Genomic DNA, 55,545 nt, shown 5'->3' with positions numbered 1-55,545 from the left:
ACCGCAACCGACCGCTCCTGCAGACGGAGGATCCGAAGGGCCGCCTCGAGGCACTCTATGCCGAGCGCGATCCGCTCTATCGCGAGGTGGCGGACTTCATTATCGAAACCGGCAAGCCGACCGTGGCGCAGCTTGCTAATATGGTTCTTATGCAACTTGAAATGGCCGGTTTTGTGTTTCCGCCCGCGGAAATCGTGCCCGAATCCGCCGAGGATGACGGGCCGCCGGCGCAGGACACCCACTCATGATCACGCTTGAAGTCGATCTCGGGACGCGTAGTTACCCGATCCACATTGGCAGCGGCCTGCTGGACCGCGCCGACCTGCTGGCCCCGCATGTGCGCGGCCAGCATGCCGTCATTGTCACCAACGAGACCGTGGGCCCGCTGTACGCGGCGCGCGTCGAAGCCGTGCTTGCCGGCCTTGGCAAGACCGTGCGCACCGTGGTGCTGCCGGACGGCGAGCGCTTCAAGCACTGGGAAACGCTGAACCTGATTTTCGATGCGCTGCTCCAGGCAGGGGCCGACCGCAAGACCACGCTGATCGCGCTGGGCGGCGGGGTGGTGGGAGACATGACCGGGTTTGCCGCCGCCTGCCACATGCGCGGCGTGCCGTTCGTGCAGATGCCGACCACGCTGCTGGCGCAAGTCGACTCGTCGGTGGGCGGCAAGACCGGCATCAATCATCCGCTCGGCAAGAACATGATCGGCGCGTTCCACCAGCCCAACGCGGTGATCGCCGACATCGACACGCTGCGCACGTTGCCCCCGCGCGAACTGGCGGCAGGCATGGCCGAGGTCATCAAGCATGGGGCAATCGCCGACGCCGACTACTTCGCCTGGATCGAGGACCATATCGCCGGGCTGAACGCCTGCGACACCGGCCTGATGACCGAAGCGGTGCGCCGCTCCTGCGAGATCAAGGCTGCCGTGGTGGCCCAGGACGAACGTGAAGGCGGCTTGCGCGCGATTCTCAATTTCGGCCATACGTTTGGTCACGCGATCGAAGCCGGCATGGGCTATGGCGAATGGCTGCATGGCGAGGCGGTGGGCTGTGGCATGGTGATGGCCGCGGACCTCTCGCACCGGCTCGGCTTCATCGACGTCGAGACGCGCGCCCGCATTCGCACGCTGACGCAGGCGGCGATGTTGCCGGTGGTGGCGCCGGATCTGGGTATTGATCGCTATATCGAGTTGATGAAGGTGGACAAGAAGGCCGAAGCGGGCAGCATCAAGTTCATCCTGCTGCGCAAGCTGGGTTCCGCCTTCATTACCACCGTGCCGGACGCGGACCTGCGCGAGACGCTGCGTCACGCGGTATTGAAACCTCCCACCGAGGCCCCGGTCGCCTGAGCGAACGGTTATGCCTCGCAGCCCTGACCCTGTAACGGATAACGGATTGCCGCATGACCGCCCTGTCGACCGATCTTGAAGCCCACCTTGCTCCGTACGCCGCCCACTCCGCGCAGACGCGCGGACGGGTACACGCGGAGCCGGCCTCGTCCTCCCGCAGCGAGTTCCAGCGCGACCGCGACCGTGTGATCCACAGTACCGCGTTCCGGCGGCTCGAGTACAAGACCCAGGTCTTCGTGAATCATGAGGGCGATCTGTTCCGGACGCGGCTGACCCATAGCCTGGAAGTCGCGCAGATCGCGCGGTCGATCGCGCGCAACCTGCGCCTCAACGAGGATCTGGTCGAGGCGATCTCGCTGGCCCACGATCTCGGCCACACACCGTTCGGCCATGCCGGGCAGGACGCGCTGAATGGCTGCATGAAGAACCACGGCGGATTCGAGCACAACCTGCAAAGCCTGCTGGTGGTGGACGAACTGGAAGAGCGCTACGGCGGCTTCAATGGCCTGAACCTGACCTTCGAGACGCGCGAAGGGATTCTCAAGCACTGCTCGCGTGTCAACGCGGCGGGGCTCGGCGAGCTGGGACGCCGCTTCCTGCAGGGCACGCAGCCGTCGCTCGAGGCCCAACTGGCCAACCTGGCCGATGAGATCGCCTACAACAATCACGATATCGACGATGGCCTGCGATCGGGGTTGCTGACCCTGGAGCAGCTCGACGAGGTGCCCATGTGGGGTCGCCACCGTGCCGAAGTGGCCGAGGCGTTCCCGGAGATCAATGGGCGCCGGGCAATCAACGAGACCGTTCGGCGCATGATCAATACGCTGATCGTCGACCTGATCGAGACCACCAGTCGCAACATTGCCACCGCCAATCCAAAGTCGATCGATGCGGTGCGCGCCGCTGGCCCGCTGGTGTCCTTTAGTCCCAAGGTGCATGAGGAAGCCGCAGCCCTCAAGCGCTTCCTGTTCCGCCACCTGTATCGCCACTATCTGGTGATGCGGATGTCGGCCAAGGCCCAGCGGATCATCTCGGACCTGTTCACGGCCTTTATGCAGGATTCCCGCCTGTTGCCGCCGCAATATCAGGCAGGCCACGGGGCGGACCAGTCGCGCCTGATCGCGCATTACATCGCGGGCATGACTGACCGGTACGCCATCCGCGAGCACCGGCGGATTTTCGCCGTCAGCGAGAGCAACTAGGCAGGCAGCGGGTGGGCAATTAGCGCCCACCAATAAACGGGGACAGATCCGCGTATCATTGCGCCATCGTTTCAGCAGGATGTTCGATGGCTCGTCTTCCCCGCTTCTCTCCCGCCGGCCTGCCGGCCCTCGTGTTGCAACGCGGCAACAATCGTCAGCCTGTGTTTCTGGGTCCGGACGACTATCTGCATTACCTCGACTGCCTGCGCATGGCCGCGCGCGAGCATGACGTCGCAGTCCACGCCTACGTTCTGCGTCCGAACCATATTCACCTGGTTGCCACGCCCAAGGGCGCTGACTCGCTGAGCCTGACGATGCAGGCTGTCGGACGTCGCTACGCGCGCCATTTCAACCGTGCGGCCAGCCGTACCGGCACCCTTTGGGAAGGGCGCTTCCGCTCGGCCGTGATCGAGCCAGGCGCCTGGCTGCTGCCGGCCATGATCTACGTGGAGTCCAACGCCACGCGCGCGGGCGATGCAGCGACATTGGAGGCGGATCGCTGGAGTAGCTATCGCCATCACATCGGTATTGAGGCGAGCCCGCTTGTGAGTGATCACTCTATTTACTGGGAGCTTGGCAATACGCCATTCGAGCGGCAGTCCAATTACCGCGCGCTGGCGCTGGAAGGGTTGTCCGGCAAGACGCTGGCGACGTTGCAGAAACATGCGCACAGCGGCTGGCCGTTAGGCGACGATGCCTTCCTGGCGCAGCTCGAACGCCATGCCACGCGACGCATTCATCCGCTGCCGAAAGGACGTCCCCGAAAATCCACCGAATCCGAGAGCGAGCGCACAGGCGATACAGAGGATTTTGACAGTGCACCAACATGATGCATTTGTGCGCCATAAATAATGTGTCCCCAATTAAATTGTGCGCCGAGATGGTGAGAAATTTAATGTGTTCTGACCCCATTTAATTTTTTTGCAAGGGCTCGGACGATTCTTTTATAGTTGCTCCACCCACAGTCATTGTGCGGCGCGTCACGCTCGTGTACGCCGCTGCGGTCCCGCTGTCTGACATCGTTGCTCGAAGAAGCACGTACACAGCCATCCCGTTCGGTCTGCCTTGCTGGCTGCGCAGCCTTCACCGGAATTCAGCCCGTGGACCACTCGCAACAATCCTCCGAAATCGCCGCCCGCCCGCAGGCTCAGGGCCTGTATGACCCGTCCAACGAGCACGATGCCTGCGGCGTCGGCATGGTGGCTCACATCAAGGGCAAGAAATCCCACGAAATCATCTCGCAGGGTCTGAAGATCCTCGAGAACCTGGACCACCGGGGTGCCGTGGGCGCCGACGCGCTGATGGGCGATGGCGCCGGTATCCTGATCCAGATCCCGGATCAGTTCTACCGCGAGGAAATGGCCAAGCAGGGCGTGACCCTGCCGCCCGCCGGCGAATACGGCGTGGGCATGATCTTCCTGCCTAAGGAACACGCTTCGCGCTTGGCCTGCGAGCAGGAACTCGAACGCACCGTGCGCCTGGAAGGCCAGGTCGTGCTGGGTTGGCGTGATGTGCCGGTGGACGCGAACATGCCGATGTCCCCGACCGTGCGCAAGACCGAGCCGGTGATCCGCCAGATCTTCATCGGTCGTGGCCGCGACATCATGACCACGGACGCGCTGGAACGTAAGCTCTACGTCATCCGCAAGACCGCCAGCCACGCCATCCAGGCCCTCAAGCTCAAGCACGGCAAGGAATACTTCGTGCCGTCGATGTCGGCCCGTACCGTCGTGTACAAGGGTCTGCTGCTGGCCAACCAGGTGGGCGAGTACTACCTGGATCTGCTGGACGCCCGCGCCGTGTCGGCCCTGGCCCTGGTCCACCAGCGCTTCTCGACCAATACGTTCCCGGCCTGGGAACTGGCCCACCCGTACCGCATGGTCGCCCACAACGGCGAAATCAACACGGTGAAGGGCAACGTGAACTGGGTGAACGCGCGTACCGGCGCGATCTCGTCGCCGGTGCTCGGCGACGACCTGCCCAAGCTCTGGCCGCTGATCTACCCGGGTCAATCGGATACGGCATCGTTCGACAACTGCCTCGAACTGCTGACAATGGCCGGTTACCCGCTCGTCCACGCGATGATGATGATGATCCCGGAAGCTTGGGAACAGCACACGCTGATGGACGACAACCGTCGTGCCTTCTACGAGTACCACGCCGCGATGATGGAGCCGTGGGACGGCCCGGCGGCGATCTGCTTCACCGACGGTCGGCAGATCGGCGCGACGCTGGACCGTAACGGTCTGCGTCCGGCCCGCTTCTACGTGACCGAAGACGATTTCGTCGTGCTGGCGTCGGAAGCCGGCGTGCTGCCGTTCCCCGAGTCGCGCATCGTCCAGAAGTGGCGTCTGCAGCCGGGCAAGATGTTCCTGATCGACATGGAGCAGGGTCGCATCATCGACGACAAGGAACTCAAGGACAACCTGGCCAACGCCAAGCCGTACAAGAGCTGGATCGACGCCGTGCGCATCAAGCTCGACGAGCTCGAGGCCAAGGCCGAGGATGTAGCTGCCGAGAAGAAGCCGGTGGCGCGTCTGCTCGACCGCCAGCAGGCGTTCGGCTACACGCAGGAAGACGTCAAGTTCCTGATGGCCCCGATGGCCCTGGCCGGTGAGGAAGCCACGGGCTCGATGGGCAACGACTCGCCGCTGGCCGTGCTGTCGTCGAAGAACAAGACCCTCTACAACTACTTCAAGCAGCTGTTCGCCCAGGTGACCAACCCGCCGATCGACCCGATCCGCGAGAACATGGTGATGTCGCTGGTGTCGTTCATCGGTCCGAAGCCGAACCTGCTGGAGCTGAACAACATCAACCCGCCGATGCGCCTCGAAGTGTCCCAGCCCGTGCTGGACTTCAAGGACATCGCCAAGATTCGCAACATCGAGCACTACACCGGTGGCAAGTTCCGTTCGTACGAACTGAACATCTGCTACCCGGTGGCGTGGGGCAAGGAAGGCATCGAGGCCCGCCTGGCGTCGCTGTGCGCGGAAGCCGTGGACGCGGTGCGTTCGGGCTACAACATCCTGATCGTGACGGACCGTCGCGTGGACGATGGGCAGGTGGCCATTCCCGCGCTGCTGGCCACGTCGGCCATCCACCATCACCTGGTCGAGAAGGGCCTGCGCACGTCGGCCGGCCTGGTCGTGGAAACGGGTTCGGCCCGCGAAGTGCACCACTTCGCGCTGCTGGCCGGCTATGGCGCCGAAGCCGTGCACCCGTACCTGGCGATGGAAACGCTGGCCGACATGGCCTCGGGCCTGTCGGGTGACCTGTCGCCGGAAAAGGCTGTCAAGAACTTCGTCAAGGCGATCGGCAAGGGCCTGCACAAGGTGATGTCGAAGATGGGCATCTCCACGTACATGTCGTACACGGGCGCCCAGATCTTCGAAGCCATCGGCCTGTCGCGCGAACTGGTGCAGAAGTACTTCCACGGTACGCCGTCGAACGTCGAAGGCATCGGCATCTTCGAGGTGGCTGAGGAAGCGCTGCGCCTGCATCGCGACGCGTTTGGCAGCAACCCCGTGCTGGAAAACATGCTCGAAGCCGGCGGCGAATACGCATTCCGTATCCGCGGTGAAGAACACATGTGGACTCCGGACTCGATCGCCAAGCTGCAGCACTCGGTGCGCGCCGACGATGGCAAGGGCCAGTACCAGACGTACAAGGAATACGCGAACATCATCAACGACCAGAGCCGCCGTCACATGACGCTGCGTGGCCTGTTCGAGTTCAAGGTCGATCCGGCCCGCGCCATTCCGCTGGAAGAAGTGGAATCGGCCAAGGACATCGTCAAGCGTTTCGCCAGCGGCGCCATGTCGCTGGGTTCGATCTCGACTGAAGCCCACACGACGCTGGCCGTGGCGATGAACCGCATCGGCGGCAAGTCGAACACCGGCGAAGGCGGCGAGGACGAGAAGCGCTATCGCAACGAACTGCGCGGCATCCCCATCAAGCAGGGCGACACGCTCAAGGGCCTGCTGGGCGATGGCGTGATCGAGCGCGACCTGGAACTGAAGGCGGGCGATTCGCTGCGCTCGAAGATCAAGCAGGTGGCCTCGGGCCGTTTCGGCGTGACCGCCGAATACCTGGCATCGGCCGACCAGATCCAGATCAAGATGGCCCAGGGCGCCAAGCCCGGCGAAGGCGGTCAGTTGCCCGGCCACAAGGTCTCGGACTACATCGGCAAGCTGCGTTACTCGGTGCCGGGCGTGGGTCTGATCTCGCCGCCGCCGCACCACGACATCTACTCGATCGAGGATCTGGCACAGCTGATCCACGACCTGAAGAATGTGAACCCGGTGTCGGACATCTCGGTCAAGCTCGTGTCCGAAGTGGGCGTGGGTACCGTGGCTGCTGGCGTGGCCAAGGCCAAGGCCGATCACGTGGTGATCGCCGGCCATGACGGCGGCACCGGCGCATCGCCGCTGTCGTCGATCAAGCACGCTGGCACGCCGTGGGAACTGGGTCTGGCCGAGACGCAGCAAACGCTGATGCTGAACGGCCTGCGCAACCGTATCCGCGTGCAAGCCGACGGTCAGATGAAGACCGGCCGCGACGTCGTGATCGGCGCGCTGCTGGGCGCTGACGAGTTCGGTTTTGCTACCGCGCCGCTGGTTGCCGAAGGCTGCATCATGATGCGCAAGTGCCATCTGAACACCTGCCCGGTGGGCGTGGCCACGCAAGATCCGGCGCTGCGCAAGAAATTCCAGGGCAAGCCCGAGCACGTTGTGAACTTCTTCTTCTTCGTTGCGGAAGAGGCACGCGAGATCATGGCGCAACTGGGTATCCGCACGTTCGACGAACTGATCGGCCGCGCCGACCTGCTCGACATGCGCGCCGGTATCGAACACTGGAAGGCGCGTGGCCTGGACTTCGGCCGCATCTTCTACCAGCCGCCGTTCCCGGCCGACGTGCCGCGCTACCACACCGACGTGCAGGATCACGGCCTGTCGGCGGAAGCCGGCAAGGCGCTCGACCACGTGCTGATCGCCAAGGCGCGTCCGGCCATCGACAAGGGCGAACGCGTGTCGTTCATCCAGCCGGTGAAGAACGTGAACCGTACGGTTGGCGCGATGCTGTCCGGCGTGATCGCCAAGCAGCACGGCCACGAAGGCCTGGCCGACGACACGATCCACATCCAGTTCCAGGGTACCGCCGGCCAGTCGTTTGCCGCGTTCCTGGCACATGGCATCACGATGGATCTGGTGGGTGACGCCAACGACTACGTGGGCAAGGGCCTGTCGGGCGGCCGCGTGATCGTGCGCGCTCCGCACGAGTTCCGTGGCGATCCGACCCGCAACATCATCGTCGGCAACACGGTGCTGTACGGCGCCATCGCTGGCGAAGCCTTCTTCAATGGCGTGGGCGGCGAGCGCTTCGCGGTGCGTAACTCGGGTGCCACGGCTGTCGTGGAAGGCACGGGCGACCACGGTTGCGAGTACATGACCGGCGGTACCGTCGTGGTGCTGGGTGGCACGGGCCGTAACTTCGCGGCCGGCATGTCCGGTGGCGTGGCCTACGTCTACGACGAGGATGGCCTGTTCGACAAGCGCTGCAACACGTCGATGGTGGCGCTCGAGGCGGTGCTGGCTTCGGCCGACCAGGAGAAGGGCCAGCCCAAGGCGCAGTGGCACAAGTTCGGTGGCGAGCGCACGGCCGATGAAGTCATCCTGCGCAACCTGATCGAGCAGCACTTCCGCTACACCGGTTCGGAGCGCGCCAAGGCGCTGCTGGCGGACTGGACCACCGCACGCCGCAAGTTCGTCAAGGTCTTCCCGACCGAGTACAAGCGCGCGCTGGGCGAGATGTACGCGAAGGAACAGGCCGCGCGCGACAACGATCGCGAGGCAGTGGCCGCCTGATCGGTAGCCCCACGAGATGGCGCCGCGGCCAGGTTCGCGGCGCCGACAAGATACTGACCCCACGCGAGGCCGGCCCGGCCGCCTCGCGCCAAGCAAGACCAAGGATGCAACATGGGTAAGGCGACTGGCTTTCTCGAATTTGCGCGCCAGAACGAAGGCTACGAACCCGTAGTCAAGCGCGTGAAGCACTACAAGGAATTCGTGTTCGCGCTGTCGGACAGCGAGGCGAAGATTCAGGGTGCGCGCTGCATGGACTGCGGTATCCCGTTCTGCAACAACGGCTGCCCGGTCAACAACATCATTCCGGACTTCAACGACCTCGTGTATCGCCAGGACTGGAAGTCGGCGATCGAAGTCCTGCACCAGACCAACAACTTCCCCGAGTTCACGGGCCGCATCTGCCCGGCACCGTGCGAAGCTGCCTGCACGCTCGGCATCAACGAGCTGCCGGTTGGCATCAAGTCGATCGAGCACGCGATCATCGACAAGGCCTGGGAAGAGGGCTGGGTCCAGCCGCAGGTGCCTGCGCACAAGACCGGCAAGACCGTCGCTGTCGTGGGTTCGGGCCCTGCCGGCATGGCGGTCGCCCAGCAACTGGCGCGCGCCGGCCACGCTGTGACCGTGTTCGAGAAGAATGACCGCATCGGCGGCCTGCTCCGCTACGGCATTCCCGACTTCAAGATGGAGAAGAGCCTGATCGACCGCCGCATCGAGCAGATGCAGGCCGAAGGCGTGACCTTCCGCGCTGGCGTGATGGTGACCGACGGCGCGCTGCCGGCTGGCATCAAGAACTACGCTCGCGAGACGATCTCGGCCCAGGCGCTGATGGAGCAGTTCGACGCCGTGGTACTGGCCGGTGGCGCCGAAGTGCCGCGCGACCTGCCCGTGCCGGGCCGCGATCTGGCCGGCGTGCACTACGCGCTGGAATTCCTGATTCCGCAGAACAAGGAAGTGGCGGGCGATGGCGTCAACGAGATTCGTGCCGAAGGCAAGCACGTTATCGTGATCGGTGGTGGCGATACGGGTTCGGACTGCGTGGGCACGTCGAACCGCCACGGCGCCACCTCGGTGACGCAATTCGAACTGCTGCCGCAGCCGCCGGAAGAAGAGAACAAGCCGCTGGTGTGGCCGTACTGGCCGATCAAGATGCGCACGTCGTCGTCGCACGACGAAGGCTGCTCGCGTGACTGGTCGGTGGCCACCAAGGAACTGGTCGGCGAGAACGGCAAGGTCAAGGCACTGAAGGCCTGCCGCGTCGAATGGAAGGACGGCAGGATGCAGGAAGTGCCGGGCAGCGAGTTCGTGCTGCAGGCCGACCTGGTGCTGCTGGCCATGGGCTTCACGAACCCGGTTGGCTCGATGCTCGAAGCGTTCGGTGTCGACACGGATGCGCGCAAGAACGCCAAGGCATCGACCGAAGGCGATCGCGCTTACTACACCAACGTGCCGAAGGTGTTCGCCGCTGGTGACGTGCGCCGTGGTCAGTCGCTCGTGGTGTGGGCCATCCGCGAAGGCCGCCAGGCTGCCCGTTCGGTGGACGCGTTCCTGATGGGCCATTCGACCCTGCCGCGCTGATCCGTAGCGTCGGGTTCAAAAGCAAAAGCAAAACCCCCCGCAAGTGCGAACTTGCGGGGGGTTTTGTTTGTGGCTGGGTCGAGAGTAGTGGGGTGGTCGTTCTAAAGCCGACACCCCATCAACACGGCGTCATCCCCGTAGTCAGCCAGCTTCTCCGCATACCCACCAGCGGCGATCGCCGCGTACCCAAGCCTGCGCCACCACACAGCCGCCGATTGCACGGCGATCAGGCGCGACGACCGCAAGCCATCCGCCAGCGCGGCATCGCGGGCCGCCGCGTAAAGCCGTTGCGCCAGGCCCATTCCCCGGCCGACCGGCGCCACCGCCATGTCATGCACGAACCAGGTGAGCGCGGCCCCCGGCATCCAGTCACGCGCCAGCACGCCATCGAGGGGCGGCAACGCGTCTTTGGGCCAGGGGTGTGTGAACAGGTACGCCGCCAGCGCGCCATCTGGCAGGGCGGCTGCCCAGCAGGTGTCGGGGGATAGCGCCAGCCGGCTGGCGAGGGCATTGGAGGATTCGAGCAACATGTCGCCGTAGCACTGCGCCTGGACGGCGAGCACGGCGGGCATGTCGGCGACCGCTAATGGCCGCAGGACGATTTCAGACATCCAGCGATTATAAATGGGCTCACATTGGGGTCCTCCCGGACAGCGTTTACGTGGTCTGTGCTGGCCGGGAGCATGTCTCTACAATGGCCCGAAACGATAACGAAGAAACTGCCTCGAATCCCTTTCAGCCGATTTGGAGCCGTCGCCTTGTGTGGCGGACCGGAGGAAATTGATGTCCGAAGTGCGCAAATCGAAGCGACTTTGGCGAGGTATAGCGAAGTTGCCAAAACTTGCTGCCATCCTGGCAGTTCTGCGGTGCGGGCCGCGGAGCGCCATATCGTGGGGCCTGGTTGCCTGTGCCGCGAGCACGGCGACGGCGCTCGCGCAACCGCCCGCCATCGCGCAGCTGGCAAGCATTCCCAGCGCCGGTCGTTCGGAGATGAGTCGTCCGGTGTCATTTCCGGCACGTCCCATCAGGATGATCGTTCCGTTTCCTGCGGGCGGTGTGTCCGACGCCGTCGCGCGGCTGCTGGCCGAGCGGCTGTCGGCGCGGCTCGGCGTGCCGATCGAGGTCGACAATCGTCCCGGAGCCTCGGGCACCATGGCTGGCGACGTGGTGGCGAAGGCAAGCTCCGATGGTCACACGTTGCTGTTCCATCAGGCCAACATGCTGATCCAGCCTGGTCTGGAGCCTGTGCCATACGATGTCATTCGAGACTTCGTGCCGGTGGGCCGTGTGGCGACAATGCCGCTGTTCCTGGTCATCGACGGTCGCCTGCCCATGCAGACGCCCCAGCAGTGGGCCACCGCGGTACGCTCGAATCCGGGCTCCTACAGCTATGGCTACGGCCAGCCCGGCAGTCCATCTCACCTGTATGCCGAGTACGCCGTGCGGGGGCTCCCGAATGCGGTCCCGCTGGTGACGGCCAAGGGCGAGAGTGCAGTCGTGCAGGAAATGCTGGCCGGTCGCATCAGCGCCTGCTTTTGCTCGTACGTATCGATCCAGCAACACATCCGCTCGGGTGCGCTGCGCATGATCGCCGTGACCGGTGTGGCGCGTTCGCCTCTTGCGCCGCAGGTGCCAACGCTGCAGGAGTCTGGCATCGAAGGCTATGCCGCCGCCGCGTGGTATGGCGTGATGGTGCCGGCGAAGACGCCGCGGGCGATTGTGGCCAGGCTGGCGAACGAACTCGACAACGTCACCGAAGAGCGCGAAGTGCGTGCCCGGATGCTTGCCGCGGGCCTCACGCCGATGCAGGACTCACCTGAGGCATTCGCTACGGCCATCCGCTCCGAATCGACCCAGTGGCAGGCCATTCTGCGCCAGACAGGGCAACACGGCGATCCCTGAAATGTCTTCTGCCCAGCGAAGATACTTCTCTTAACGATTGTTATCGTTTCCGGAACAGTGCGGTCACCATTTGGAACCGGCGCTGGGTAGGTACTAGCCCTTATAATGGCGGACTGTCCAAAAACGGTGACAATGTGACCGCTACTGTGCCGAACCCTTCTGGCCAAGTATTTGCTGGCCCGAATGTTGTCGAACTCGCGGATGTCGATTTTGCATACGCGGCTGGCGACAAGCCCATCCTTTCCGGCCTTTCCATGCGCTTTCCGCGCGGGAAGGTGGTGGCCGTCATGGGTGGCTCCGGCTGTGGCAAGACCACGGTCATGCGCCTCATCGGCGGCATGGTGCGCCCGCAGCGCGGCAGCGTCACTTTCAACGGTGCCGACATCGACGCCATGGACCAGAAGGGCCTGTATGCGGTCCGGCGACAGATGGGAATGTTGTTCCAGTTTGGCGCGCTGTTCACTGACTTGTCGGTATTCGACAACGTTGCATTTCCGCTGCGCGAACACACCGATCTGCCGGAGTCGATGATCCGGGATCTGGTGCTGATGAAGCTCAACGCAGTGGGGCTGCGCGGCGCACGCGACCTCATGCCCGCGCAGATTTCGGGCGGCATGGCGCGACGCGTGGCGCTAGCCCGCGCCATAGCGCTGGACCCCGCGCTACTGATGTACGACGAGCCGTTCGCCGGCCTCGACCCGATCTCGCTCGGCCTGACCGCAAGCCTGATCCGGAATCTCAACGACGCGCTCGGCGCGACCACGATCATCGTCTCGCATGACGTGAACGAGACATTCCTGATCGCCGATTACGTCTATTTCATCGCCAACGGCCGTATCGCGGCGGAAGGCACGCCCGAGGCGATGCGCGGCTCGGATGATCCATTCGTGCGCCAGTTCGTTCACGCCGAGGTGGACGGTCCGGTGCCGTTCCACTATGCCGGTCCGGCACTGGCCGAAGATTTCGGCGTAGGAGGCGCGAAGTGAACGGCTTCTTTACCTCGATTGGCTCGACGGTACGCCAGTTCGTCGGCGGCCTGGGTCATGCCTCGCGCATGTTCCTGACGATGCTGGCGCTTTCGCCCGCGCTGTTGCGCCGCTTCCGGCTGGTGACCGACCAGGTGTTCTTCGTCGGCAACCTTTCGCTCGTGATCATCGCAGTGTCGGGCTTGTTCGTCGGGTTTGTGCTGGGTCTGCAGGGCTACTACACACTGAACCGCTTCGGTTCGGAGCAGGCGCTGGGCCTTCTGGTAGCCCTGTCGCTGGTGCGCGAGCTGGGCCCGGTGGTGGCGGCGCTGCTGTTCGCTGGCCGCGCTGGCACGTCGCTGACGGCCGAAATCGGCCTGATGAAGGCCGGCGAGCAACTCAGCGCCATGGAGATGATGGCCGTGAACCCGCTGCAGCGCGTGATCGCCCCGCGTTTCTGGGCCGGCGTGATCGCCATGCCAGTGCTGGCCACGATCTTCAGCGCCCTGGGTGTCCTGGGTGGCTATCTGGTCGGCGTGCAACTGATTGGTGTGGACGCCGGCGCATTCTGGTCGCAGATGCAGAACGGCGTCGATGTGCGCGCGGACGTGCTCAACGGCGTGATCAAGAGCTTTATTTTCGGTATCACCGTGACGTTCATCGCGCTGTATCAAGGTTTCGAAGCCAAGCCGACCCCGGAGGGCGTATCGCGCGCCACCACGCGTACCGTAGTACTGGCCTCGCTGGCCGTGCTGGGACTGGATTTCCTGCTGACCGCGCTGATGTTCAGCTAGGCCAGCCGCACCGATCGCATGAGAAAGAGAATCGCATGAAGAAGACTACGCTCGACTACTGGGTAGGGGTGTTCGTGGTACTGGGCTTTGCCGCGCTGCTGTTCCTGGCGCTCAAGGCCGGCAACATGAGCAGCTTCTCGTTCCAGGAGACCTACACGGTTACCGCGCAGTTCGACAACATCGGCGGACTGAAGCCGCGCGCGCCGATCAAGAGCGCGGGGGTGGTGGTTGGCCGCGTCGCATCCATCCGCCTCGACGACAAGAACTACATGGCCACGGTGGAGCTGAACCTCGACAAGCGCTACCAGTTTCCGAAGGACACGTCGGCCAAGATCCTGACGTCGGGCCTGCTCGGCGAGCAGTACATCGGCCTCGAGGCCGGTGGCGACACGGCGATGCTGGCGCAGGGTGGCAAGATCACGATGACCCAGTCGGCGGTGGTGCTTGAAAACCTGATTGGCCAGTTCCTCTACAACAAGGCGGCCGATGCCGGCGCCGGTGGTGGATCGACGTCGTCAGGCTCGGGCGCCGCGGCGCTGCCTGCAGCGCCCGGTACTGGCGGGAGTGGCAAATGATGGTCTTGCAGCGCCTGGCCGTTGCATCGCTGGCGGCGCTTGCCCTGGCGGGTTGCGCAACGGGCCCGAACGCGAATCCCGCGGACCCACTGGAGCCGTTCAACCGCGGCGTCAGCACGTTCAACGACAAGCTCGACACCTATGCGCTGAAACCGGTGGCCACCGTCTATTCGGACTACACGCCGACGCCGGTGCAGATTGCGGTCGGCAATTTCTTCTCGAACGTCAGTGACGTCTACTCCGCGGCGAACAATCTGCTGCAGGGCAAGCCGTCGCGCGCGGCAGAGGACACGATGCGCGTGGCGATCAACAGTGTGCTCGGCATCGGGGGCCTGATCGATATCGCCACGCCGGCCGGCCTGCCGAAGTACAAGGAAGACTTCGGCCAGACCATGGGCGTGTGGGGTGTGCCTGCGGGGCCGTACCTGGTGCTGCCGCTTTTCGGGCCGAGCAGCGTGCGGGATACCGCAGGCATGATCGTGGACCGCTTCTCGGACCCGACCACCTATATCTCGCCCTGGTATGCCGGCCTGGGCCTGCAGACCGTCCGCGTGATCGACACGCGCGCGCAATTGCTTGGCGCGTCGAGCCTGATCGAGGCAGCGGCGCTGGACCGTTATTCGTTCCTGCGCGATTCATACCTGCAGCGGCGCAACTACCTGATTCACGACGGTGAGGTGCCGGACAAGGATGGGGGCGCGCCGGACGAAAAGCAGGACGACAACAGCGCGCCCGCGCAGCCATCCGCACCGGCGCCTGCCACGCCCACAACCCCAGCAAGTCCGAAGGCGGGTTGATTGCCCCGCCAGGCCAGTGCTGACAACGACCTGTGTCGCCTGTGAGCACGCTGTGAGCCCTGCAACAAAGTGTTTGAATGTGGTGTTTGGAACATTTTGCGCCCCGCGCTTGCCCAACGCCTGTGTTTCAATGGTTCCGGTACCCGGCAGCGTCCAGGCCGGACCAGAATCGAAAGGATATTCACGATGATCAAGCGACTGCTGCTTCCCTTCCTCACCGTTTTCGCCTTCGCCGGTGCCGCGCACGCCCAGCAGGCGGCGGACACGTCTACCCCTGACGGCCTGGTCAAGTCCGTGGTCAACGACGTGATGACCAGCGTGCGCGCGGATAAGGACATGCAGGCCGGCAACATTGGCAAGATCTCGGCGCTGGTGGAGCAGAAGATCCTGCCGAACGCCAATTTCACCAAGACCACGCAGATCGCGATGGGCCGTAACTGGTCGAAGGCGTCGCCCGAGCAGCAGAAGGTCATCACCGACGAGTTCAAGACGCTGCTGATCCGCACGTACGCGGGCGCCATCGCGCAGATTCGCGACCAGCAGGTCCAGTTCCGTCCGTACCGCGGCGCGCCTGAGGACACCGATGCCACGATCCGCACCCAGGTGATCAACAAGGGCGAGCCGATCCAGCTCGACTACCGTCTCGAGAAGACCGCGCAAGGCTGGAAGGTCTACGACATCAACGTGCTGGGCGCCTGGCTGACCGAGGCCTACAAGGGCAGCTTCAACACGATCGCCAACCAGCAGGGCGTCGACGGCATCATCAAGACGCTGCAGGACCGCAACCGCCAGTTGGCCAGCGCCAAGGGCTGATCCGGATTTCGTTGCGGCGCACCACGTCGCAACGATCTGGTCTACAATGACCGTTCGCTCCCGCCTGCAACCGCTGAGCGGGAGCGTTTCATTTCCATCTCCCTGATTCCACGACCTTTCATGCCCGCCCTTGGCAATTCGCTGACCAACCGCAACGCCGCCACTGTGCTGCGTGACGGGCTGTCGCGCGTGACGCAGGGCGAAGTGACGGTCGACTGCAGCGCGCTGCAGCAGGTCGATTCGGCTGCCGTTGCCGTGCTGCTGGCCTGGCAACGTGTCGCGTCGCGGCGCGGGCAGACCCTGGCATTGAGCGGCGTGCCCGCCCAGTTGCGGTCGCTGGCCAGTCTCTATGGCGTCGATGGCCTGCTGGGTCTCGCCTCGGCCGCCGATCACGCGGACCATCACCACCGACATTGAACCGGCATCCGTTGCCGCGCGCCAGCAGCTTTCGCGCGTAGCCATGCGATGCCTCGGCGTCCGACCGAGGGTCGGCGTCGCGTCGAGCAAAGCGGGGTTTCCCCTGCATCCCCTATAATTCCGGGTTGTTCGTCCCCAAGTCGTCCCCAAGTGTCCTGACACGATTCCCCCAGGTGCTGCGCGGCTAACCTCAAGGGCGTTCCCCAACTCAAGATAGGCCGGCCGCAAAGCGGCCCAGTCACAAGACATTCGGCCATGAAAGCCATCGAAATTACCGATGTCCGCAAGCGCTACCGCAATCTGCAGGCGCTCAAGGGGGTCAGTTTCAGCGTCGAGCGCGGCGAGTTTTTCGGCCTGCTCGGGCCCAACGGCGCGGGCAAGACCACGCTGATCTCGATCCTCGCGGGCCTGAACCGCGCCAATTCGGGACGCGTCAGCGTGCTTGGCCACGACGTCGTGGACGACTACCGCATGGCGCGCCGCATGCTGGGCGTGGTGCCGCAGGAACTGGTCTTCGACCCGTTCTTCACGGTGCGCGAGACCCTGCGCCTGCAATCGGGCTACTTCGGGCTGACGCGCAACGACGACTGGATCGACGAGATCATGGCCAACCTCGATCTCACGAACAAGGCGGACAGCAACATGCGCCAGCTCTCGGGCGGCATGAAGCGCCGCGTGCTGGTGGCGCAGGCGCTGGTGCACCGGCCGCCCGTGATCGTGCTGGACGAGCCGACCGCCGGCGTGGACGTGGAACTGCGCCAGACGCTCTGGAAATTCATCTCGCGCCTGAACCGCGAGGGCCACACGATCATCCTGACCACCCACTACCTGGAAGAAGCCGAGGCGCTGTGCGATCGCATCGCCATGCTCAAGTTCGGGGAAGTGGTGGCGCTGGACCGCACCAGCAACCTGCTGACCCAGTTTGCCGGGCTGCAACTGGTGCTCACGCTGTCACGGGGCACGCTGCCGCCGGCGCTGGAAGCGCTGCGCACGCCGTCCAACCCGGGGGAGCGCGCGCATCGCCTGCGCCTGTCCGGATACGAAGCCGTGGAGCCGATTCTGGCTGCGCTGCGGGAAGCCGGTTGCGAGATCGAAGACATGGAAATCAGCAAGGCCGACCTCGAGGACGTGTTCGTCCAGATCATGCGCCGCGAAGGCCAGATGCCGGGCGCCCTGCCCAATACCGCGATGGAGGCTGCGGCATGAAGAACCCGGCTGAAATCGACGTTGCCGAGCAGCAGCGCCTGGAGTCGATGGCCGTGGGTGGCCTGATCGGCTTCCGCACGTTGCTCTACAAGGAGGTGCTGCGCTTCTGGAAGGTGTCCTTCCAGACCGTGGCCGCGCCGGTCCTGACCGCCGTGCTGTACCTGTTGATCTTCGGCCACGTGCTGGAAGACCGCGTGCGCGTCTACGACCAGATCAGCTATACCGCGTTCCTGGTGCCGGGCCTGGTAATGATGAGCGTGCTGCAGAATGCGTTCGCGAATAGCTCGTCGTCGCTGATCCAGTCAAAGATCACGGGCAACCTGGTGTTCATCCTGCTGCCGCCGCTGTCGCACTGGGAAATGTTTGGCGCCTACGTGGTAGCGTCGATCATCCGTGGTCTCTGCGTCGGCCTGGGCGTGCTGCTGGTGACCGCCTGGTTCGCCAACCTGCATTTCGCCCATATCGGCTGGATCCTGGTGTTCGGCCTGATGGGCGCGGGCATTCTCGGCACGCTGGGCCTGATCGCCGGCATCTGGGCCGAAAAATTCGACCAGCTGGCCGCGTTCCAGAACTTCCTGATCATGCCGGCGACGTTCCTGTCTGGCGTCTTCTATTCCATACATTCGCTGCCGGCGTTCTGGCAGGCTGTGTCCCACGCGAACCCGTTCTTCTACATGATCGACGGCTTCCGCTATGGCTTCTTCGGCGTGTCGGACGTGCCGCCGCTGCAGAGCCTGGCCGTCGTGGTCGTGGCCTTCGTGGTGCTGGCGGCGCTGGCGCTGCGGCTGCTGCGCAACGGATACAAGCTACGGTACTGATGTGCCGCCCTAACGGATTCAACCAGAGATAGACATGCTGCCAACACCGGAACAAGTCAGGGATTACATTGCCCAAGGATTGCCCTGCGAACATCTGGAAGTGGACGGCGACGGCCAGCACTTCTTCGCGACGATCGTGAGCGCGGAGTTCGATGGCAAACGCCTGATCCAGCGGCACCAGCGTGTGTACGCGGCGCTGGGAGAGCGGATGCGCGCGGAGATCCACGCGCTGTCGATGAAGACGCTGACCCCCGCCGAATGGCAGGCCGGCAGCAAGTAAGCGGCGTTCCGCACCACAGAACAACTTTGCCGGCTGGGCGTGTGCCCGGCTGGGACTACTGACAGAACATGGACAAATTCCAGATCCAGGGCAATGGGCCGCTCAAGGGCGAAATCCGCATCTCGGGCGCCAAGAACGCTGCGCTGCCGATCCTGTGCGCCGGCCTGCTGACCGCCGATACGGTGACCATCGGCAACGTTCCCGACCTGCAGGACACGCGCACCATGCTCAAGCTGCTGCGCCAGATGGGCATGAAGGCCGAAATGGTCGACGGCGTCGCCACGTTGCAGGGTGCCGACATCAACTCGCCCGAAGCGTCGTACGACCTCGTGAAGACGATGCGCGCGTCGATTCTCGTGCTCGGGCCGCTGGTGGCGCGCTTTGGCGAGGCACGTGTATCGCTGCCCGGTGGTTGCGGCATTGGCGCGCGTCCGGTGGACCAGCACATCAAGGGCCTGCAAGCGATGGGCGCCGAGATCACCATCGAGCACGGTTTCATCCATGCCCGCGCCAATCGTCTGAAGGGCGCTCGCGTGGTCACGGACATGATCACCGTGACCGGCACCGAGAACCTGCTGATGGCGGCCACGCTGGCCGAAGGCGAGACCGTGCTTGAAAACGCCGCGCGCGAGCCCGAGGTCACCGATCTGGCCGAACTGCTGGTGAAGATGGGCGCCAAGATCGAGGGCATCGGTACCGACCGCCTGGTGGTGCAGGGCGTGGATCGCCTGCACGGCGCCGAGCACAAGGTAGTGGCCGACCGCATCGAGGCGGGCACGTTCCTGTGCGCCGCAGCGGCCACGCTTGGCGACATCGTGCTGCGCGGCATCCCGCCGATGATTCTCGACGCCGTGCTGATCAAGCTGCGCGAAGCCGGCGCTACCGTGGAAACCGGTGATGACTGGATTCGTCTGGCCATGTCTCAGCGCGCGCAGGCCGTGAGCTTCCGCACCTCCGAATACCCGGCGTTCCCGACCGACATGCAGGCGCAATTCATGGCGCTCAATGCCGTGGCCGAGGGTACCGCGCGTATCACGGAGACGATCTTCGAGAACCGCTTCATGCACGTGCAGGAACTGAACCGCCTGGGCGCCAACATCACCGCCGAAGGCAATACGGCCGTGGTGACCGGTGTGCCGCGACTGTCCGGCGCCAGCGTGATGGCCACCGACCTGCGCGCGTCGGCCAGTCTCGTGATCGCGGGTCTGGTGGCGGATGGCGAGACGATGATCGACCGCATCTACCACCTGGATCGTGGCTACGACCGCATGGAGAACAAGCTGTCCGCGGTCGGCGCGAAGATCCTCCGCATCAGCTGAGGCACGACGCCCGCCACGAACGATGCCGAAACGGCAAGCCGCCCCCGAACACTGCTGAAGAATCTACGATGAGCCCCGCTTTCAATGCTTCGCCCGACCAGCTTACGCTGGCACTGTCAAAGGGCCGCATCTTCAAGGAAACGCTGCCACTGCTGGCTGCCGCCGGCATTCAGGTGACAGAGGATCCCGAGACTTCGCGCAAGCTGATCCTGCCCACGTCCGATCCGGCTGTGCGCGTGATCATCGTGCGTGCGTCGGACGTGCCGACCTACGTGCAGTACGGCGCGGCCGATTTCGGCGTGGCCGGCAAGGACGTGCTGATGGAACATGGCATGGCCGGCCTCTACGCGCCGATCGACCTGAACATCGCGCGCTGCCGCATGTCTGTGGCAGTGCCGGCCGGCTTCGACTACGTCAATGCGGTGCGCCAGGGTGCGCGCCTGGCCGTGGCCACCAAGTACGTGCAGACCGCGCGCGAGCACTTCGCGAAGAAGGGCGTGCACGTCGATCTGATCAAGCTCTACGGTTCGATGGAACTGGGGCCGCTGGTGGGGCTGTCCGACGCGATTGTCGATCTGGTCAGCACCGGTAGCACCTTGCGCGCCAATAACCTCGTCGAGGTGGAGGAGATCGTCCAGATCTCGTCGCGTCTGGTGGTCAACCAGGCAGCGCTCAAGCTCAAGCGCGAACGGCTGGCGCCGATTCTCGATGCATTTGAACGGGCCTCGGCCGCGCTCGCCTGAGGCGGGCAGTGACCGGAGACCCGCGAGGAAAGAAGTCATGAACGATACCGAAATGGAAAACCTGTCGATCCGCCGGCTTGATTCGCGCGAGCCCGGTTTCGCCGGCGCGCTGCGTCAGGTGCTGGCGTTCGAAGCATCCGAAGACGAGGCGATCGACCGCGCTGCTGCCGATATCCTGGCCGATGTGCGCCGCCGTGGCGACGAGGCCGTGCTCGAGTACACGCGCCGCTTCGATCGCATGGAAGCCGCGTCGATGTCGGCGCTGGCATTGTCGCAATCTGAACTCGAAGCCGCGCTGGAGGACCTCGAGCCGAAGCGCCGCGCCGCGCTGGAAGCTGCCGCTGCCCGCGTGCGTGCGTACCACGAGAAGCAGAAAATCGAATGCGGCAGCCATAGCTGGGAATACACCGAGGCCGATGGCACGATGCTGGGCCAGAAGGTGACCCCGCTCGATCGCGTGGGCCTCTATGTGCCGGGTGGCAAGGCTGCCTACCCGTCGTCGGTGCTGATGAATGCGATTCCGGCGCGCGTGGCTGGCGTCAAGGAAGTCATCATGGTCGTGCCGACGCCGGGCGGCGTGCGTAACGAACTGGTGCTGGCCGCCGCGCAGATCGCCGGTGTCGATCGCGTGTACACGATCGGTGGCGCGCAGGCCGTGGGCGCGCTCGCGTACGGCACTGCCACGCTGCCGCAGGTCGACAAGATCGTCGGCCCGGGCAATGCCTACGTGGCCGCCGCCAAGCGCCGCGTGTTCGGCACGGTCGGTATCGACATGATCGCCGGCCCGTCGGAAATCCTCGTGATCTGCGATGGCACCACCGACCCCGACTGGGTGGCGATGGACCTGTTCTCGCAGGCCGAGCACGACGAGCTCGCGCAATCGATCCTGCTGTGCCCGGATGCCGAGTACCTGAACCGCGTGCTGGAAAGTATCCAGCGCCAGTTGCCGACGATGCCCCGCCGCGAGGTCATCGCCGCGTCGCTGTCGGGCCGTGGCGCACTGGTCAAGGTGCGCGACATGGAGGAAGCCTGCGAGATTGCCAACGCGATCGCGCCGGAGCACCTCGAGATCTCCGCCGAGAATCCGCGTCAGTGGAGCGAGAAGATTCGCCATGCCGGCGCCATCTTCCTGGGCCGTTACACGAGCGAGTCGCTCGGCGACTACTGTGCCGGCCCGAACCACGTGCTCCCCACCTCGCGCACCGCCCGTTTCTCGTCGCCGCTGGGTGTCTATGACTTCCAGAAGCGTTCGAGCCTGATCGAGGTGAGCGAGAACGGTGCGCAGATGCTTGGCCAGATCGCTGCCGAGCTTGCCTATGGCGAAGGCCTGCAGGCCCACGCGCGCAGTGCCGAGTACCGCTTCAAACGTTAAGCCGGATTCATCAAAGCAGGACCAACGAGGACCATCATGTCAGCCGTAGACCCATCCCTGATCGAACGCATCATCCGTGACGACGTGCGCGCCATGGGCGCCTACCACGTGGCCGATTCGCACGGACTGGTGAAGCTCGACGCGATGGAGAATCCGTACCGGCTGCCGCCCGAACTGCGCGCGCAACTGGCCGCGCGGCTCGGCGAGGTCGCGCTGAATCGCTATCCGGTGCCGAGCAGCGAGGCGCTGCGCGCCAGGCTCAAGACGGTGATGAACGTGCCGGCCGGCATGGATGTGCTGCTGGGCAATGGCTCCGACGAAATCATCAGCATGTTGTCGCTGGCCGCGGCCAGGCCGGGCGCCAAGGTGATGGCGCCGGTGCCGGGCTTCGTCATGTACGCGATGTCGGCGCAGTTCGCCGGGCTCGAGTTCGTTGGTGTGCCGCTGCGCCCGGACTTCACGCTGGACCGCGCGGCAATGCTGGCGGCGATGGCCGAGCACAAGCCCGCCATCATCTATCTGGCCTACCCGAACAACCCGACGGGCAACCTGTTCGACGCTGACGATATGGCGGCGATCGTGCGCGCCGCCCAGGGCGAGGTGTGCCAGAGCCTGGTGGTGGTCGACGAGGCGTACCAGCCGTTCGCGCAGGAAAGCTGGATGCCGCGCCTGACGGAATTCGGCAACCTGCTGGTCATGCGGACCGTGTCAAAGCTTGGTCTGGCCGGTATTCGCCTGGGCTATGTAGCCGGCGCGCCCGAATGGCTGTCGCAGCTCGACAAGGTGCGCCCGCCGTACAACGTCAACGTGCTGACCGAAGCCACCGCGCTGTTCGCTCTCGAACACGTGGCCGTACTGGATGACCAGGCCGCCAGGTTGCGTGCCGAACGGTCGAAACTGGTCGAGGTCATGGCCGGCATGCCGGGCGTGACGGTGTTCCCGAGCGCGGCCAACTTCGTGCTGGTGCGCGTGCCGAATGCTGCACAGATCTTCGATCGCCTGCTCGCCCGGAAGGTATTGATCAAGAACGTGAGTAAAATGCACACGTTGCTGGCCAACTGTCTGCGCGTGACGGTCAGCACTCCGGAAGAAAACGCGCAGTTTCTTGAGGCATTCAAGGCCTCGTTGCAGGATTAACCCCACCATGCGTGTCGCAGAGGTCACCCGCAATACTTCGGAAACGCAGATCCGCGTTTCGCTGAATCTCGATGGCACTGGCCGCCAGAAACTGGCGTCCGGCGTGCCGTTCCTCGACCACATGCTGGATCAGATTGCCCGCCATGGCATGTTCGACCTCGAGGTCGAGGCCACGGGCGATACCCATATCGACGATCACCATACGGTGGAAGACGTCGGCATCACGCTGGGCCAGGCCGTGGCGCGCGCCATTGGCGACAAGAAGGGCATCACGCGCTATGGGCACAGCTACGTGCCGCTCGACGAGTGCCTGTCGCGGGTGGTGATCGACTTCTCGGGCCGTCCGGGCCTGGAATTCCACGTGCCGTTCACGCGCGCCCGTGTGGGTAGCTTCGACGTTGACCTGACGATCGAGTTCTTCCGCGGTTTCGTCAATCACGCCGGCGTGACACTCCATATCGACAATATTCGCGGCATCAACGCCCACCATCAATGCGAAACGGTGTTCAAGGCCTTCGGGCGTGCGCTGCGCATGGCGGTGGAGCTGGATCCGCGCGCGGCCAACATGATTCCGTCGACCAAGGGCACGCTCTAAGCCAGGCTGATCTCACGCGCCACCCTGTAGGCGTGCCGGCTGGTTGCGGCGCCCGCTGACTACCACCGACACCCGCACCCGATGGATACGCTCAAGTCCTTCATCTCGCTGCTGGCGCTGATCAATCCGATCGGGGCGATCCCGTTCTTCATCAGCCTGACCAGCCAGCAGACCGAGGCGGAAAAGCTGCGGACCATCAAGACGGCATCGGTATCGGTGGCGATCGTGGTGGGGGTCTCGGCGTTGCTCGGCCAGCAGATCATCGAGTTCTTCAATATCTCGGTGGCCTCGCTGGAAGTGGGTGGCGGCTTGCTCATGGTCATGATGGCCATGAACATGCTGAACGCGCAGACCAGTCGTACCAAGGCCACGCCGGAGGAAGAGAATGAGGCCGAAGCCAAGGCCAGTATCGCGGTGGTGCCGCTGGCGCTGCCGCTGCTGACCGGGCCGGGGTCGATCAGTACCGTGATCGTCTATGCGGGCAAGACGCAGCACTGGTACCAGTTGCTGATCCTGGTTGGCATTGGCGTGCTGCTTGGCGCTGTGGTGTATGTGACGTTCCGCGCGGCTGACCCCATCGCGCGGGTGATCGGACAGACCGGGATCAATATTGGCACGCGCCTGATGGGTCTAATACTCTCGGCGCTTGCCGTTGAATTCATTGTGGACGGGCTGAAGACATTGTTGCCTGTTTTGAAATCATGACTACCATAGCAATTGTGGATTACGGCATGGGCAACCTGCGCTCGGTAGCGCAGGCCCTGCGCACGGCGGCGCCGGAGGCGGATGTCCAGGTTGTGGATCGCCCGGAAGCGATCCGCGCGGCAGACCGCGTGGTGCTGCCGGGGCAGGGCGCGATGCCTGACTGCATGGGCGCGCTCGGCAATTCCGGCCTGCAGGAGGCGGTGCTGGAAGCCGCCGCGACCAAGCCGATGCTGGGCGTGTGCGTTGGCGAACAGATGCTGTTCGAACGTAGCAGCGAAGCTCGTGCGGGCGAAGGCAGCACGCCGGCGCTGGGGCTGATGCCCGGCGAGGTGATTCGCTTTGAACTGGAAGGCATGATGCAGCCCGACGGCTCGCGCTACAAGGTGCCGCAGATGGGATGGAACCGGGTACGCCAGTCGAAGCCACATCCGCTGTGGAACGGCATTCCGGACAACAGCTGGTTTTACTTCGTGCACAGCTACTATGTGCACGCGCAGGATCCGGCCCATATCGCCGGCGAGACTGAATATGGCGTCGTGTTTACCAGTGCGGTGGCACGCGATAATATTTTCGCCACGCAGTTTCACCCGGAGAAGAGCGCCACGATGGGTTTGCAGCTATACCGGAATTTCGTGCACTGGAATCCGTAAAGCGTCAGAAGCACCTGTTACCTGAAGCGCCAGTAATACCGTACAGCGATCACCTTTTCGTTCAGAGCCACCAACCAGACTGCGCATCTTTTGCCAAACTGACATGACCTGAGCGCCGACGCCCGGCGTCGGAATCGCTACCTTTTTCCCTTTACACAACCACCACGCTCGTCACGCATATGTTGCTCATTCCGGCCATCGACCTGAAGGACGGTCAGTGTGTACGCCTCAAACAAGGCGACATGGACCAGGCCACCGTCTTTTCCGAAGATCCCGCCGCCATGGCACGTCACTGGGTCAACCAGGGCGCGCGTCGCCTGCATCTGGTCGACTTGAATGGCGCATTCGTTGGCAAGCCACGCAACGAAGCCGCCATCAAGGCCATCATTGCCGAGGTTGGCGACGAGATCCCCGTCCAGCTTGGCGGCGGCATCCGCGATCTGAATACCATCGAGCGCTGGCTCGATGACGGCCTGTCGTACGTGATCATCGGCACGGCTGCGGTGAAGAACCCCGGCTTCCTCAAGGACGCCTGCGCCGCATTCGGCGGCCACATCATCGTCGGCCTCGATGCCAAGGACGGCAAGGTGGCCACCGATGGCTGGAGCAAGCTGACCGGCCATGAGGTCGCGGACCTGGCACGCAAGTACGAAGACTACGGCGTGGAGTCGATCATCTACACCGACATCGGTCGCGACGGCATGCTGCAGGGCATCAATATCGACGCCACGGTCAAGCTGGCCCGGTCGATGTCGATCCCGGTGATCGCCAGCGGCGGCCTGTCGAACATGGCCGACATCGACCAGCTTTGCGCCGTGGAAGGCGAAGGCGTGGAAGGCGTGATCTGCGGCCGCGCGATCTACTCGGGCGACCTGAATTTCGCGGCGGCCCAGGCCCACGCGGACAAGCTGGGCGCGGAGTAATCCAAGCTCGCGCGCCACAACCAGCCGTCGCCGATGCGGGCGACGGCGGGCAAGGAACCTCATGTTAGCCAAACGTATCATCCCCTGCCTGGACGTGACCAATGGGCGGGTGGTCAAGGGTGTCAATTTCGTCGAGCTGCGCGACGCGGGCGATCCCGTCGAGATCGCGCGGCGCTACGACGAGCAAGGTGCTGATGAAATCACATTTCTCGACATCACGGCAACCAGCGACGGCCGCGACCTGATCCTGCACATCATCGAGGCGGTGGCGTCGCAGGTGTTCATCCCGCTGACCGTCGGGGGTGGCGTGCGCACCGTGGAAGACGTGCGGCGGCTGCTGAATGCAGGCGCAGACAAGATCAGCGTGAACTCGTCTGCCATCGCCAATCCGCAGCTCGTGTCCGACGCAACGGGCAAGTACGGTTCGCAGTGCATCGTGGTGGCCATCGACGCCAAGCGCAGCTCCGCCCCCGGCGAACCGCCGCGCTGGGAAGTGTTCACTCACGGCGGCCGCAAGGCCACCGGGCTCGATGCAGTGGAGTGGGCCCGCGAGATGGCGCGCCGCGGCGCGGGCGAGATTCTGCTGACCAGCATGGATCGCGATGGCACGAAGAGCGGGTTCGACCTCGAACTGACACGCGCTGTCAGCGACGCGGTGCCCGTGCCCGTTATTGCATCTGGCGGGGTCGGTGGCCTGCAGGATCTGGCCGATGGCATCCGTCTGGGACACGCCGACGCCGTACTGGCCGCCAGCATCTTCCACTATGGCGAGCACACCGTTGGTGAGGCAAAGGCTTTCATGGCCCGCGAGGGCATTCCCGTCCGGATGTGATCATGGCGAAGAAGTGGTTGAACAAGGTGAAGTGGGACGACAACGGTCTGGTGCCGGTGATCGTCCAGGAAGTGGGTTCCAACGACGTCCTGATGTTCGCGTTCATGAATCGCGACGCGTTGCAACGCACGGTGGAACTGGGCGAGGCCGTGTTCTGGTCGCGCTCGCGCAAGCGCCTGTGGCACAAGGGCGAGGAATCAGGCCACGTCCAGAAGGTGCATGAGATTCGTCTGGATTGTGACGAAGACGTGGTGTTGCTCAAGGTGACGCAGATCGACAGCATTGCCTGCCACACCGGTCGTCACTCGTGCTTTTTCCAGAAGTTCGAAGGCGATGTCGAGTCCGGCGACTGGCAGACCGTCGAGCCGGTGCTCAAGGACCCGTCCTCGATCTACGCGGCCAAGCCATGAGCGATAACCTGTCCCAGGCCGATATCCTGGCCCGCGTGGCGGCCACGCTGGAATCGCGCAAGCCCGAAAACGGTGGTGACCCGGAGAAATCCTATGTCGCCAAGCTGTTCAAGAAGGGCGACGACGCGATTCTCAAGAAGATCGGCGAGGAAGCTACCGAAACGGTCATGGCCGCCAAGGATGCGCGGGCTGCCGACCTTGCCGACGAAGCCGTGAGCAAGGTGGTCTACGAGGTAGCCGACCTGTGGTTCCACACCATGGTGCTGCTGGCTCGCATCGGCCGGACCCCAGAAGACGTCGTCAATGAACTGGCGCGCCGCGAAGGGTTGTCCGGACTGGTCGAGAAGGCCAGCCGCAAGGAGTAGGATACGAGTCACGCGGCCCGAACCGGTTCGGGCGCGGCTTGATCCTGGAGGGCATGATGGCGACGGACTATACCTCGCAAGTCACGACGACCGCGGATGCTGACAGGCTCGATGGCCTGCGCAAGCTCACGCACATTCTTTATGCGCTCTATGCAGTCCACTGGTTCACCGGTGGGATCACGGCGTTGATCGCGATCATCGTCAATTATGTGAAGCGCGACGACACTCGGGGCACGCTCTACGCTTCGCATTTCGCCTGGCAGATCCGCACGTTCTGGTGGTCTATTGTGTGGTTCGTTGTGGGTGGCTGCATGTTCGTCACGGTATTGCTGTTTCCGGTGGCGATCGGCTTGTGGAGTGTTCTGTCATTGTGGATGCTGTATCGTATCGTCAAAGGCTGGCTATATCTGAATGATCGCAAGCCGATGTATCCGGACGAGCAGTTCTGAGGCGTCCCAAGACGATGGCGGCAAGTCCGGAAGTGACTAGGCATAGTTCGGACAAGCTGCAACAAGATCTCCATGAAAACCCAGGACAATTGCATTTTCTGCAAGATCGTGGCCGGCCAGATTCCCTCGAACAAGGTGTATGAGGACGAAGACTTGCTGGCGTTTCACGATATCCACCCCAAAGCGCCGGTACACTTTCTGCTGATTCCTAAATCGCATGTCGATTCGTTAGCCGATTGCGGTCCCGGCGAATCGGATGTGCTTGCTAGAATGATGCTTAAGGTGCCCGAACTGGCACGCCAGGCCAGCTGCAACAATGGATTCCGGACGGTGATCAACACCGGCACCGACGGAGGGCAGGAAGTGTTCCACCTCCACATCCACGTGATGGGCGGACCGCGCAGCCAGTGGAAGGCGCCGGCGCCCTGACTGTTCGGGGCAACCAGGGTATGAGTGGACCGGGACGGATGTCGCGGTCCGGTGTCGCGCCGGCAACCGTCGCCCGGCGCGGCCTTTGAGGGACGGAACTACGGGGCCGGGCGGCAATCTTCTGACGCCCGCGGCTTTATCAGGAGCAAGAAATGGGTTCGTTTAGCATTTGGCACTGGCTGATCGTGCTGGTGATCGTCATGCTCGTTTTCGGTACCAAGAAGCTGCGCAATATCGGCCAGGATCTGGGTGGTGCGGTAAAGGGCTTCAAGGACGGCATGAAGGAAGGCAATACCGACGAGCCGGCCGCTCCGGCCAAGGAACTGCGCGATTCCACCACCATCGACGTCGAAGCCAAGGAAAAGTCGCGTCAGCAATAATTGTCTGACGGAATTTTCTCCTTGCCAGTCACCCTTGCGGCGGCCGCCGCCACGTACGTTGCGACGGCCTGCCATTCCTGTGTCCCTGTTCTGATGTCTGCATGATCGATCTCGGCATTTCCAAGCTGGCACTGATCGGCGCCGTCGCGCTGATTGTGATCGGCCCCGAGCGTTTGCCGAAGGTCGCGCGGACGGTCGGCGCGCTGGTCGGTCGCGCCCAGCGCTATATCAATGACGTCAAGGCCGAAGTCAGTCGCGAGGTGGAGCTCGAGGAACTGCGCAAGATGCGCACGGAATTCGAGAACGCCGCGCGCGACGTCGAGCAGACCATCCACAAGGAAGTCAGCGAGCACACCCAGGCGCTTAACGAAGCGTTTGATGGCTCGGCCTCGTCGTCATCGTCCAGCGATACGGGCTCGGGCTATGTGCCCAGCTGGGACAGCGCGCACAAGTCGCACAACGGCCGCAAGAGCTGGCGCGTCAAGCAGGGCGCGCGTCCGATCTGGTTCAAGCGTCAGCAGAGCACGCGCATGTGGGTGCAGTCCGGCGCCGCACGCGTGAAGCGCCACCGGCCCGCCAGTGGCCGCAACCGTTCCTTCTTCGAATAAGCATGGCGGGCTCCGCAGACCCCAACGACGAATCCCAGCAGGAAACCTTCATCTCCCACCTGATCGAATTGCGCGAGCGATTGGTCAAGGCGGTGGCGGGGGTGATTATCGTTTTCCTGGCCATGGTTTACTGGGCGCCGCAGATCTTCAATCTGTTCGCGGCCCCGCTACTGCATTCGCTGCCCAAGGGCGGACGCATGATCGTTACTGATGTTACCGGCTCGTTCTTCGTGCCGATGAAGGTGACCATGCTGGTCGCATTCCTTATCGCCTTGCCATGGGTGCTGTACCAGATCTGGCAGTTCGTGGCGCCGGGACTCTATCAGCATGAAAAGAAGCTGGTCGTGCCGCTGGTGTCCAGCACTTACGTGCTGTTCCTGTGCGGCGTCGCATTCGCGTACTTCCTGGTGTTCCCGACCGTGTTCCACTTCATGGCGCACTACAACGCGCCGCTTGGCGCGGACATGTCGACGGACATCGACAAATACCTGAGTTTCGCCATGACGACATTCCTGGCCTTCGGCATTACGTTCGAAGTGCCGGTAGTGGTGATCGTGCTGGTGAAATTCGGCGTGGTCGAGCTCGAGAAGCTCAAGCAAATCCGGCCTTATGTGATCGTCGGCGCATTTATCATCGCCGCAGTCGTCACGCCGCCGGATGTCATGTCGCAGCTCCTGCTGGCCGTGCCCTTGATCGCGTTGTACGAACTCGGGCTGCTGATGGCACGATTCGTCTCGAAACAGCCGCTTGGTGCACCTGCCGAGGGTGAAACCCAGGCAGATTGAGTTCCAGGACTTCAGTTAACGGTTGGTAATCCCTGAGACTGAATACTGCGCATTGCACCAATTTGGTGAAATCCTCCCCAATTGCTGTTGCTTCATCACAACAAGAAGCGTCGGTAAACCGCGTTTACGGCGAAAAAGACTTCTGGCGAGCAAGGGGGGTGACACATAATACGACGCAGACGTGAAGGTGAATGCGTCGCCCAAACACTTGGGCAACCAAGATTTCCCAATCAGTTGACAAGGAAAGTGTCGATATGAAGATGAAACTGTTTGCTGCTGCCGTCGCCGCTCTGGCCGCTGGTGGCGCCTATGCCCAGTCGAGCGTGACCCTGTACGGTGTGGTTGACGCTGGCGTCGAGTACGCTAACCACCAGCCGGGCGTGTCCGGTAGCCACGACGTCGTGCGCCTGAACTCGGGCGGCATGTCGGGCAGCCGTTGGGGCCTGCGTGGCGTTGAAGACCTGGGCGGTGGCCTGAAGGGCGTCTTCGTGCTGGAAAGCGGTTTCAACGTTGACACCGGTACGTCGGGCCAAAACAACCGTCTGTTCGGTCGTCAAGCCTTCGTCGGTATGCAAAGCCAGTTCGGCACGCTGACCCTGGGTCGCCATCAGACGCCGTTCTATGACTTCGGTCTGGCCTTCGACCCGATGGCCATCTCGCCGAACTACTCGATCACGGCTCAAGCTCCGGAGTTCCAGCAACGTGCTGACAACTCGATCAAGTACATCGGTACGTTCGGTGGCCTGACCGGCTCGCTGCTGTACAGCACCGGCTCGAACACGGCTGGCACGGCTAGCATCTACCAAGGCACCAGCGGCGAAGTTCCGGGTAACTACCACCTGGGCCGCGAGATGAGCGCAAGCGTGATGTACAACGGTGGCCCGTTCTCCGTTGGCGCGATCTATGACGAAACCAACGTTGGTATCGCTGCTGCTGACGGCGCCAAGATCCGCCGCGCTTCGGTTGCTGGTACGTACGCCTTCGGCCCGGCCAAGGTGTTCGCTGGCTACCGTTACGCTCACGGTCTGGGCGGCGCAGTTCTGCCCGGCGGTGTGAACACCGTTGACGGCGCTACGAAGATTGCGAACGTCTCGAACCTGTACTGGCTGGGCATGGGTTACCAGCTGACCCCGGCTCTGTCGCTGACCGGCGCCGCGTACTACCAAGACTTCCGCAACACCGGTGCTGATCCGTGGAGCTTCGTTGTGTCGACGGACTACGCTTTCTCGAAGCGTACGGACGCCTACTTCAACCTGGCCTACACGAAGAACAAGGACGGCTCGACTCTGGGCACGTCGTCGGCTAGCCCGGGCAGCGTTGGTGGCTCCGGCTTTGGCACGACTCTGGGTTCGTACAACCAGTTCGGCGCCATGGTTGGCCTGCGCCACAAGTTCTAATTTGATGCGGGTGTAAGCCCGCTTCAGATTGGATTCAGAACGCCGGCATCCGAAAGGATGTCGGCGTTTTGTTTTGTCCGGGGCCTTGATTGTGCGGGCGTACCGGCGCTAGGCTTCGGGCTCGAATTGGGGGCTACATCCGGTTCGATACTTGATGGCAACCGCTTAGCTGATCGATGACCAGGGCGATGCCGGGTACGCGGACACGGAAGGTGAGTAGCCCTCGTGCTGCCGGGCTGGGCGGGGTTGGCGAAGGCAGCGAGTCTGCGAGCTATGAGCGTAGGGGGCTTGGCTTCTCGTCCTCCTCGGCAGTACCTTCAGAATCCATGTGTGCCGAAGAGCGCCGTGTGGTCCCGGTTTGTGCCCGATGTACCCAAACGAATTGCTCTCCCAGCCGGCACAAACAAAAACCCCCCGTCACTACTGACGGGGGGTTTTGTATTGATATCTATGCCGGATGAATTACCAGCGAGCAGCGAGCCTGCCTACTCTTCCTCATCCAGCGGCATCGGCCTGCGCGGAGGAGGCGGGCGCTTGCCGATCGTGACAGTGAGTTCCGTCGGCTTGCCGCGTCGAATCACCTTCATCTTCGCCTCGGCGCCCGGTTTCAGCTGTGCAATCGCGTTGAGCAGGGCGGTGGTGTCCGAGATCGATTGATTGTCGACCGAGACCAGCACATCCCCAGGTTTGACGCCGGCCTTGTCCGCTGGCCCACCCTGGACCACCGCCGCAATCAGGGCGCCTTCCTTGGCTTCGAGCCCAAAAGACTCGGCAATCTCAGGGGTCAGATCCTGCGGCTCCACGCCGATCCAGCCACGTGTCACGCTACCCGTAGAGATGATCGATTCCATGACTTGCTTGGCGGTCGACACCGGAATCGCAAAGCCAATACCGAGCGAGCCGCCCGAGCGCGAATAGATCGCCGTGTTGATGCCAAGCAGATTGCCCTGCGCGTCGACCAGTGCACCACCGGAGTTACCGGGGTTGATCGCTGCATCGGTCTGAATGAAGTTCTCGAACGTGTTGATGCCGAGATGGCTGCGGCCGAGCGCCGAGACAATACCCATTGTCACGGTCTGGCCGACACCAAACGGGTTGCCGATAGCCAGCACCACATCGCCCACCTTCACGTTCTCGATCCGCCCCAGCGTGATCGCGGGCAGGTCCTTGAGCGTGACCTTCAGCACGGCAAGGTCGGTTTCGGGATCGGAGCCGACCACTTTGGCGTTTGCCTTGCGTCCGTCGGTCAGCGCCACCTCGATTTCGTCGGCGCCGTCCACAACGTGGTGGTTGGTTAGAATGTAACCTTCGGCACTGACGATCACGCCCGAGCCCAGGCTCGACACCGGTTCCTGGCGCTCCGGCAAGCGGTCGCCAAAGAAGAACCGGAACCACGGGTCTTCAGTCTGCGGGTTATTGGGCGATCGCTTCGAGCCGTTCTTGCTGGTGAAAATATTGACGACTGCGGGCATGGCAAGGCGGGCCGCCTCGCTATAGGACCCCGGAGCGGCCGAACCTTCCACACTGGGGACGACCTCTTTTAGCGCCACAATAGGCGAACCCGATTGCACGGCCACCCGCCCGCGCTGCAGCCACTCGGGTTTGAGTGTGGCCACGACGAACCACACGGCCAGAACAACCGTGACAGCCTGAGCGAAGAACAGCCAGAAGCGGCGCAACATATTGGATTTTTGAGCAGAAAATGAAAACAAAAGAGCTTGAATTGTACTTGAACGACCTGCTAGAGGTTTCCCGTTTCAAGGACTATTGCCCGAATGGACTCCAGGTGCAGGGTCGGCCGGAGGTTGCCCATATTGTCACCGGTGTGACGGCAAGCCTGGCACTGATCGATGCGGCGATCGAAGCCGGCGCTGACGCGATCCTCGTGCACCACGGCTACTTCTGGAAAAATGAGGACGCCTGTATCGTCGGCCAGAAACATGCCCGCCTGAAGCGCCTGCTGGGCGCCGATATCAATCTGCTGGCCTACCATCTGCCGCTCGACAACCATCCGGAACTCGGCAACAACGCCCAACTGGGTCTGCAGCTCGGGATCACTCCGACGGGCCGCTTCAGCGATGATCAACTGGGCTGGACCGGCACGCTGCCGCAGCCCATGCCGCTCAGCGCCTTTGCGGCCCATGTGGGTGGCGTGCTGGAGCGGGAGCCGCTGGTCATCGGCGACGCCGACCAGATGATCCGCACCGTGGGCTGGTGTACCGGTGGCGCACAGGGGTACTTCGCGGCAGCGGTGGGCGCGGGTGTGGATCTTTATATGAGTGGGGAGGTGTCCGAGCCCACCACGCACCTGGCGCGAGAGAGCGGCGTGGCCTATCTGGCTGCCGGCCACCATGCGACGGAACGCTACGGCATCCGTGCAGTGGGCGAACATCTGGCGCAGCGCTTCGGGCTGCGCCACACATTTATCGACATTCCGAACCCGGTCTGAGCCGGGTCGCAATTATCAGCCGCGCGGGGCTTTCAGGCTGTCGCGAATTTCGCGCAGCAGAACAATATCTTCCGGCGTGACGGCCGGCGCGGCAGGCTCAGCCTCCTTTTCGCGCATCTTGTTGAAGCCGCGCACCATCATGAAAATGATGAACGCGAGAATGACGAAATTCACCACGATGGTCAGGAAATTTCCGTAAGCGAATACCGGCACGCCCGCTTTCTTCAGTGCATCCAGCGTTTGCGGGGTGCCTGGGGGGGGATCCGCCAGCATGACAAACATGCTGGAAAAGTCGAGTTTTCCCACGATTCTGCCGATGACAGGCATGATCAGGTCATTAACGACTGAATCGACGATCTTGCCGAATGCCGCCCCGATGATGACACCGACCGCCAGGTCGATGACATTGCCACGCATGGCGAAGGTCTTGAATTCGCTCATCATTCCCATAGCGCTATTCTCCGTTTTGTTGTTCCAGATTAACGTCTGAGTTTGACAGAGACTGCATCATCGCACCCTCGAGTGCAAGTCTGGATGCGGAAATTGCGTCTCCATGACCGATAAAAGCGCGGTCGGCTATCCGTAGTTCGCCTATCGTCGCCAGATGTGCCTCAGGTATAATTTTTTGTTGACGCAAGATTCAATTGATGACATCCCCTGGGGTTTGGAATGAGTGACCAGCAAGACGTGAAGAACGTGGACAAAGGTCGCCGCAATTGGTTGATCGCGACTTCTGTCGCAGGCGGCGTAGGAGGCGTAGCAGTAGCAGTACCGTTCGTGAGTACCTTTGCACCTTCCGAGAAGGCGAAGGCTGCGGGCGCACCAGTCGAGGCGGACATTGGCGCCCTGAAGTCTGGTGAGATGATGACGGTGGAGTGGCGTGGCAAGCCAGTCTGGATTCTGCGGCGCACGCCGGAGATGATGGCTTCCTTGAAGAAGACCGACGCCGAAGTCGCGGACCCGAATTCCGACGTCCCCTTCACCATGCCGACGCCGGAGTACTGCAAGAACGAAAGCCGTTCCCGTGCCGACCACAAGGACCTGCTGGTCGTGGTTGGAATCTGTTCCCACCTCGGCTGCTCGCCATCCGGCCCATTTCCCGCAGGCGCCAACCCTCAACTCGGCGCTGATCCCGGCTTCCTCTGCCCGTGCCATGGCTCGACCTTCGACCTGGCTGGCCGCGTGTTCAAGAACAAACCGGCCCCGCAGAACCTTGACGTACCCCCGTACCAGTTCCTGACCGACACCAAGCTCGTGATCGGCAAGGACGAGAAAGGAGAAGCCTGATCATGGCGGCCGAAAAAGAAGTCAAGACTACCGGGCTGCTGGGTTGGGTCGACGCCCGCTTCCCCGCCACCCAACTCTGGGAAGACCACCTCTCCAAGTACTACGCGCCGAAGAACTTCAACTTCTGGTACTTCTTTGGTTCGCTGGCACTGCTGGTGCTGGTGATCCAGATCGTCACCGGCATCTTCCTGGTGATGAACTACAAGCCGGACGGCACGCTGAACGCGGCTGGCATTCCAGTGGCATTCGCCAGCGTGGAATTCATCATGCGCGAAGTGCCATGGGGCTGGCTGATCCGCTACATGCACTCCACCGGCGCTTCGGCGTTCTTCGTCGTGGTGTACCTGCACATGTTCCGCGGGCTGCTGTACGGTTCGTACCGCAAGCCGCGCGAACTGGTCTGGATCTTCGGTTGCCTGATCTTCCTGTGCCTGATGGCCGAAGCGTTCATGGGCTACCTGCTGCCCTGGGGCCAGATGTCCTATTGGGGCGCGCAGGTGATCGTGAACCTGTTCTCGGCGATTCCGGTGATCGGCCAAGACCTGTCGCTGTTCATCCGCGGTGACTACGTGGTGAGCGATGCCACGCTGAACCGCTTCTTCTCCTTCCACGTGATCGCGGTGCCGCTGGTGCTGCTGGGCCTGGTGGTGGCGCACATCATCGCGCTGCACGAAGTGGGCTCGAACAACCCGGACGGCGTGGAAATCAAGGCGAAGAAGGATGAGAACGGCATTCCGCTCGATGGCATCCCGTTCCACCCGTACTACTCGGTGCATGACCTGCTGGGCGTGGCCGGCTTCCTGATCATCTTCTCGGCCGTGATCTTCTTCTTCCCGGAAGTGGGCGGCTATTTCCTGGAAGCCAACAACTTCTTCCCGGCGGATCCGCTGAAGACGCCGCCGCACATCGCGCCGGTGTGGTACTTCACGCCGTTCTACTCGATGCTGCGCGCAACCACGGCGAACTTCCTGCCGATCCTGTGGGCGTTCTTCGCCATCGTGCTGGGCATGGTGTTCCTGCGCAGCAAGGATGCACGCATCAAGATGGGTTCGGTGGCGATCCTGGTGATCCTGGCCGTGGGCTTCTATTTCATCGACGCCAAGTTCTGGGGCGTGCTGGTGATGGGCGGATCGGTGATCGTGCTGTTCTTCATGCCGTGGCTCGACTGCTCGCCGGTCAAGTCCATCCGCTACCGCCCCGCATTCCACAAGACGATCCTGGTTGTCTTCGTGGTGGTGTTCCTGATCCTCGGCTACCTCGGCGTGCAACCGCCGTCGCCGGTGGGTGAGAAGGTGTCGCAGCTCGGTACGCTGCTGTACTTCGCCTTTTTCCTGACCATGCCGCTGTGGAGCCGTGCCGGCACGTTCAAGCCGGTGCCGGAGCGCGTCACGTTCCATCCGCACTAAGACGCTGCGCGACCCTACAAGAGGACAAGGACACAAGATGAAAAAGTTGCTTTCGATCTTCGCACTGGTCGGCGCATGTTTCGCGGCGATGCCCGCGATGGCTTCAGAAGGGGGCTACCCGCTGGAGCCGGCGCCGCTGGACACGAGCGATGTGTCATCGCTGCAGCGCGGTGCCAAGCTGTTCGTCAACTACTGCCTGAACTGCCACGGCGCGTCGATGATGCGCTACAACCGGCTCAAGGGCCTGGACCTTACCGAAGAACAGATCCAGCAGAACCTGCTGTTCTCGGCGGACAAGGTGGGCGAAACGATGACGATCGCGATGCACCCGAAGGACGCCAAGGCATTCTTCGGCGCGATTCCCCCGGACCTGTCGGTCATCGCCCGCGCCCGCGGCAACGACTGGCTCTACACGTACCTGCGCACGTTCTACCGTGATGACACCCGCGCCACGGGCTGGAACAACCTGGTCTTCCCTAGCGTCGGCATGCCGCACGTCCTGTGGGAACTGCAGGGCCAGCGCGCCGCCAAGTTCGCGGAGGCCGAGGAACACGGCGAGAAGGTGCACAAGTTCACAGGTTTCGAGCAGATCACCCCGGGCAAGCTGAGCACGCAGGAATATGACCAAGCCGCGGCCGATCTGGTGAACTACCTGAACTGGATGGCCGAGCCGGAGCAAAGCCATCGCAAGCGTCTGGGCGTGTGGGTGCTCCTGTTCCTGGGCATGTTCACCGTGTTTGCCTGGCGCCTGAATGCCGCTTACTGGAAAGATGTGAAGTAAGCCTGTGTGGCTTGTCAGGCTGGTTGTAACAGCCTGGCGGTGCCCGCCGAAGGGCCGGCGCGGAGGTTGCAGCAGTGCAGCACCGCGTCGGCCCTTTTGTTTTGCGCGACACCGGGCAGCCGCTCGGTCAAGTCGGCTTGGGGGCACACCTTGTATTTGTAACTTATTTGCTTTTCGATAGGGCGTTCTGACAGAATGTTTGCCCTGTCCGACCTAGCTCTGCCAAGTTCGCTGAAGTTATATCGATCTGGCGCACTCCACACCCAAGGAATTCAACCATGATGGTGTTGTATTCGGGTACCACTTGCCCGTTTTCCCAACGTTGCCGCCTTGTCCTGTTCGAAAAGGGCATGGACTTCGAGATCCGCGACGTTGACCTGTTCAACAAGCCGGAAGATATCTCGGTGATGAACCCGTACGGCCAGGTACCGATCCTCGTCGAACGTGACCTGATCCTGTACGAATCGAACATCATCAACGAGTATATCGACGAGCGCTTCCCGCACCCGCAGCTGATGCCGGCCGACCCGGTGCAGCGCGCCCGTGCCCGTCTGTTCCTGTTCAACTTCGAAAAGGAACTGTTCACGCACGTCTACGTGCTGGAAAACGAAAAGGGCAAGGCCGCGGAAAAGAATCACGAGCGCGCCCGCGCCGCGATTCGTGACCGCCTGACGCAACTGGCCCCGATCTTCGTCAAGAACAAGTACATGCTCGGCGAAGAGTTCTCGATGCTCGACGTCGCCATCGCGCCGCTGCTGTGGCGCCTGGATCACTATGGCATCGAATTGTCGAAGAACGCCGCGCCGCTGCTGAAGTACGCCGAACGTATCTTCAGCCGCCCGGCCTACATCGAAGCTCTGACCCCGTCTGAAAAGGTGATGCGTCGCTAAGACACATCCGACGTCGCCACCGCAAAGCGTAATGTCTGAAACATCCACCAAGCCCTATCTGATCCGGGCCATTTACGAATGGTGCACGGATAACGGCTTCACGCCGTACATCGCAGTCTTCGTCGACGGCAATACCAGCGTGCCGCGCGAATTCGTGAAGAATAACGAAATCGTGCTGAACGTGAGCTTCGACGCGACCAGCGGTCTCGATATGGGGAACGAGTGGATTACGTTCAGCGCGCGCTTCGGTGGCGTGTCGCGCAAGATCGAAGTGCCCGTGGATAACGTGCTGGCGATCTACGCGCGTGAGAACGGCCAGGGCATGGCGTTCCCGGTGGAACGCAGTATCCCCGAAACCCAGGCTGCGACGGAGCGGGAGAACAACCCGCCGCCGAAGCTCGCCTCGGTCGACAGCGATACGCCGGCGCCGGTAACGGCGGAAGAGGGCGTCTCTCCTGACGACGATCCAACACCGCCGCCCGTGCCACGCATCGGCGGGAAAAAACCCTCCCTGAAGGTGGTCAAATAAGCCATCGTCAAAGTGGTCCGCTTGAAGTAGAATCGCGGACTGCACCAAAAATGCCGGCTTAGCTCATCAGGTAGAGCAGTTGATTTGTAATCATCAGGTGGCGGGTTCGAGTCCTGCAGCCGGCACCAAGAATCATGTGAAAAGGCCACGCGAGAGCGTGGCCTTTTTGCTTTTTGAGTACCTTATGTCGATGGTCGACGTAACGGGGCAATGTCATTCGTGGGGAGCCCTGCTGCCGAGCAAGGGTACATCCACAGGAATTCTCCTAGTTGGTCTTAGAATTGCAATTTTGATGGTTGCAAGGATCACGAGGCTGACATGGCTGTTACAAAGGGACACGGAAATCCTCGTTGGACTCGTGATGAGACCATCCTGGCTCTAGATCTGTACTTGCGCTGTGCCAATTCGATGCCCGGGCCAAACGACCCGCGAGTTATCGAACTCTCAAATGTGTTGCGATCACTTCCAATCTATCCGGCCGGTTTGCGGCAAGAGTCCTTTCGCAATCCTGAGGGCGTTGCATTCAAACTGCAAAATCTTCGTCAGGTAGCGACTGGGCGGGGATTGGCCAACGTCTCGACGATCGATAAAGAGGTGTGGGCCGACTACGGCGGAAGTCCGGAACAGGTATCCTCGCTCGCCCGAGAGATTCGCGTTGAAGCAAGCGCAGAAGCCGTTGAGACGCCAGCGGAGGAAGAGGATTTCGAGTTTGCGGAAGGGCGTCTCTTAACAAGGGCCCATAGACGTCGCGAACGAAACGCAAAGGTGCGGACGAAGCTTATTAGCTATCGCCTCCGGCAATCGGGAGGGTTGACCTGTGATGCCTGTGGTGCAGGTCCACGCGTGCTCGACGCGGAAATATCGGATGCTGGGTTCGAGGCACATCACACGGCCCCTTTGGCGCAATCAAGTGAGGAGGGAACGAGTACCCGGCTTGCTGATATGGCGCTACTGTGTGCAGTTTGCCATCGTTTACTACATCGCCTTATGCAAAGACGCCGGACCTGGATGTCAATTGCAACATTCAAAGCGTATCTGGCGGCCTCTGATAGGGGCATAAAGTAGAGTGGCGACGTGATAACAGTTGCTTGGCATCCGCCGCTCAACCAACCATCAGTTCCCAATCCCCCTCAATCCGATTTCTCCCCCCGCGCTTCGCGCGATAAAGCATAAGATCCGCCTGCCTGATCAGCGCCGAGAGGTCCTGGCCCACATCCTCCCGGCGTCCGATGGCGACGCCGAGGCTGACGGTCATGCCGAACGGCCTGCAGCTCTCCAGCGTCACCCGGATCTCGCGCAGCTTTTCCTTTAGCTGCTCGGCGAGCGTCAATGCTTCGCCGGGTGTGCTCACCAGCGAAACCACCGCGAATTCTTCCCCGCCAAAGCGCGCGGCCAGGTCTCCGGTACCCAGCACGTCCCGGCACACGGCGCCAACGATCTCGAGCGCCCGGTCCCCCGCGATATGCCCATACGTGTCGTTGATCCGCTTGAAATGGTCGATGTCGAACATCACTAGCGCGACGTAGGGTTTGTCGGCCTCCGGGTTCGCGCACAGGTCGCAAGCCCGTGCTTCGAGTGCGCGGCGGTTCAGCAACTGTGTGAGCGCGTCCGTTTCCGCCATGGTGGTCAGCTGGGCGATCAGTCTCTGGCGGTCTTGTTCCAGTTGCTGCTTGTCGAGGCTGTAGCGCTTGAGTGTGTGAACGGCCTCGAGCAGCGCGCGGATTTCGCCACGGTAGTTATCGGGCGATGGCACGCGTACGGAGAGATTGCCGTTCGCAATGGCCAGGATGGAACGTGTGGCCGCGAAGAATGGTTTCAGAATCTGCCGGTGAAACAGCGAATGCAGCCAGATCATCGTTCCCAGCAGCGCGAAGGCGATGGCGAATGCGCCGAGTAGCAGCGTCAGGGTGACGTCGCGGTTGCGGTGCAGCCGCGCGCGGGCCTGGTCGAGAATCTCGTCGCGCAGTTGGACGATCGGCAGCATCGTCGGCACGTACTGTGCGGCGAAATCACCGGTGGTGATGCCGGCGCCCGTCGGACGTTTCGCGCGGCGGTAGACCTTGGTGACATAGGCCAGTCCGGCTTCGCCATACACCATGCCCACACGCCTTACTGCTTCCGGCGCGAGGGCAGGGTGGTTGCCGGCGTGCGATGCCAGGAGCGTGCGAAGCTGCTCCACGCGGCCCTCGCTGTTGAAGATGCGCTGTTGTTCCTGCTCGGTCAGTTGCCGGTCCGATGCAAGCGCGCCCGTAAAGCGCGAACCGAGCAGCCCGGCGTGTTCGCGCAGTGCGGCTGCGAGCCGGGCCATCTGCAGGTCGTCCAGGATTGCGGCGTCGCCGCTGACGATGTCCTCGATGGTGCCATCGGCGATGCCTGCAATGATCGGGATGACGTTCGCCATGTGGTTGACGGCGTTGTTCAGCAACTCTGGGGACCGGGTCTGGCGCGGTACCAGCAGTACGTCGTCGGCATGTTTGCGTGCCTCGGCCAGCGTGGTGATGGTGTGGGTGGCTGTCACGTAAAGCGCGGCACACTCCTGGCAGTGGCTAGCCTCGATCGCTGCGTCGAGGTCACGCAGACTGGCATCGCTTTCCTCGCGGGCCTTGCGTAGTGCCGCGATGCGCTGCGCCGGCACCGGTACATCCTCGCCAAGCGCGGCATTCATGGGCCCGCGTTCTGCTGATACCTTTTCCATCGCCAGCAGCGCCGCGCGGAAGATCTCGAAATCCGAGAGTGCCTGGTCGCTGCGCGAGAATGCTTGCCACTGATGCAAAACCAGCCAGGCCAACAGCATCAGTACGACAAGGCAGGCACCGGCGGAGACTCTTAGGAAGCGCTGACTGACAGTGTATTGCGGAGTTGCTGCCTCGGGCTTTTCTGGTCGCCCGGATGTTGCACACATAAGACTTGAAAACCGGATCTATAGCGATTGGGACCTCAAAATTGCGAAACGGACATTATTTGTCCGTCCACGGGCGAAACTGAATGTGACATTTTTGCGAACTCATAATCGAATCCGATATCGGTTACGGAGGCAAGCTTCTTGATGATCGGTGAGATGTGTTCGTGGCACCGGTGTCGCATTTCCACCCATCGACGCAAGTTGTCATTACCACCAGAACCGGCTCCGTGATAATGCGCCATGCATCACATATGCCTTCTTCACGAAAGGCAGCTCCCGTGTGGTGGCCGACTGCGCGGGCGGAAGAATATAGCGGCCAATTGAAGGTTTTGTTGGGGTTCAACTGGAAGGGCAATTGAAATGGATGGAAAACTGGCAAGCTCGGTGAAGGCGTGCCTTGCAGCGGTGACGGCCGCTATCGCGGTCGCGGCCTGTGGTGGTGGCGGGGACGATAATTCGGGCGGCACGGTGGTCCGGGTGACGGAAGCCGCCACGCTTTCGCCGAAGCAGGTGAACAACAGTATGGTCGCCAATCCAGTCCGCTGGATGCCCTCGGTGACCGACACGTGGCAGCTTCAACTCCAGGGAAAACTCGATACGAGCTACAACGTCGCGCTCTACGTGCTCGACCTGTTCGACACGCCACCGTCGACCATTGCATCGCTCAAGGAGCAGGGCAGGCGAGTCGTGTGCTATTTCTCCGCGGGAAGCAGCGAGGACTGGCGCCCCGATTTCCAGAGTTTCCAGCCCTCGGATATGGGCAACGTACTCAGCGGCTGGGCGGGCGAGCGCTGGCTGGATACGCGATCCAGCAATGTGCGCGGCATCATGGCCGCGCGTATGGACCTGGCGGTCTCGAAGGGGTGTGACGGCATCGATCCCGACAATGTCGATGGATATACCAATAACACCGGCCTGCCGCTCACGGCGGACACCCAACTCGACTACAACCGTTTTCTGGCTAACGCGGCACATGCGCGCGGTCTGGCGATCGGATTGAAGAACGACGTCGATCAACTCACCGATCTGGCATCGTCATTTGATTTCGCGATTAACGAGCAATGCTTCCAGTACAACGAGTGCGGCGGATACTCGGCCTTCACGGCGCAAGGCAAGCCGGTGTTCAACGTGGAATATGCGACGAAGTGGAAGGATCCCACAAAGCGGCCGGCGTTATGCGCCAAGGCCGCCGCGCTGAATATCCGGACGCTGGTGTTGCCGCTGGCGCTGAACGACAAGTACCGGTATAGCTGCGACTGAATCGGGGAGATTCTCAGGCGCCGCCGCGCTTTTCCATCTCTCGCCACGCCAGGAACAATCGCGTGTCGAATTCCAGTTGGTGGTAGCGCGGCTCCATATATTCGCAGAGCCGGTAGAACGCCTTGTCGTGGTCGGTCTCTTTCAGATGCGCGAGCTCGTGCACGACGATCATGCGCAGGAATTCCGGTGGTGCTTCCTTGAACAGCGATGCCACCCGGATTTCCTTCTTGGCTTTCAGCTTGCCACCTTGCACGCGAGAAATCGCGGTATGCAGTCCCAGCGCGTGCTGGGCGGTGTCCAGCCGCGCGTCATATCCCACCTTGTGCAGCGGCGGCGCGCTGCGCAGGTATTCTTGTTTGATCTCGCCGGCGTAGTCGTAGAGCGCGCGGTCGGTCTGGATCGTGTGGCGGTCCGGGTAGCGCCGGGCGATGTGCTCGCCCAGACGGTCGGCATCGATCAGTGCGCGCACCTGCGCGAGCACATCGGGCGGATAGCCGCCAAGAAATCGCATCGGGTCCTTCGCGCCCGGGCGCCACGCTTCATTCACGATGCTCAGTGATGATGGTGGTGGTGATGCATCCAGCTGTTGTCCATCGAATTCACGAACGACTCGACGGCGTCCTTGTCACCGATGGCATGGCGCATCATTTCGCCGCACTTGCAGAAGCCCTGGTACGGGAGGATGTGCGAGCACGCGGACGTCTTCTGCAGGTACAGGGTGACGGGTTTTGTGCACTTCTTGCACTTGAAACGGAGGGTCAGGGCGGCTTTGCTCATGGAATCGACGGCAATCGGGTTCGATTGGGAAACCCGATATTGTACTTGCCGCGCCCGATTTCATCCGGTGTGGCCGGGGCAGCGCCCGCCCGTTTGCTACACTCCCGCCATTCCCCGACACCATTCGAACGCGCACCCCAATGGCACAGTACGTTTTCACCATGAACCGCGTGGGCAAGATCGTTCCGCCCAAGCGTCACATCCTCAAGGACATCTCGCTGTCCTTCTTCCCCGGCGCCAAGATCGGCGTGCTGGGCCTGAACGGCTCCGGCAAGTCCACGCTGCTGAAGATCATGGCCGGTCTCGACAAGGAGATTGAAGGCGAAGCCACGCCGATGCCGAATCTGAACATCGGCTATCTGTCGCAGGAGCCGCAGCTCGATCCCGAGCAGACCGTGCGCGAATCGGTCGAAGAGGCGCTCGGCGGGGTGTTCGAAGCCCGCAAGAAGCTCGACGAGATCTACGCCGCTTACGCCGAGCCGGACGCCGACTTTGACGCGCTGGCCGCCGAGCAGGCCAAGTACGAGGCGATCCTGTCCGCCAGCGACGGCAATAACGCCGAGCTGCAGCTCGAAATCGCCGCCGACGCGCTGCGCCTGCCGCCGTGGGACGCCAAGATTGGCAATCTGTCCGGTGGTGAAAAGCGTCGCGTGGCGCTGTGCCGCCTGCTGCTGTCGCGCCCCGACATGCTGCTGCTCGACGAGCCGACCAACCACCTCGACGCCGAATCGGTCGACTGGCTTGAACAGTTCCTGACGCGTTTCCCGGGCACCGTGGTGGCCGTCACCCACGACCGCTACTTCCTGGACAACGCCGCCGAGTGGATTCTGGAACTGGACCGCGGGCACGGCATTCCCTGGAAGGGCAACTACAGCTCGTGGCTGGAGCAGAAGGAAAACCGCCTGAAGCAGGAAGAGGCCAGCGAATCGGCCCGCCAGAAGGCGCTGAACAAGGAACTGGAGTGGGTGCGCCAGAACCCGAAGGGTCGTCAGGCCAAGTCGAAGGCGCGTCTGGCCCGTTTCGACGAACTGAACAGCCAGGAATACCAGAAGCGCAACGAAACCCAGGAAATCTTCATCCCCGTGGGTGAGCGCCTGGGTAACGAGGTCATCGAGTTCGACAACGTCAGCAAGGGGTTCGGCGATCGCATGCTGATCGAGAACCTGAGCTTCAAGGTGCCGCCGGGCGCGATCGTCGGCATCATCGGCCCGAACGGCGCCGGTAAGTCCACCTTCTTCAAGATGCTGACTGGCAAGGAACAGCCGGACAGCGGCGAGATCAAGATCGGGCCGACGGTGAAGATGGCGTTCGTCGACCAGAGCCGCGATGCGCTGGACGGCAACAAGACCGTGTTCGAGGAGATCTCGGGCGGGTCGGACATCCTGACCGTGGGCAGGTACGAAACGCCGTCGCGTGCGTACATCGGCCGCTTCAACTTCAAGGGTGGCGATCAGCAGAAGCAGGTGGGCACGCTGTCAGGCGGTGAACGTGGCCGTCTGCACATGGCCAAGACGCTGATTGCCGGCGGCAACGTGCTGCTGCTGGATGAACCGTCGAACGACCTGGACGTGGAAACGTTGCGCGCGCTGGAAGACGCGCTTCTCGAGTTCGCCGGCTGCGTGATGGTGATCTCGCACGATCGCTGGTTCCTGGACCGTATCGCAACCCACATCCTCGCCTTCGAAGGTGATTCGCATGTGGAGTTCTTCCCCGGCAACTACCAGGAATACGAAGCCGACAAGAAGAAGCGTCTCGGCGAAGAGGCCGCGAAGCCGAAGCGCATTCGGTATAAGCCGATCACGCGCTGATAGGTAAGGTAGTTTTGATTGGCTCCCCTTTCCCACTTGTGGGAGAGGGGAGAAAACCATCCAGCCTTACGCCCTCAACAGCCTTACGCCCTCACCAGCCTCACGAGCGTAATCTCCGAAGGCGCCCCGAACCGCTTCGGGGGTCCCCAGTAGCCGGTTCCACGGCTCACATACACCCACAGGTTGTCATGCCGGTTCAGCCCATGCACGTAGGGCTGCTGCATCGGCACGAACAGGTTCCACGGCCAGAACTGTCCCCCGTGGGTATGACCCGACAGTTGCAGATCGAAGCCCGCCGCAGCCGCAGCCGGCGCAGTGCGTGGCTGGTGCGCCAGCAATACGCGCGCAGCCGCGTCCCGGGGCGCGCCATCCAGGGCCTGCACCGGATCGCTGCGATGGCTTTCGATGAAGCCCCCGGCCGTGAAGTCGGTCACGCCGCCGAGCACTAGCGAGGCGTCGCCCCGCTCGACCACCACGTGTTCGTTCATCAGCACGCGCAGCCCCAGGCGGCGCAGCTCCGCGATCCAGGCTTCCGCGCCAGAGTAGTACTCATGGTTGCCGGTGACCACGTACGCGCCGTGCCGCGCCGATAGCCGCGCGAATGGCGCGGTGTGCGCGGAAAGCTCGCGCACCGAGCCATCGACCAGGTCGCCTGTGATGGCGATCGCATCGGGCGCCAGGCTGTTCACGCGATCGACGATGCGATCGATATACGGGCGTTTGATGGTGGGTCCCACGTGGATATCGCTGATCTGCGCGATCGTGAAACCGTGCAGCGCGTCGGGCAGGTTGGCGATCGGCACGTCCACTTCCTTGACCTTCGCCAGCCCGCGCGCCTGGAAGAAGCCGATCACCGTCACGGCGAGGGCCAGCGCAATCGCGCCCAGGGCGCTATAGCCCGTCAGGCCGGGCGGGCGCCAGCCGATGGCTAGCGTCACCAACAGGAAGAGGTCGCGCGCAATGGTCAGCACCAGCAGCGACGAGAAGAACCCCATCGCCATCATGCCGACCCACGAAAGCTGGTCGGCCCATGGCGTCGATAGTCGGCGCGCCATCAACGCGGCTGGCATCAGCAGGGTCGAGGCGATGAGCCACAGCACGGCAAGGCTGTGGACGATCATTGGCACCGGCAGACCGGGCAGCAGCCGCACGCCGATATAGACATGGAGCAGCGCCATGATCAGCACGGGGATCAGTAGCGAACGTCGGGAGCGTATGGCACTCATGGCGGGGGGCGCGAAGATGAGATCGTTAGAAAGTGAGGGCGCAGACGGGGCGCTTCAAGGGGTTTCGAGAGGCGTAACATCAACCGGGGAGCAGGAGGAAGCACGCCATCATCGCGAAATCCTCGCCCGGCCCAGGGAAGGTGATCTGTCAGGTTTCCGTGGTCATCCTGAATGTTTTCGAGGCGGATTGTTCCAGTCTTCGCACTACTTTAGATTCGACCGACGATACGCGCGGTGTCGCATACTGCTCACTCATGCCGGAGATCTCATGTCATTCCCGAAGCGCACCTTCCTGAGCCAGGCGCTGATGGCAGCCGCCCTGCTGACGGCGGCCACGCCGGCCGTCCTGGCCGCCAACCCCGGAACCTCGGCCAGCGCGGCCCAGAAGCTGCCGTCGCTGAACTGGCCACGCAATTTCGACGCCGCAGGGGAGCACATCGAGCTCTATCAGCCTGAGATCGAGAAATGGGAAGGCAACCGGCTGTCGGGTCGGGCTGCGGTGGCCGTTGGCGAGAAGGACGGCACGCCCACCTATGGCGTGGCCCGGTTCTCGGCGCAGGCCGATATCGACAAGCCGTCCGGGCTGGTCCAGCTCACGCAGATCCAGATCGACAGCGTTGACGTGCCCACACGCCCCGATGCGGCCGACAAGGTGCGCACCGCGCTGATCGGACGGCTGCCGCCCAAGGGGTTGACCGTCCCGCTCGATGAACTACAGGCCAGCTACGCGGTGTCGCAGGAACTGGCTCGCGCAACAAGGGTGCCGGTCAAGAACGACGTGCCGCAGATTTTCTTCGCGACCACGCCCACGCTGCTCGTGCATGTCGATGGCGAGCCGGTCTGGCGCGCAGTGCCAGGCACGCAGATCGAGCGCGCGATCAACAGCCGCGCGCTGATGCTGCGTGAGCAGGGCGGCGAATTGTGGCTGCAGGCGGCGGGTTACTGGTATCGGTCGGAATCGGCCGGTGGCCATTGGGATAGCGTGGCCAATCCACCCGCGGCCGTGCTGGGCGCCGCCAGCAAGTTGCAGGCGGCCAAGGACCAGACCAGGCCCGATCCGATGATGCCTGCCGACGGCAAGAAGCCCGCCAGGCCGCCCACCATATTGCTGGCAACCGGCCCTGCGGAACTGGTGATCACCGACGGCGAGCCGCAGATGAAGCCGGTCGGTGGTGTCGAGCTGCTGACGGTGGGGAACGCCGATCACGCCGTGCTGTTAGACCCGTCGACCAACCAGTACTACGTGCTGATCTCTGGCCGCTGGTTCCGGGCGCCGGTACTGAGCGGGCCGTGGGAGTTCGTCCCCGGCGACAAGCTGCCCGCCAATTTCACCAAGATCTCGCCGCAGGACCCGAAGGCGAACGTGCTGGTGTCCGTCCCCGGCACGCCGCAGGCCCGGGAAGCGGAGATCGCGGCGACGATTCCGCAGACGGCCTCGGTGTCGCGCACCAAGGCCACGATGACCGCGACCTATGATGGCGCGCCGAAATTCGAGCCGATCACCGGTACGTCGCTGCGCTATGCGGTGAACACCGGCACGCCCGTGATCGAGGTCGATAGCGGTCGCTACTACGCGGTGTCGAACGGCATCTGGTTCACCTCCGGTGCGCCGGTCGGCCCGTGGGTGGTCGCGACCGAGGTGCCTTCCGCGATCTACACGATTCCGCCGAGCTCGCCGGTGTACTACGTGACCTATGTGCGCATCTATTCGGTGACGCCGGAAGCGGTAGTGGTGGGTTACACACCCGGCTACATGGGCGTCGTGGTCAGCCCGGACGGCACCGTGGTCTACGGCACCGGCTACATCTATCCGCCGTATGTCGGCACCTACTACTACGGATACCCGGTGACCTATGGCTATGGCGCCGGGTTTGGCATCGGCGTGGCCGAAGGCTTCGCTTTCGGATTCGCGGCTGGCGCGATCTGGGGCGCGGCGGCTCCGTACTGGGGCCCGTACTGGTGGGGCGGCCCGTACAACTGGAACTACGTGAACGTGAACCAAGCCAACTTCTACGGCCGCTGGGGGCAGGGCACGGTCACGCACGCCGAGGGCTGGAATGCCTGGACGGGCACGCAATGGCGCGGCACGGCCGGCTACGGCTACAACGCTGCTACCGGGGCGCGCTACCAGGGCAGCCGGGGCGCCGCGTTCAATCCGTACTCGGGCAACTATGCGGCGGGGCGCCAGGGCTCGTTCGCCAATCCTTCCACCGGCCGCGAAGGCGCCGCGCGTGGCGGTGTGGTCGGCAACGAGTACAACGGCAACTATGCGGCCGGGCGGCAGGCCGCGGGCTACAACGCGCAGACCGGACGCGTCGGCGCGGCGGAAGCGGGCGTCGCGGGCAATACCCAGACCGGGCAGCACACGGCGGGCAGCCGAGGATTCGTCGCCAACCCGGACAAGGGCAATGCCGTGGCCTGGAACAACGGCAACGTCTACGCCGGGCACGACGGCAATGTCTACCAGCACACCGACAACGGCTGGCAGCAGCACACGCCAAGCGGCTGGCAACCGGTGCAGCCGAACAGCAATGTGCAGGGCCAGCTCGAGCAGCAGCGCCAGGCGCGCGAGGCCGGTCAGCAGCGCTTCAACAGCTCAGCGGCGCAGCAATGGCAGGGCCGTATCGGCGGCGGCGGATTCCAGGGCGGGGGTGGACGTTTCGGTGGCGGTGGTGGCGGCCACTTCCGCGGGGGATTCCGCAGGTAAGGAGGCCGCGGTCAGCGGCTAGCCGCTGGCCGTCAGTGGCGCGGCGACCATTCCCCCTTGCGCACGCCGATGGCCGTGACGAGCCCGTATGACGTGATGCCGAGCGCCACGCCGAGGAAGTGTCCGTCAAGCCCCATCCCGGCGACGTTGGCCAGCAGCCAGCCACCGCCCGCCGCCAGGGCGATACGGCACAGGCCCGCGGCGATCGGCCAGCGCATACGGCCCGCACCCATCGACGCGAAGTAGAGCGCCATCCCCAGGCCGAAGCCGCCGAACGCCGGGCCGACCCACGACAGCGCGCGCGCGGCAATCGCGCCGACATCGGGGTCCTGGGTGAACAGTCCGGCAAACTGGTTTGGCGCCAGCCCGACCGCCGCGCCTACCGTCCCGGCAATCAGCAAGGCGAGCAACGCGCCAACCCAGGCGGTGCGGCGCGCGGTATGCCAGTCACCGGCGCCCACGGCGCGGCCCACCAGGGCTGTCAACGCGGAGCCCACGCCGAACGCGAGCGGGATCATCAGGAATTCAAGCCGGGCGGAGATGCCATACGCGGCTACGGTCGTGGTGCCGTAGTGCCGCAACTGGGCCGTGACGAGAATCGTGGTCAGGTTGGCGACCGATGCGAGAGCGCAGGCCACCAGGCCGATGGAGAGAATCCGGTAGAACAGCGCCTTCGACGGGCGGATGCGCAGCGACGGCACGAAGCCCGCGCCGCCACGGAACACCACATAGGCCATCACCAGCGCCGCCCCCCATGACACGGCCGCCAGGGCCGCGCCGATGCCTGCCAGGCCCATGCCGACGCGCTCCGCCAGCCACCAGGACAGCACCGGAAACACCACCCACATGCCGCCCAGCACACGCGCCGCCAGCGCGTGGCGTCCGCCACCGCGCAGCACCGATGCCAGCGTATTGGCCAGCCACGCGGGTACCGCACCGGCGCCGAACAGCCAGATCGCGTAGCTCGCCGCGGCTTCGGCCGCCGTCGCGCCGGCCACTGCGCCGAACACGCCGCGTGGAAAGCCTGCCAGCACGATTGCGAAAATCAGCCCGGCCGTCACCGCGATGATCAGCGCGTGGAGCACCAGCGACGATGCCTCCTCGCGCTTGCCGCCACCGAGCGCGCGCGCGATGGCCGATACCACGCCACCGCCCATTGCCCCCGTCGACATCTGTTGCAGCAGCAGCGCGAATGGCAGCACCACCGCCCATCCGGCCAGCGATGCCGTACCTTGCCGCGCGGCCAGCCAGGTTTCGATCAGTTGCGCGCCGGCCTGCAGGAATGCCACCAGACTGGTCGGCGCGGCCAGCACGGCAATGCCGCGCGCGATCTCGGTGGCGGGCACCGGCTCGGCAAGGGCTGCCGAACCATCGAGCGCAAGCGCATCAGACTTTCGCATGATCGGCCGCCTCCGTGGTTGGTTCGCCAAAACGCGCACGCAGATACCGTCCGGCGCCTGGGCCGGGTTTCACGCGCAGGTCGTCCACGGTGATCGCGCTGCCATCGTCGCGCGTCAGCTTGCCGGCGATGATCTCCTTGCCCTCGCGCTTGTCCTCGAGCACGGTGAGCGGACCCTTCGGATCGGCCAGCCACCGGTCCGCCCAGTCCTTCAGCGTAACGAATACGGGAAAGAAGTCGCGGCCCATCTCGGTGAGCACGTAGACGTGGCGCGCGCCGCCGCCCGGGGCCGGCACCTTGTCGAGCAGCCCGTGCTCGACCATCGTCTTGAGTCGGGCGCTAAGTATGTTCGGGGCAATGCCCAGGTTCTTCTCGAACTCATCGAAACGCGAACTGCCGTAGTAGGCCTCGCGCATCAGCAGAATCGCCCACCGCTCGCCCAGCATCGCCATCGACCGCGCGATCGGGCAGGGCATGGTGGAAAAATCGGTCGGTACCATGTGTCTCCTCGCTCTTTTACTTTCAGCTTGCAAGCTTTGGCATGAATCATAGCTTGCGAATTGAAAGTTTGCAGAGCGAGTGCAAATCGACGATGGCGCGCGATGTGGAGCCTTCAGCGCTCCTTGAACACCTCCAGCTCCGCCACCGTCTCGCGCAGGAAGCCGATCAGCGCCCGCGTGGCCATCGACAGATGCGGATTCGCGGTGGTGAAGATGTAGAGCCGGTTGCCCAGCCCCTTGGGCTTCCAGTCGGGCAGCACGGGTACCAGCGTGCCGCGCCGCACATCTTCCCAGGTCATGTAGAGCGGCAGAAGGCTGATGCCGTGCCCCTGGCGCACGGCATTCATCAGGAAGGGAAAGTGTTCGGACTGCAGGTACGGCGTGATGTCGACATCCTCGCGTTCCGGGCCGTCGCAGGTATCGCGGCCCAAAGTCAGCAGGAAGCGTCTGGACGTGTAGGGCGGGCAGAGGAAGCGGCAGGCGGCCAGATCGGCGGGCTGCTGGATCGGCGCAATGCCGGCCAGATAGGCGGGCGAGGCGCAGAGTTGCCAGTGGATCGGACACACGTCGCGCGCCACGGTATCGAGCGGCGGTTCGGACGTTACCTTGAGCGCTACGTCGATTTCCGCCGCGATCAGGTCGGTCACACGGTTGGCAAAGAACACGCGCAGCGAGATGCCCGGGTGTTTCTCGGCGAACTGCAGCAGCAACGGGGCGATGAACGCATCGCCCAGGCCGGTGGGCACGCTCACGCGCACGTGACCGCGCAGCGTCTTGCCCAGGCTGTCGATCTCGGCCTGCGCGGCCGCCACTTCCTGCAGGATGCGCAAGCCGTGCTCGTAGAGCGATTGTCCTGCGTCGGTCATCTCTAGCCGGCGCGTGGTCCGCCGCAGCAGCATCGCGCCGGCCTGTTCTTCCAATTGACCAAGCTGGCGGCTGATCTGCGAGCGCGTGACACCGCGCCGCCGGCCGGCTTCGGCCAGATTGCCGGCTTCCACGATGTCGACGAAAGCCTGGACGAGATGGAGATCCATAAAGCGCCTGATTGAGCATTGTCAAATTTGACGCAACATTGTGATTCCAGATGGAGGCATTGTCGATGCCAGTGGGCGCCGCTACAGTGTTCGATCAACAAAATGCGCAGACAGGAGACCCCGCATGGCCGCAGACCTCTGGTTCGAATCGTTGCACCGCACCGGCACCGAAGTGCTCGACCGCGGTAACCGGCTGGCGGGTGGCCTGCGGCGGCTGGGGCTCGAGGAGGGCGCGGTGGTGGCCGTGATGCTGCGCAATGACCCGGTGTTTGCCGACGTCGTCTTCGCGTGCCGGACGGCTGGCGTCTACTACTGCCCGATCAACTGGCATTTCACGCCGGAGGAAGCCCGCTTCCTGCTGGAGGACAGCAGCGCCCGCGTGCTGATCATCGAGGCCGATCTGTTCCCGTCGATGCGCGAAGTGATTCCCGCAGGCATGACCGTGCTGACCGTGAACGGCAGCGACGCCGATGCCACCGCTACCGGCACCATCGCCTACGAACCCTGGCTCGCCACGCAATCGCCGTACGACGGCCCACGCGTTGCGCCGCGTGGACATCTGGCCTATACGTCGGGCACCACCGGCCGTCCCAAGGGCGTGCTGCGCAGCGCGGTGCCGCTGGGCGAACTCGAGGACCAGACCGCGCGCATGCGATCGGTGGTGGCCAAGGCCATCGGGATCGTGCCCGGGTGCCGTGCGCTGATGTCCGCGCCGCTCTATCACAGCGCGCCCGGTGTCTTTATCCAGAACGCGTTGCAGATGGCCGAGCGCCTGGTACTGACGCCGCGCTTCGACGCGGAGCAGGTGCTGGCGCTGGTCGAGAAGCATCGCATCGACGTGCTCTACCTCGTGCCGATCATGTACGTGCGCCTGCTCAAGCTGCCGCCCGAGGTGCGCGCGCGTTACGACCTGTCGTCGATCCGCTTTGTCGCGTCCACGGGCTCGCCGTGCGCGCCGGAGGTCAAGCGCGCCATGCTCGACTGGTTCGGCCCGGTAATCCACGAAACCTATGCGTCGAGCGAGGCAGGCATGGTCACCGTGGCCACGCCCGAGGACGCGGCCGCGCGTCCGGGCACGGCGGGGCGTCCGGTCGATGCGGCCAGCGTGCGCATCATCGACGAATCCGGACGACCCTGCGCGCCTGGCGAAGTCGGGCTCGTGTACGTCCGCCAGCCCGCCTATCCCGATTTCACCTACCTGAACAACGATGCCGCACGACGGACGATCGATGTGGACGGACGCGTCACGCTTGGCGACATGGGGTACCTCGATGCGGATGGCTACCTGTTCATCTGCGACCGCGCGTCGGACATGGTCATCTCGGGTGGCGTGAACATCTATCCGGCCGAGATCGAGCATGAACTCGTGCGCTATCCCGGCGTGGCCGATTGCGTGGTGTTTGGCGTGCCGGACGACGAGTATGGCGAGCGGCTCCACGGCGTGATTCAGCCGACGGCCGGCGCGACGCTCGATCCGGCGGCCGTGATCGACTGGATGCGAGGCCGGCTGTCCGGCTTCAAGGTGCCGCGCACGATCGAAATCGTCGCGCAGTTGCCGCGCGACGAGACGGGCAAGCTGGCAAAGCGTCGGCTGCGCGACCAGCACTGGGCAGGGCGGCAGCGGAGGGTTTGACGGAAGCCGGCCGCGCCGGCGTCGGCGTCGGCCACTGACAGACTCCGCTTTCCCGCTTTGCGGGGGCGGGGAGACAACACACATAAAACACAAAGCAGCAGGAGACAACATGCATCGCAGAACCGCCATCCTGGCCGCGGCAGCGCTCGGCCTTGCCACGACCCTGTCATCCGCGTCCGCCGCATGGCCGGATCGGCCCATCAAGCTCGTGGTGCCCTACGCGCCCGGCGGCTCGACCGACCAGTTCGGCCGCGGGATTGCCGAAGGCGTATCGCGGGAACTGAAGCAGCCCGTGCTCGTGGAGAACCGCCCCGGCGCGAACACGATGATCGGAACGCAGAGCGTGGCGCGTGCGCAGCCGGACGGCTACACGGTGCTGCTGGTCACCAGCGCGAGCATGGTGCTGAATCCGATGCTCTACAAGAAGCCCGGCTACGAGCCGCAGGAATTCAAGATCATCACGGTCGGTGTGGAAGCGCCACTCGTGGTGGTCGTCAATAACCAGGTACCGTCCAACAACATTAAGGAGTTCGCGGCTTACGCCAAGGCTGCCAATGGCAAGCTCAATTATTCGTCGGTGGGGCTCGGCAATTCGCTGCAGCTCGCCACCGAGATGTTGAAGACCGAACTCGGCATCGAGATGACGCACGTGCCGTACAACGGCTCGGCGCCGGCGCTGTCCGCGCTGCTGGGTAACAACGTCCAGCTTATGGTCGACGTGGTCAGCACGTCGCTGCCGCATATCAAGGCTGGCAAGCTCAAGGCGCTGGCCGTGACCGGAAGCTCGAGGCTCGACGTGCTGCCCAACGTGCCGACCGTCGCCGAGAGCGGCTACCCGAACTTCCGCGCCGCCACATGGTTCGGTCTGGCGGTGCCGGCGCATACACCGCCCGATGCCGTCGCAAAGCTGCAAGCCGCAGCATCGCACGTGCTGACGGAGACGCAGTTCCGCAACACGTTCAACGCGCTCGGGTTCGTGGTGCAGCCGCCGCGCACGCAGGCCGAGATCGACCGCTATGTGACCGCCGATCGCGACAACTGGGGCAAGGTGATTCGTGCCAACCACATCACGCTGGATTGAGATTTAGGCCGAAGGCTGGCGCGACAGCGGGAGCGACGGGCGTATAGTTGAGGGCTGCCGGAGGCGCTGGATGCCTCCGGCAGCCTCTGTCATCATCCCCCGCTGCCAACGCTCACGCATCGACGCCATGACCGATTCCGCCGAGCCGCCTGATTCGTCCAACTCTTCCGGTCCCTCCGATCCCGCCAAAGGCACACCACCTTCTGGTGCCGGCAAGC

General features: G+C 63.4%; 56 protein-coding genes and 1 tRNA gene (2 of these 57 running past the window's edge). 47 read left to right on the top strand and 10 right to left on the bottom strand.

What is annotated here, in order from left to right; translation table 11 throughout:
- The 6 genes from B2246_RS17385 to B2246_RS17360 all read left to right on the top strand — a co-directional run.
- Positions 1-248, top strand: the 3' end of a protein-coding gene (locus B2246_RS17385; RefSeq protein WP_008643014.1) for a shikimate kinase. It extends 352 nt beyond the left edge of the window; 248 of the gene's 600 nt are visible here — the last part of the coding sequence; the start codon falls outside the window, past its left edge; it ends in the stop codon at positions 246-248.
- Positions 245-1,351 (top strand): 3-dehydroquinate synthase, encoded by a 1,107-nt coding sequence (aroB, locus tag B2246_RS17380; RefSeq protein ID WP_035881101.1) that lies wholly within the window; start codon positions 245-247, stop codon positions 1,349-1,351. The genes B2246_RS17385 and aroB overlap by 4 nt, the downstream gene beginning before the upstream one ends.
- Positions 1,352-1,404: 53 nt before the next feature.
- The gene (locus B2246_RS17375) at positions 1,405-2,553 is read left to right on the top strand and encodes a deoxyguanosinetriphosphate triphosphohydrolase (protein WP_035881102.1); all 1,149 of its coding nucleotides are present in this window, start codon (positions 1,405-1,407) and stop codon (positions 2,551-2,553) included.
- Positions 2,554-2,639: 86 nt separating this feature from the next.
- Positions 2,640-3,383, top strand: a complete 744-nt coding sequence (locus B2246_RS17370; RefSeq protein WP_008643018.1) for a transposase — start codon at positions 2,640-2,642, stop codon at positions 3,381-3,383.
- A 366-nt stretch (positions 3,384-3,749) separates the two neighbouring features.
- Complete coding sequence (locus B2246_RS17365; RefSeq protein ID WP_224446166.1) at positions 3,750-8,417, top strand: glutamate synthase-related protein; 4,668 nt, start codon at positions 3,750-3,752, stop codon at positions 8,415-8,417.
- Between the two features lie 111 nt (positions 8,418-8,528).
- Positions 8,529-9,992 carry a glutamate synthase subunit beta gene (locus B2246_RS17360; protein ID WP_286882629.1) on the top strand — a complete coding sequence of 488 codons (1,464 nt, stop codon included), beginning with the start codon at positions 8,529-8,531 and terminating at the stop codon, positions 9,990-9,992.
- Positions 9,993-10,093: 101 nt separating this feature from the next.
- Here the strand turns inward: B2246_RS17360 and B2246_RS17355 are convergent, their stop codons facing one another.
- Entirely contained in the window at positions 10,094-10,603 is a 510-nt protein-coding gene (locus B2246_RS17355; RefSeq protein ID WP_035881104.1) for a GNAT family N-acetyltransferase, read from the bottom strand.
- Positions 10,604-10,775: 172 nt separating this feature from the next.
- On the opposite strand from B2246_RS17355, the gene B2246_RS17350 reads away from it, so the two are divergent.
- From B2246_RS17350 to B2246_RS17220, 27 genes are all read left to right on the top strand, one after another.
- Entirely contained in the window at positions 10,776-11,894 is a 1,119-nt protein-coding gene (locus B2246_RS17350; RefSeq protein WP_035881105.1) for a tripartite tricarboxylate transporter substrate binding protein, read from the top strand.
- Positions 11,895-12,028: 134 nt separating this feature from the next.
- Positions 12,029-12,880, top strand: a complete 852-nt coding sequence (locus B2246_RS17345) for an ABC transporter ATP-binding protein (RefSeq protein WP_035881106.1) — start codon at positions 12,029-12,031, stop codon at positions 12,878-12,880.
- Positions 12,877-13,653 (top strand): lipid asymmetry maintenance ABC transporter permease subunit MlaE, encoded by a 777-nt coding sequence (gene mlaE, locus B2246_RS17340; RefSeq protein ID WP_008643032.1) that lies wholly within the window; start codon positions 12,877-12,879, stop codon positions 13,651-13,653. Before B2246_RS17345 ends, mlaE begins: the two co-directional genes overlap by 4 nt.
- A gap of 35 nt (positions 13,654-13,688) precedes the next feature.
- Positions 13,689-14,228, top strand: coding sequence for an outer membrane lipid asymmetry maintenance protein MlaD (gene mlaD / locus B2246_RS17335; RefSeq protein WP_008643034.1), 540 nt, complete (start codon positions 13,689-13,691; stop codon positions 14,226-14,228).
- Entirely contained in the window at positions 14,225-15,025 is an 801-nt protein-coding gene (locus B2246_RS17330; protein WP_008643036.1) for an MlaA family lipoprotein, read from the top strand. The genes mlaD and B2246_RS17330 overlap by 4 nt, the downstream gene beginning before the upstream one ends.
- Before the next feature lie 186 nt (positions 15,026-15,211).
- A complete protein-coding gene (locus B2246_RS17325; RefSeq protein WP_008643038.1) occupies positions 15,212-15,838 on the top strand; it encodes an MlaC/ttg2D family ABC transporter substrate-binding protein in 627 nt (208 codons plus the stop codon).
- Positions 15,839-15,958: 120 nt separating this feature from the next.
- Positions 15,959-16,255, top strand: a complete 297-nt coding sequence (locus B2246_RS17320; RefSeq protein ID WP_008643040.1) for an STAS domain-containing protein — start codon at positions 15,959-15,961, stop codon at positions 16,253-16,255.
- 255 nt (positions 16,256-16,510) lie between these two features.
- A complete protein-coding gene (locus tag B2246_RS17315) occupies positions 16,511-17,461 on the top strand; it encodes an ABC transporter ATP-binding protein (protein ID WP_008643041.1) in 951 nt (316 codons plus the stop codon).
- Positions 17,458-18,279, top strand: coding sequence for an ABC transporter permease (locus tag B2246_RS17310; protein WP_008643042.1), 822 nt, complete (start codon positions 17,458-17,460; stop codon positions 18,277-18,279). Before B2246_RS17315 ends, B2246_RS17310 begins: the two co-directional genes overlap by 4 nt.
- 34 nt (positions 18,280-18,313) lie before the next feature.
- On the top strand, positions 18,314-18,559 hold the full coding sequence (locus tag B2246_RS17305; RefSeq protein WP_008643043.1) for a BolA family protein: 246 nt from the start codon (positions 18,314-18,316) through the stop codon (positions 18,557-18,559).
- 68 nt (positions 18,560-18,627) lie between these two features.
- Positions 18,628-19,878 carry a UDP-N-acetylglucosamine 1-carboxyvinyltransferase gene (gene murA / locus B2246_RS17300; protein WP_035881107.1) on the top strand — a complete coding sequence of 417 codons (1,251 nt, stop codon included), beginning with the start codon at positions 18,628-18,630 and terminating at the stop codon, positions 19,876-19,878.
- 68 nt (positions 19,879-19,946) lie between these two features.
- Complete coding sequence (gene hisG / locus B2246_RS17295; RefSeq protein ID WP_008643045.1) at positions 19,947-20,621, top strand: ATP phosphoribosyltransferase; 675 nt, start codon at positions 19,947-19,949, stop codon at positions 20,619-20,621.
- A 37-nt stretch (positions 20,622-20,658) separates the two neighbouring features.
- Positions 20,659-21,993: a histidinol dehydrogenase gene (hisD, locus tag B2246_RS17290; protein WP_008643046.1), complete on the top strand. Its 1,335-nt coding sequence runs from the start codon at positions 20,659-20,661 to the stop codon at positions 21,991-21,993.
- A 36-nt stretch (positions 21,994-22,029) separates the two neighbouring features.
- Positions 22,030-23,130: a histidinol-phosphate transaminase gene (gene hisC, locus B2246_RS17285; protein ID WP_008643047.1), complete on the top strand. Its 1,101-nt coding sequence runs from the start codon at positions 22,030-22,032 to the stop codon at positions 23,128-23,130.
- A 7-nt stretch (positions 23,131-23,137) separates the two neighbouring features.
- Positions 23,138-23,725 carry an imidazoleglycerol-phosphate dehydratase HisB gene (hisB, locus tag B2246_RS17280; RefSeq protein ID WP_008643048.1) on the top strand — a complete coding sequence of 196 codons (588 nt, stop codon included), beginning with the start codon at positions 23,138-23,140 and terminating at the stop codon, positions 23,723-23,725.
- 81 nt (positions 23,726-23,806) lie between these two features.
- Positions 23,807-24,430, top strand: coding sequence for a YchE family NAAT transporter (locus tag B2246_RS17275; protein WP_008643049.1), 624 nt, complete (start codon positions 23,807-23,809; stop codon positions 24,428-24,430).
- Positions 24,424-25,080 (top strand): imidazole glycerol phosphate synthase subunit HisH, encoded by a 657-nt coding sequence (gene hisH / locus B2246_RS17270; protein ID WP_152564836.1) that lies wholly within the window; start codon positions 24,424-24,426, stop codon positions 25,078-25,080. Before B2246_RS17275 ends, hisH begins: the two co-directional genes overlap by 7 nt.
- 179 nt (positions 25,081-25,259) lie before the next feature.
- Positions 25,260-26,003 carry a 1-(5-phosphoribosyl)-5-[(5-phosphoribosylamino)methylideneamino]imidazole-4-carboxamide isomerase gene (gene hisA / locus B2246_RS17265; protein WP_008643054.1) on the top strand — a complete coding sequence of 248 codons (744 nt, stop codon included), beginning with the start codon at positions 25,260-25,262 and terminating at the stop codon, positions 26,001-26,003.
- Between the two features lie 61 nt (positions 26,004-26,064).
- Entirely contained in the window at positions 26,065-26,835 is a 771-nt protein-coding gene (hisF, locus tag B2246_RS17260; RefSeq protein ID WP_008643056.1) for an imidazole glycerol phosphate synthase subunit HisF, read from the top strand.
- 2 nt (positions 26,836-26,837) lie between these two features.
- Positions 26,838-27,245 (top strand): phosphoribosyl-AMP cyclohydrolase, encoded by a 408-nt coding sequence (gene hisI / locus B2246_RS17255; protein WP_008643058.1) that lies wholly within the window; start codon positions 26,838-26,840, stop codon positions 27,243-27,245.
- The gene (locus B2246_RS17250) at positions 27,242-27,610 is read left to right on the top strand and encodes a phosphoribosyl-ATP diphosphatase (RefSeq protein WP_008643059.1); all 369 of its coding nucleotides are present in this window, start codon (positions 27,242-27,244) and stop codon (positions 27,608-27,610) included. The genes hisI and B2246_RS17250 overlap by 4 nt, the downstream gene beginning before the upstream one ends.
- A gap of 53 nt (positions 27,611-27,663) precedes the next feature.
- The gene (locus tag B2246_RS17245) at positions 27,664-28,059 is read left to right on the top strand and encodes a DUF4870 family protein (protein ID WP_008643061.1); all 396 of its coding nucleotides are present in this window, start codon (positions 27,664-27,666) and stop codon (positions 28,057-28,059) included.
- A 72-nt stretch (positions 28,060-28,131) separates the two neighbouring features.
- A complete protein-coding gene (locus B2246_RS17240) occupies positions 28,132-28,488 on the top strand; it encodes a histidine triad nucleotide-binding protein (RefSeq protein ID WP_035881109.1) in 357 nt (118 codons plus the stop codon).
- Positions 28,489-28,640: 152 nt separating this feature from the next.
- Complete coding sequence (gene tatA, locus B2246_RS17235) at positions 28,641-28,868, top strand: Sec-independent protein translocase subunit TatA (protein ID WP_008643065.1); 228 nt, start codon at positions 28,641-28,643, stop codon at positions 28,866-28,868.
- A 101-nt stretch (positions 28,869-28,969) separates the two neighbouring features.
- Positions 28,970-29,476 (top strand): Sec-independent protein translocase protein TatB, encoded by a 507-nt coding sequence (tatB, locus tag B2246_RS17230; protein WP_008643067.1) that lies wholly within the window; start codon positions 28,970-28,972, stop codon positions 29,474-29,476.
- A 2-nt stretch (positions 29,477-29,478) separates the two neighbouring features.
- Positions 29,479-30,261 carry a twin-arginine translocase subunit TatC gene (gene tatC, locus B2246_RS17225; RefSeq protein WP_008643069.1) on the top strand — a complete coding sequence of 261 codons (783 nt, stop codon included), beginning with the start codon at positions 29,479-29,481 and terminating at the stop codon, positions 30,259-30,261.
- A gap of 254 nt (positions 30,262-30,515) precedes the next feature.
- Positions 30,516-31,658, top strand: a complete 1,143-nt coding sequence (locus B2246_RS17220) for a porin (RefSeq protein ID WP_035881110.1) — start codon at positions 30,516-30,518, stop codon at positions 31,656-31,658.
- Positions 31,659-32,143: 485 nt separating this feature from the next.
- On the opposite strand, the gene B2246_RS17215 is transcribed toward B2246_RS17220, so the two are convergent.
- Positions 32,144-33,340 (bottom strand): Do family serine endopeptidase, encoded by a 1,197-nt coding sequence (locus tag B2246_RS17215; protein WP_008643073.1) that lies wholly within the window; start codon positions 33,338-33,340, stop codon positions 32,144-32,146.
- Positions 33,341-33,360: 20 nt separating this feature from the next.
- Here B2246_RS17215 and B2246_RS17210 point away from each other — a divergent pair, with 20 nt between their 5' ends.
- The gene (locus B2246_RS17210) at positions 33,361-34,107 is read left to right on the top strand and encodes a Nif3-like dinuclear metal center hexameric protein (protein ID WP_008643075.1); all 747 of its coding nucleotides are present in this window, start codon (positions 33,361-33,363) and stop codon (positions 34,105-34,107) included.
- A gap of 15 nt (positions 34,108-34,122) precedes the next feature.
- Here B2246_RS17210 and mscL read toward each other — a convergent pair whose 3' ends face one another.
- A complete protein-coding gene (gene mscL, locus B2246_RS17205) occupies positions 34,123-34,557 on the bottom strand; it encodes a large conductance mechanosensitive channel protein MscL (protein WP_008643077.1) in 435 nt (144 codons plus the stop codon).
- Positions 34,558-34,776: 219 nt separating this feature from the next.
- Between mscL and petA the strand changes: the two genes are divergently transcribed.
- The 7 genes from petA (at position 34,777) to B2246_RS29185 (ending at position 40,065) form a co-directional block, all read left to right on the top strand.
- Positions 34,777-35,394 (top strand): ubiquinol-cytochrome c reductase iron-sulfur subunit, encoded by a 618-nt coding sequence (gene petA / locus B2246_RS17200; protein ID WP_008643078.1) that lies wholly within the window; start codon positions 34,777-34,779, stop codon positions 35,392-35,394.
- A 2-nt stretch (positions 35,395-35,396) separates the two neighbouring features.
- Entirely contained in the window at positions 35,397-36,800 is a 1,404-nt protein-coding gene (locus B2246_RS17195; protein ID WP_008643080.1) for a cytochrome b, read from the top strand.
- Between the two features lie 37 nt (positions 36,801-36,837).
- Positions 36,838-37,581 carry a cytochrome c1 gene (locus B2246_RS17190; RefSeq protein WP_008643082.1) on the top strand — a complete coding sequence of 248 codons (744 nt, stop codon included), beginning with the start codon at positions 36,838-36,840 and terminating at the stop codon, positions 37,579-37,581.
- A gap of 278 nt (positions 37,582-37,859) precedes the next feature.
- Entirely contained in the window at positions 37,860-38,471 is a 612-nt protein-coding gene (locus tag B2246_RS17185) for a glutathione S-transferase N-terminal domain-containing protein (protein WP_008643086.1), read from the top strand.
- Positions 38,472-38,502: 31 nt separating this feature from the next.
- Positions 38,503-39,000, top strand: coding sequence for a ClpXP protease specificity-enhancing factor (locus B2246_RS17180; RefSeq protein ID WP_017510763.1), 498 nt, complete (start codon positions 38,503-38,505; stop codon positions 38,998-39,000).
- Between the two features lie 52 nt (positions 39,001-39,052).
- A tRNA-Thr gene (locus tag B2246_RS17175) sits at positions 39,053-39,128 on the top strand.
- A 190-nt stretch (positions 39,129-39,318) separates the two neighbouring features.
- On the top strand, positions 39,319-40,065 hold the full coding sequence (locus B2246_RS29185) for an HNH endonuclease (protein WP_080709627.1): 747 nt from the start codon (positions 39,319-39,321) through the stop codon (positions 40,063-40,065).
- 37 nt (positions 40,066-40,102) lie between these two features.
- Here the strand turns inward: B2246_RS29185 and B2246_RS17170 are convergent, their stop codons facing one another.
- Positions 40,103-41,773 carry a GGDEF domain-containing protein gene (locus B2246_RS17170; RefSeq protein ID WP_286962345.1) on the bottom strand — a complete coding sequence of 557 codons (1,671 nt, stop codon included), beginning with the start codon at positions 41,771-41,773 and terminating at the stop codon, positions 40,103-40,105.
- 489 nt (positions 41,774-42,262) lie between these two features.
- Here B2246_RS17170 and B2246_RS17165 point away from each other — a divergent pair, with 489 nt between their 5' ends.
- Complete coding sequence (locus B2246_RS17165) at positions 42,263-43,162, top strand: endo alpha-1,4 polygalactosaminidase (protein ID WP_008643093.1); 900 nt, start codon at positions 42,263-42,265, stop codon at positions 43,160-43,162.
- 13 nt (positions 43,163-43,175) lie between these two features.
- On the opposite strand, the gene B2246_RS17160 is transcribed toward B2246_RS17165, so the two are convergent.
- Positions 43,176-43,673 carry a M48 family metallopeptidase gene (locus tag B2246_RS17160; protein ID WP_035881142.1) on the bottom strand — a complete coding sequence of 166 codons (498 nt, stop codon included), beginning with the start codon at positions 43,671-43,673 and terminating at the stop codon, positions 43,176-43,178.
- A gap of 41 nt (positions 43,674-43,714) precedes the next feature.
- Entirely contained in the window at positions 43,715-43,939 is a 225-nt protein-coding gene (locus B2246_RS17155) for a hypothetical protein (RefSeq protein WP_008643097.1), read from the bottom strand.
- A 140-nt stretch (positions 43,940-44,079) separates the two neighbouring features.
- On the opposite strand from B2246_RS17155, the gene ettA reads away from it, so the two are divergent.
- On the top strand, positions 44,080-45,747 hold the full coding sequence (gene ettA / locus B2246_RS17150; protein ID WP_008643099.1) for an energy-dependent translational throttle protein EttA: 1,668 nt from the start codon (positions 44,080-44,082) through the stop codon (positions 45,745-45,747).
- A gap of 83 nt (positions 45,748-45,830) precedes the next feature.
- Here ettA and B2246_RS17145 read toward each other — a convergent pair whose 3' ends face one another.
- Positions 45,831-46,973 carry a metallophosphoesterase gene (locus B2246_RS17145; RefSeq protein WP_035881112.1) on the bottom strand — a complete coding sequence of 381 codons (1,143 nt, stop codon included), beginning with the start codon at positions 46,971-46,973 and terminating at the stop codon, positions 45,831-45,833.
- Between the two features lie 268 nt (positions 46,974-47,241).
- On the opposite strand from B2246_RS17145, the gene B2246_RS17140 reads away from it, so the two are divergent.
- Positions 47,242-49,680 (top strand): carbohydrate-binding protein, encoded by a 2,439-nt coding sequence (locus B2246_RS17140; protein ID WP_035881113.1) that lies wholly within the window; start codon positions 47,242-47,244, stop codon positions 49,678-49,680.
- A gap of 32 nt (positions 49,681-49,712) precedes the next feature.
- Here B2246_RS17140 and B2246_RS17135 read toward each other — a convergent pair whose 3' ends face one another.
- The 3 genes from B2246_RS17135 to B2246_RS17125 form a co-directional block, all read right to left on the bottom strand.
- Positions 49,713-51,080 (bottom strand): MATE family efflux transporter, encoded by a 1,368-nt coding sequence (locus B2246_RS17135; RefSeq protein WP_035881114.1) that lies wholly within the window; start codon positions 51,078-51,080, stop codon positions 49,713-49,715.
- The gene (locus B2246_RS17130; RefSeq protein ID WP_035881115.1) at positions 51,067-51,579 is read right to left on the bottom strand and encodes a winged helix-turn-helix transcriptional regulator; all 513 of its coding nucleotides are present in this window, start codon (positions 51,577-51,579) and stop codon (positions 51,067-51,069) included. Before B2246_RS17130 ends, B2246_RS17135 begins: the two co-directional genes overlap by 14 nt.
- A gap of 113 nt (positions 51,580-51,692) precedes the next feature.
- Positions 51,693-52,613: a LysR family transcriptional regulator gene (locus tag B2246_RS17125; protein WP_008643108.1), complete on the bottom strand. Its 921-nt coding sequence runs from the start codon at positions 52,611-52,613 to the stop codon at positions 51,693-51,695.
- A 124-nt stretch (positions 52,614-52,737) separates the two neighbouring features.
- On the opposite strand from B2246_RS17125, the gene B2246_RS17120 reads away from it, so the two are divergent.
- From B2246_RS17120 to B2246_RS17110, 3 genes are all read left to right on the top strand, one after another.
- Positions 52,738-54,246: an acyl-CoA synthetase gene (locus B2246_RS17120; RefSeq protein WP_008643109.1), complete on the top strand. Its 1,509-nt coding sequence runs from the start codon at positions 52,738-52,740 to the stop codon at positions 54,244-54,246.
- Between the two features lie 109 nt (positions 54,247-54,355).
- On the top strand, positions 54,356-55,327 hold the full coding sequence (locus B2246_RS17115; RefSeq protein ID WP_008643111.1) for a Bug family tripartite tricarboxylate transporter substrate binding protein: 972 nt from the start codon (positions 54,356-54,358) through the stop codon (positions 55,325-55,327).
- A gap of 70 nt (positions 55,328-55,397) precedes the next feature.
- Positions 55,398-55,545, top strand: partial view of a chloride channel protein gene (locus B2246_RS17110; RefSeq protein WP_035881116.1) — the 5' end (the start) only. Its footprint extends 1,421 nt past the window's final position; 148 of the gene's 1,569 nt are visible here — the first part of the coding sequence; the start codon lies at positions 55,398-55,400; the stop codon falls past the right edge of the window.

The organism is Cupriavidus sp. UBA2010 (assembly GCF_002335265.1).
Classification (GTDB): Bacteria; Pseudomonadota; Gammaproteobacteria; order Burkholderiales; family Burkholderiaceae; genus Cupriavidus; species Cupriavidus metallidurans.
Note: the sequence above shows the minus strand (reverse complement) of the source record. Positions and strands in the feature narration are given on the sequence as shown.

What these genes read in the sequence shown, in the direction of transcription:
- B2246_RS17310 (WP_008643042.1), top strand. Translation starts at nt 17,458, where the DNA reads ATGAAGAACCCGGCTGAAATCGACGTTGCCGAGCAGCAGCGCCTGGAG.
- B2246_RS17375 (WP_035881102.1), top strand. Translation starts at nt 1,405, where the DNA reads ATGACCGCCCTGTCGACCGATCTTGAAGCCCACCTTGCTCCGTACGCC.
- B2246_RS17190 (WP_008643082.1), top strand. Translation starts at nt 36,838, where the DNA reads ATGAAAAAGTTGCTTTCGATCTTCGCACTGGTCGGCGCATGTTTCGCG.
- B2246_RS17185 (WP_008643086.1), top strand. Translation starts at nt 37,860, where the DNA reads ATGATGGTGTTGTATTCGGGTACCACTTGCCCGTTTTCCCAACGTTGC.
- hisA (WP_008643054.1), top strand. Translation starts at nt 25,260, where the DNA reads ATGTTGCTCATTCCGGCCATCGACCTGAAGGACGGTCAGTGTGTACGC.
- B2246_RS17350 (WP_035881105.1), top strand. Translation starts at nt 10,776, where the DNA reads ATGTCCGAAGTGCGCAAATCGAAGCGACTTTGGCGAGGTATAGCGAAG.
- B2246_RS17330 (WP_008643036.1), top strand. Translation starts at nt 14,225, where the DNA reads ATGATGGTCTTGCAGCGCCTGGCCGTTGCATCGCTGGCGGCGCTTGCC.
- B2246_RS17195 (WP_008643080.1), top strand. Translation starts at nt 35,397, where the DNA reads ATGGCGGCCGAAAAAGAAGTCAAGACTACCGGGCTGCTGGGTTGGGTC.
- B2246_RS17130 (WP_035881115.1), bottom strand. Translation starts at nt 51,579, where the DNA reads ATGGTACCGACCGATTTTTCCACCATGCCCTGCCCGATCGCGCGGTCG.
- B2246_RS17325 (WP_008643038.1), top strand. Translation starts at nt 15,212, where the DNA reads ATGATCAAGCGACTGCTGCTTCCCTTCCTCACCGTTTTCGCCTTCGCC.
- B2246_RS17125 (WP_008643108.1), bottom strand. Translation starts at nt 52,613, where the DNA reads ATGGATCTCCATCTCGTCCAGGCTTTCGTCGACATCGTGGAAGCCGGC.
- B2246_RS17145 (WP_035881112.1), bottom strand. Translation starts at nt 46,973, where the DNA reads ATGAGTGCCATACGCTCCCGACGTTCGCTACTGATCCCCGTGCTGATC.
- B2246_RS17245 (WP_008643061.1), top strand. Translation starts at nt 27,664, where the DNA reads ATGATGGCGACGGACTATACCTCGCAAGTCACGACGACCGCGGATGCT.
- B2246_RS17305 (WP_008643043.1), top strand. Translation starts at nt 18,314, where the DNA reads ATGCTGCCAACACCGGAACAAGTCAGGGATTACATTGCCCAAGGATTG.
- B2246_RS17240 (WP_035881109.1), top strand. Translation starts at nt 28,132, where the DNA reads ATGAAAACCCAGGACAATTGCATTTTCTGCAAGATCGTGGCCGGCCAG.
- B2246_RS17275 (WP_008643049.1), top strand. Translation starts at nt 23,807, where the DNA reads ATGGATACGCTCAAGTCCTTCATCTCGCTGCTGGCGCTGATCAATCCG.
- tatB (WP_008643067.1), top strand. Translation starts at nt 28,970, where the DNA reads ATGATCGATCTCGGCATTTCCAAGCTGGCACTGATCGGCGCCGTCGCG.
- B2246_RS17140 (WP_035881113.1), top strand. Translation starts at nt 47,242, where the DNA reads ATGTCATTCCCGAAGCGCACCTTCCTGAGCCAGGCGCTGATGGCAGCC.
- B2246_RS17215 (WP_008643073.1), bottom strand. Translation starts at nt 33,340, where the DNA reads ATGTTGCGCCGCTTCTGGCTGTTCTTCGCTCAGGCTGTCACGGTTGTT.
- B2246_RS17115 (WP_008643111.1), top strand. Translation starts at nt 54,356, where the DNA reads ATGCATCGCAGAACCGCCATCCTGGCCGCGGCAGCGCTCGGCCTTGCC.
- mlaD (WP_008643034.1), top strand. Translation starts at nt 13,689, where the DNA reads ATGAAGAAGACTACGCTCGACTACTGGGTAGGGGTGTTCGTGGTACTG.
- hisB (WP_008643048.1), top strand. Translation starts at nt 23,138, where the DNA reads ATGCGTGTCGCAGAGGTCACCCGCAATACTTCGGAAACGCAGATCCGC.
- aroB (WP_035881101.1), top strand. Translation starts at nt 245, where the DNA reads ATGATCACGCTTGAAGTCGATCTCGGGACGCGTAGTTACCCGATCCAC.
- B2246_RS17160 (WP_035881142.1), bottom strand. Translation starts at nt 43,673, where the DNA reads ATGCGATTTCTTGGCGGCTATCCGCCCGATGTGCTCGCGCAGGTGCGC.
- B2246_RS17120 (WP_008643109.1), top strand. Translation starts at nt 52,738, where the DNA reads ATGGCCGCAGACCTCTGGTTCGAATCGTTGCACCGCACCGGCACCGAA.
- hisI (WP_008643058.1), top strand. Translation starts at nt 26,838, where the DNA reads ATGGCGAAGAAGTGGTTGAACAAGGTGAAGTGGGACGACAACGGTCTG.
- murA (WP_035881107.1), top strand. Translation starts at nt 18,628, where the DNA reads ATGGACAAATTCCAGATCCAGGGCAATGGGCCGCTCAAGGGCGAAATC.
- hisF (WP_008643056.1), top strand. Translation starts at nt 26,065, where the DNA reads ATGTTAGCCAAACGTATCATCCCCTGCCTGGACGTGACCAATGGGCGG.
- B2246_RS17315 (WP_008643041.1), top strand. Translation starts at nt 16,511, where the DNA reads ATGAAAGCCATCGAAATTACCGATGTCCGCAAGCGCTACCGCAATCTG.
- B2246_RS17250 (WP_008643059.1), top strand. Translation starts at nt 27,242, where the DNA reads ATGAGCGATAACCTGTCCCAGGCCGATATCCTGGCCCGCGTGGCGGCC.
- B2246_RS17165 (WP_008643093.1), top strand. Translation starts at nt 42,263, where the DNA reads ATGGATGGAAAACTGGCAAGCTCGGTGAAGGCGTGCCTTGCAGCGGTG.
- B2246_RS29185 (WP_080709627.1), top strand. Translation starts at nt 39,319, where the DNA reads ATGGCTGTTACAAAGGGACACGGAAATCCTCGTTGGACTCGTGATGAG.
- mscL (WP_008643077.1), bottom strand. Translation starts at nt 34,557, where the DNA reads ATGGGAATGATGAGCGAATTCAAGACCTTCGCCATGCGTGGCAATGTC.
- B2246_RS17210 (WP_008643075.1), top strand. Translation starts at nt 33,361, where the DNA reads ATGAAAACAAAAGAGCTTGAATTGTACTTGAACGACCTGCTAGAGGTT.
- B2246_RS17220 (WP_035881110.1), top strand. Translation starts at nt 30,516, where the DNA reads ATGAAGATGAAACTGTTTGCTGCTGCCGTCGCCGCTCTGGCCGCTGGT.
- hisD (WP_008643046.1), top strand. Translation starts at nt 20,659, where the DNA reads ATGAACGATACCGAAATGGAAAACCTGTCGATCCGCCGGCTTGATTCG.
- tatA (WP_008643065.1), top strand. Translation starts at nt 28,641, where the DNA reads ATGGGTTCGTTTAGCATTTGGCACTGGCTGATCGTGCTGGTGATCGTC.
- B2246_RS17135 (WP_035881114.1), bottom strand. Translation starts at nt 51,080, where the DNA reads ATGCGAAAGTCTGATGCGCTTGCGCTCGATGGTTCGGCAGCCCTTGCC.
- B2246_RS17155 (WP_008643097.1), bottom strand. Translation starts at nt 43,939, where the DNA reads ATGAGCAAAGCCGCCCTGACCCTCCGTTTCAAGTGCAAGAAGTGCACA.
- B2246_RS17360 (WP_286882629.1), top strand. Translation starts at nt 8,529, where the DNA reads ATGGGTAAGGCGACTGGCTTTCTCGAATTTGCGCGCCAGAACGAAGGC.
- petA (WP_008643078.1), top strand. Translation starts at nt 34,777, where the DNA reads ATGAGTGACCAGCAAGACGTGAAGAACGTGGACAAAGGTCGCCGCAAT.
- hisC (WP_008643047.1), top strand. Translation starts at nt 22,030, where the DNA reads ATGTCAGCCGTAGACCCATCCCTGATCGAACGCATCATCCGTGACGAC.
- B2246_RS17365 (WP_224446166.1), top strand. Translation starts at nt 3,750, where the DNA reads ATGGTGGCTCACATCAAGGGCAAGAAATCCCACGAAATCATCTCGCAG.
- tatC (WP_008643069.1), top strand. Translation starts at nt 29,479, where the DNA reads ATGGCGGGCTCCGCAGACCCCAACGACGAATCCCAGCAGGAAACCTTC.
- B2246_RS17370 (WP_008643018.1), top strand. Translation starts at nt 2,640, where the DNA reads ATGGCTCGTCTTCCCCGCTTCTCTCCCGCCGGCCTGCCGGCCCTCGTG.
- hisG (WP_008643045.1), top strand. Translation starts at nt 19,947, where the DNA reads ATGAGCCCCGCTTTCAATGCTTCGCCCGACCAGCTTACGCTGGCACTG.
- ettA (WP_008643099.1), top strand. Translation starts at nt 44,080, where the DNA reads ATGGCACAGTACGTTTTCACCATGAACCGCGTGGGCAAGATCGTTCCG.
- B2246_RS17320 (WP_008643040.1), top strand. Translation starts at nt 15,959, where the DNA reads ATGCCCGCCCTTGGCAATTCGCTGACCAACCGCAACGCCGCCACTGTG.
- B2246_RS17355 (WP_035881104.1), bottom strand. Translation starts at nt 10,603, where the DNA reads ATGTCTGAAATCGTCCTGCGGCCATTAGCGGTCGCCGACATGCCCGCC.
- B2246_RS17180 (WP_017510763.1), top strand. Translation starts at nt 38,503, where the DNA reads ATGTCTGAAACATCCACCAAGCCCTATCTGATCCGGGCCATTTACGAA.